Origin of the sequence: Haloquadratum walsbyi J07HQW2, from assembly GCF_000415985.1 — an archaeon.
GTDB lineage: Archaea > Halobacteriota > Halobacteria > Halobacteriales > Haloferacaceae > Haloquadratum > Haloquadratum walsbyi_B.
In genome coordinates this window covers 382,944-440,614 of record NZ_KE356561.1, presented here as the reverse complement: position 1 = coordinate 440,614, position 57,671 = coordinate 382,944, and the positions used below count along the sequence as shown (strand labels likewise).

The 57,671-nt window shown below is 48.4% G+C and carries 55 protein-coding genes and 10 pseudogenes (1 of these 65 only partly in view); 18 read left to right on the top strand and 47 right to left on the bottom strand.

Annotation, left to right across the window (positions count from 1 at the left end; translation table 11 throughout):
- The 7 genes from J07HQW2_RS02090 to J07HQW2_RS02060 all read right to left on the bottom strand — a co-directional run.
- A protein-coding gene (locus tag J07HQW2_RS02090; RefSeq protein WP_021053588.1) for a hypothetical protein crosses the window boundary here: on the bottom strand, window positions 1-99 show its beginning. Its footprint begins 156 nt before the window's first position; only the first 99 of its 255 coding nucleotides appear in the window; its start codon is at window positions 97-99; the stop codon falls past the left edge of the window.
- 401 nt (window positions 100-500) lie between these two features.
- The gene (locus tag J07HQW2_RS17175; RefSeq protein WP_303703896.1) at window positions 501-722 is read right to left on the bottom strand and encodes a zinc ribbon domain-containing protein; all 222 of its coding nucleotides are present in this window, start codon (window positions 720-722) and stop codon (window positions 501-503) included.
- 113 nt (window positions 723-835) lie between these two features.
- Complete coding sequence (trxA, locus tag J07HQW2_RS02080) at window positions 836-1,276, bottom strand: thioredoxin (RefSeq protein WP_021053587.1); 441 nt, start codon at window positions 1,274-1,276, stop codon at window positions 836-838.
- Between the two features lie 248 nt (window positions 1,277-1,524).
- The gene (locus J07HQW2_RS02075) at window positions 1,525-2,259 is read right to left on the bottom strand and encodes a hypothetical protein (protein ID WP_021053585.1); all 735 of its coding nucleotides are present in this window, start codon (window positions 2,257-2,259) and stop codon (window positions 1,525-1,527) included.
- A gap of 90 nt (window positions 2,260-2,349) precedes the next feature.
- Window positions 2,350-2,481, bottom strand: a complete 132-nt coding sequence (locus J07HQW2_RS17170) for a hypothetical protein (RefSeq protein WP_021053584.1) — start codon at window positions 2,479-2,481, stop codon at window positions 2,350-2,352.
- 1,205 nt (window positions 2,482-3,686) lie between these two features.
- Window positions 3,687-4,769 (bottom strand): S66 family peptidase, encoded by a 1,083-nt coding sequence (locus J07HQW2_RS02065; RefSeq protein ID WP_021053583.1) that lies wholly within the window; start codon window positions 4,767-4,769, stop codon window positions 3,687-3,689.
- Window positions 4,770-5,024: 255 nt separating this feature from the next.
- The gene (locus J07HQW2_RS02060; protein ID WP_021053581.1) at window positions 5,025-5,354 is read right to left on the bottom strand and encodes a LysE family translocator; all 330 of its coding nucleotides are present in this window, start codon (window positions 5,352-5,354) and stop codon (window positions 5,025-5,027) included.
- Between the two features lie 395 nt (window positions 5,355-5,749).
- On the opposite strand from J07HQW2_RS02060, the gene J07HQW2_RS17165 reads away from it, so the two are divergent.
- Window positions 5,750-5,905 (top strand): hypothetical protein, encoded by a 156-nt coding sequence (locus J07HQW2_RS17165; protein WP_303703895.1) that lies wholly within the window; start codon window positions 5,750-5,752, stop codon window positions 5,903-5,905.
- Between the two features lie 278 nt (window positions 5,906-6,183).
- Window positions 6,184-6,810: a vWA domain-containing protein gene (locus J07HQW2_RS02055; RefSeq protein ID WP_048075089.1), complete on the top strand. Its 627-nt coding sequence runs from the start codon at window positions 6,184-6,186 to the stop codon at window positions 6,808-6,810.
- Window positions 6,811-7,416: 606 nt separating this feature from the next.
- On the opposite strand, the gene J07HQW2_RS02050 is transcribed toward J07HQW2_RS02055, so the two are convergent.
- From J07HQW2_RS02050 to J07HQW2_RS02030, 5 genes and pseudogenes are all read right to left on the bottom strand, one after another.
- Window positions 7,417-8,562, bottom strand: a complete 1,146-nt coding sequence (locus tag J07HQW2_RS02050) for a glycosyltransferase family 2 protein (protein WP_021053578.1) — start codon at window positions 8,560-8,562, stop codon at window positions 7,417-7,419.
- Window positions 8,563-9,086: 524 nt separating this feature from the next.
- A pseudogene (locus J07HQW2_RS02045) lies at window positions 9,087-10,359 on the bottom strand (orc1/cdc6 family replication initiation protein).
- 909 nt (window positions 10,360-11,268) lie between these two features.
- Window positions 11,269-12,663, bottom strand: a complete 1,395-nt coding sequence (locus J07HQW2_RS02040) for a protein adenylyltransferase SelO (protein WP_021053572.1) — start codon at window positions 12,661-12,663, stop codon at window positions 11,269-11,271.
- Window positions 12,664-13,204: 541 nt separating this feature from the next.
- On the bottom strand, window positions 13,205-13,558 hold the full coding sequence (locus J07HQW2_RS02035) for a type II toxin-antitoxin system PemK/MazF family toxin (RefSeq protein ID WP_021053570.1): 354 nt from the start codon (window positions 13,556-13,558) through the stop codon (window positions 13,205-13,207).
- On the bottom strand, window positions 13,555-13,791 hold the full coding sequence (locus J07HQW2_RS02030; protein WP_011571462.1) for a hypothetical protein: 237 nt from the start codon (window positions 13,789-13,791) through the stop codon (window positions 13,555-13,557). Before J07HQW2_RS02030 ends, J07HQW2_RS02035 begins: the two co-directional genes overlap by 4 nt.
- A 110-nt stretch (window positions 13,792-13,901) precedes the next feature.
- Here J07HQW2_RS02030 and J07HQW2_RS02025 point away from each other — a divergent pair.
- The 5 genes and pseudogenes from J07HQW2_RS02025 to J07HQW2_RS17150 all read left to right on the top strand — a co-directional run.
- A pseudogene (locus J07HQW2_RS02025) lies at window positions 13,902-14,114 on the top strand (transposase); the annotation flags it as partial.
- 332 nt (window positions 14,115-14,446) lie between these two features.
- Window positions 14,447-14,817, top strand: a pseudogene (locus J07HQW2_RS02020) (MarR family transcriptional regulator).
- Window positions 14,814-15,052, top strand: a pseudogene (locus J07HQW2_RS17160) (type II toxin-antitoxin system PemK/MazF family toxin); the annotation flags it as partial. The pseudogenes J07HQW2_RS02020 and J07HQW2_RS17160, both read left to right, overlap by 4 nt.
- 24 nt (window positions 15,053-15,076) lie before the next feature.
- A pseudogene (locus J07HQW2_RS17155) lies at window positions 15,077-15,331 on the top strand (CopG family ribbon-helix-helix protein); the annotation flags it as partial.
- A gap of 337 nt (window positions 15,332-15,668) precedes the next feature.
- Complete coding sequence (locus tag J07HQW2_RS17150) at window positions 15,669-15,818, top strand: hypothetical protein (protein WP_021053565.1); 150 nt, start codon at window positions 15,669-15,671, stop codon at window positions 15,816-15,818.
- Window positions 15,819-15,845: 27 nt separating this feature from the next.
- Here J07HQW2_RS17150 and J07HQW2_RS17145 read toward each other — a convergent pair.
- Window positions 15,846-16,267, bottom strand: a pseudogene (locus J07HQW2_RS17145) (CopG family ribbon-helix-helix protein).
- A 99-nt stretch (window positions 16,268-16,366) separates the two neighbouring features.
- Between J07HQW2_RS17145 and J07HQW2_RS02010 the strand changes: the two are divergent.
- Window positions 16,367-17,581 carry a GTP-binding protein gene (locus tag J07HQW2_RS02010; protein ID WP_021053563.1) on the top strand — a complete coding sequence of 405 codons (1,215 nt, stop codon included), beginning with the start codon at window positions 16,367-16,369 and terminating at the stop codon, window positions 17,579-17,581.
- A pseudogene (locus J07HQW2_RS02005) lies at window positions 17,581-18,225 on the top strand (CobW family GTP-binding protein); the annotation flags it as partial. The gene J07HQW2_RS02010 and the pseudogene J07HQW2_RS02005, both read left to right, overlap by 1 nt.
- A gap of 236 nt (window positions 18,226-18,461) precedes the next feature.
- On the opposite strand, the gene J07HQW2_RS19795 reads toward J07HQW2_RS02005, so the two are convergent.
- Window positions 18,462-18,614 carry a C2H2-type zinc finger protein gene (locus J07HQW2_RS19795; RefSeq protein ID WP_394324603.1) on the bottom strand — a complete coding sequence of 51 codons (153 nt, stop codon included), beginning with the start codon at window positions 18,612-18,614 and terminating at the stop codon, window positions 18,462-18,464.
- 318 nt (window positions 18,615-18,932) lie between these two features.
- On the opposite strand from J07HQW2_RS19795, the gene J07HQW2_RS17140 reads away from it, so the two are divergent.
- A complete protein-coding gene (locus tag J07HQW2_RS17140; protein ID WP_303703894.1) occupies window positions 18,933-19,064 on the top strand; it encodes a hypothetical protein in 132 nt (43 codons plus the stop codon).
- Window positions 19,065-20,227: 1,163 nt separating this feature from the next.
- Here J07HQW2_RS17140 and J07HQW2_RS01995 read toward each other — a convergent pair.
- From J07HQW2_RS01995 to J07HQW2_RS19780, 14 genes and pseudogenes are all read right to left on the bottom strand, one after another.
- On the bottom strand, window positions 20,228-20,923 hold the full coding sequence (locus J07HQW2_RS01995) for an urease accessory protein UreF (RefSeq protein WP_021053558.1): 696 nt from the start codon (window positions 20,921-20,923) through the stop codon (window positions 20,228-20,230).
- A gap of 39 nt (window positions 20,924-20,962) precedes the next feature.
- Window positions 20,963-21,868, bottom strand: a complete 906-nt coding sequence (locus J07HQW2_RS01990) for an urease accessory protein UreD (protein WP_021053557.1) — start codon at window positions 21,866-21,868, stop codon at window positions 20,963-20,965.
- A 19-nt stretch (window positions 21,869-21,887) separates the two neighbouring features.
- A complete protein-coding gene (locus J07HQW2_RS01985) occupies window positions 21,888-22,205 on the bottom strand; it encodes an urease subunit gamma (RefSeq protein ID WP_021053556.1) in 318 nt (105 codons plus the stop codon).
- Window positions 22,206-22,256: 51 nt separating this feature from the next.
- Window positions 22,257-23,972 (bottom strand): urease subunit alpha, encoded by a 1,716-nt coding sequence (gene ureC, locus J07HQW2_RS01980; RefSeq protein WP_021053555.1) that lies wholly within the window; start codon window positions 23,970-23,972, stop codon window positions 22,257-22,259.
- Window positions 23,965-24,354 carry an urease subunit beta gene (locus tag J07HQW2_RS01975; RefSeq protein ID WP_021053554.1) on the bottom strand — a complete coding sequence of 130 codons (390 nt, stop codon included), beginning with the start codon at window positions 24,352-24,354 and terminating at the stop codon, window positions 23,965-23,967. Before J07HQW2_RS01975 ends, ureC begins: the two co-directional genes overlap by 8 nt.
- Before the next feature lie 381 nt (window positions 24,355-24,735).
- Window positions 24,736-25,260 (bottom strand): HVO_A0114 family putative DNA-binding protein, encoded by a 525-nt coding sequence (locus tag J07HQW2_RS01970; RefSeq protein WP_021053553.1) that lies wholly within the window; start codon window positions 25,258-25,260, stop codon window positions 24,736-24,738.
- A 512-nt stretch (window positions 25,261-25,772) separates the two neighbouring features.
- On the bottom strand, window positions 25,773-27,119 hold the full coding sequence (locus J07HQW2_RS01965; RefSeq protein WP_021053551.1) for an FAD-dependent oxidoreductase: 1,347 nt from the start codon (window positions 27,117-27,119) through the stop codon (window positions 25,773-25,775).
- Window positions 27,120-27,565: 446 nt separating this feature from the next.
- The gene (locus tag J07HQW2_RS01960) at window positions 27,566-27,817 is read right to left on the bottom strand and encodes a hypothetical protein (protein WP_021053550.1); all 252 of its coding nucleotides are present in this window, start codon (window positions 27,815-27,817) and stop codon (window positions 27,566-27,568) included.
- A gap of 211 nt (window positions 27,818-28,028) precedes the next feature.
- A complete protein-coding gene (locus tag J07HQW2_RS19790; RefSeq protein WP_394324623.1) occupies window positions 28,029-28,169 on the bottom strand; it encodes a hypothetical protein in 141 nt (46 codons plus the stop codon).
- A 233-nt stretch (window positions 28,170-28,402) separates the two neighbouring features.
- Entirely contained in the window at window positions 28,403-30,703 is a 2,301-nt protein-coding gene (gene metE / locus J07HQW2_RS01955) for a 5-methyltetrahydropteroyltriglutamate--homocysteine S-methyltransferase (RefSeq protein WP_021053549.1), read from the bottom strand.
- 946 nt (window positions 30,704-31,649) lie between these two features.
- Window positions 31,650-31,946, bottom strand: a pseudogene (locus tag J07HQW2_RS19785) (ornithine cyclodeaminase family protein); the annotation flags it as partial.
- A 189-nt stretch (window positions 31,947-32,135) separates the two neighbouring features.
- A complete protein-coding gene (locus J07HQW2_RS01945) occupies window positions 32,136-33,098 on the bottom strand; it encodes a ZIP family metal transporter (RefSeq protein WP_021053546.1) in 963 nt (320 codons plus the stop codon).
- Between the two features lie 91 nt (window positions 33,099-33,189).
- A complete protein-coding gene (locus J07HQW2_RS01940; protein ID WP_021053545.1) occupies window positions 33,190-33,489 on the bottom strand; it encodes a hypothetical protein in 300 nt (99 codons plus the stop codon).
- Window positions 33,482-33,655 (bottom strand): hypothetical protein, encoded by a 174-nt coding sequence (locus J07HQW2_RS19780; protein ID WP_394324622.1) that lies wholly within the window; start codon window positions 33,653-33,655, stop codon window positions 33,482-33,484. Before J07HQW2_RS19780 ends, J07HQW2_RS01940 begins: the two co-directional genes overlap by 8 nt.
- Between J07HQW2_RS19780 and J07HQW2_RS01935 the strand changes: the two genes are divergently transcribed.
- Window positions 33,603-33,911, top strand: coding sequence for a hypothetical protein (locus tag J07HQW2_RS01935; RefSeq protein WP_048075085.1), 309 nt, complete (start codon window positions 33,603-33,605; stop codon window positions 33,909-33,911). The genes J07HQW2_RS19780 and J07HQW2_RS01935 overlap by 53 nt on opposite strands.
- A gap of 7 nt (window positions 33,912-33,918) precedes the next feature.
- Here the strand turns inward: J07HQW2_RS01935 and J07HQW2_RS17135 are convergent, their stop codons facing one another.
- From J07HQW2_RS17135 to J07HQW2_RS17130, 3 genes are all read right to left on the bottom strand, one after another.
- Complete coding sequence (locus J07HQW2_RS17135; RefSeq protein WP_021053544.1) at window positions 33,919-34,092, bottom strand: hypothetical protein; 174 nt, start codon at window positions 34,090-34,092, stop codon at window positions 33,919-33,921.
- An 841-nt stretch (window positions 34,093-34,933) separates the two neighbouring features.
- Window positions 34,934-35,398, bottom strand: a complete 465-nt coding sequence (locus tag J07HQW2_RS01925; RefSeq protein WP_048075084.1) for a hypothetical protein — start codon at window positions 35,396-35,398, stop codon at window positions 34,934-34,936.
- A gap of 556 nt (window positions 35,399-35,954) precedes the next feature.
- Window positions 35,955-36,104 carry a hypothetical protein gene (locus J07HQW2_RS17130; RefSeq protein ID WP_303703893.1) on the bottom strand — a complete coding sequence of 50 codons (150 nt, stop codon included), beginning with the start codon at window positions 36,102-36,104 and terminating at the stop codon, window positions 35,955-35,957.
- 233 nt (window positions 36,105-36,337) lie between these two features.
- Here J07HQW2_RS17130 and J07HQW2_RS01920 point away from each other — a divergent pair, with 233 nt between their 5' ends.
- Window positions 36,338-37,396, top strand: coding sequence for an A24 family peptidase (locus J07HQW2_RS01920; protein WP_021053539.1), 1,059 nt, complete (start codon window positions 36,338-36,340; stop codon window positions 37,394-37,396).
- A 487-nt stretch (window positions 37,397-37,883) separates the two neighbouring features.
- Here J07HQW2_RS01920 and J07HQW2_RS01910 read toward each other — a convergent pair whose 3' ends face one another.
- Window positions 37,884-38,495 carry a DsbA family protein gene (locus J07HQW2_RS01910; protein WP_021053536.1) on the bottom strand — a complete coding sequence of 204 codons (612 nt, stop codon included), beginning with the start codon at window positions 38,493-38,495 and terminating at the stop codon, window positions 37,884-37,886.
- A gap of 227 nt (window positions 38,496-38,722) precedes the next feature.
- Between J07HQW2_RS01910 and J07HQW2_RS17125 the strand changes: the two are divergent.
- Window positions 38,723-38,965: pseudogene (locus J07HQW2_RS17125) on the top strand (IS5/IS1182 family transposase); the annotation flags it as partial.
- On the opposite strand, the gene J07HQW2_RS01905 reads toward J07HQW2_RS17125, so the two are convergent.
- The 3 genes from J07HQW2_RS01905 to yciH all read right to left on the bottom strand — a co-directional run bounded on the left by J07HQW2_RS01905 (window position 38,905) and on the right by yciH (window position 40,611).
- The gene (locus J07HQW2_RS01905; protein ID WP_021053535.1) at window positions 38,905-39,144 is read right to left on the bottom strand and encodes a PIN domain-containing protein; all 240 of its coding nucleotides are present in this window, start codon (window positions 39,142-39,144) and stop codon (window positions 38,905-38,907) included. The pseudogene J07HQW2_RS17125 and the gene J07HQW2_RS01905 sit on opposite strands and share 61 nt — an antisense overlap.
- Window positions 39,145-39,158: 14 nt before the next feature.
- On the bottom strand, window positions 39,159-39,743 hold the full coding sequence (locus J07HQW2_RS01900) for a DUF7437 domain-containing protein (protein ID WP_048075417.1): 585 nt from the start codon (window positions 39,741-39,743) through the stop codon (window positions 39,159-39,161).
- A gap of 565 nt (window positions 39,744-40,308) precedes the next feature.
- Entirely contained in the window at window positions 40,309-40,611 is a 303-nt protein-coding gene (gene yciH / locus J07HQW2_RS01895; RefSeq protein WP_021053533.1) for a stress response translation initiation inhibitor YciH, read from the bottom strand.
- Window positions 40,612-41,866: 1,255 nt separating this feature from the next.
- Between yciH and J07HQW2_RS01885 the strand changes: the two genes are divergently transcribed.
- Window positions 41,867-42,127: a hypothetical protein gene (locus J07HQW2_RS01885; RefSeq protein ID WP_021053531.1), complete on the top strand. Its 261-nt coding sequence runs from the start codon at window positions 41,867-41,869 to the stop codon at window positions 42,125-42,127.
- Between the two features lie 222 nt (window positions 42,128-42,349).
- Here J07HQW2_RS01885 and J07HQW2_RS19775 read toward each other — a convergent pair whose 3' ends face one another.
- Together J07HQW2_RS19775 and J07HQW2_RS19770 are read right to left on the bottom strand one after the other, a co-directional pair.
- Complete coding sequence (locus J07HQW2_RS19775; RefSeq protein WP_394324621.1) at window positions 42,350-42,829, bottom strand: pentapeptide repeat-containing protein; 480 nt, start codon at window positions 42,827-42,829, stop codon at window positions 42,350-42,352.
- A 47-nt stretch (window positions 42,830-42,876) separates the two neighbouring features.
- Window positions 42,877-43,410, bottom strand: a pseudogene (locus J07HQW2_RS19770) (pentapeptide repeat-containing protein); the annotation flags it as partial.
- A 458-nt stretch (window positions 43,411-43,868) separates the two neighbouring features.
- On the opposite strand from J07HQW2_RS19770, the gene J07HQW2_RS01875 reads away from it, so the two are divergent.
- From J07HQW2_RS01875 to J07HQW2_RS17120, 3 genes are all read left to right on the top strand, one after another.
- Window positions 43,869-44,084: a hypothetical protein gene (locus J07HQW2_RS01875; protein WP_021053529.1), complete on the top strand. Its 216-nt coding sequence runs from the start codon at window positions 43,869-43,871 to the stop codon at window positions 44,082-44,084.
- 120 nt (window positions 44,085-44,204) lie between these two features.
- Window positions 44,205-44,504: a hypothetical protein gene (locus J07HQW2_RS01870; protein WP_021053528.1), complete on the top strand. Its 300-nt coding sequence runs from the start codon at window positions 44,205-44,207 to the stop codon at window positions 44,502-44,504.
- Between the two features lie 1,111 nt (window positions 44,505-45,615).
- Window positions 45,616-47,280, top strand: a complete 1,665-nt coding sequence (locus J07HQW2_RS17120; RefSeq protein WP_303703891.1) for a DUF6498-containing protein — start codon at window positions 45,616-45,618, stop codon at window positions 47,278-47,280.
- A 472-nt stretch (window positions 47,281-47,752) separates the two neighbouring features.
- Here J07HQW2_RS17120 and J07HQW2_RS01850 read toward each other — a convergent pair whose 3' ends face one another.
- The 7 genes from J07HQW2_RS01850 to J07HQW2_RS01820 form a co-directional block, all read right to left on the bottom strand.
- Complete coding sequence (locus J07HQW2_RS01850; protein WP_021053524.1) at window positions 47,753-48,001, bottom strand: hypothetical protein; 249 nt, start codon at window positions 47,999-48,001, stop codon at window positions 47,753-47,755.
- A gap of 71 nt (window positions 48,002-48,072) precedes the next feature.
- On the bottom strand, window positions 48,073-48,387 hold the full coding sequence (locus J07HQW2_RS01845) for a hypothetical protein (protein WP_021053523.1): 315 nt from the start codon (window positions 48,385-48,387) through the stop codon (window positions 48,073-48,075).
- A 1,201-nt stretch (window positions 48,388-49,588) separates the two neighbouring features.
- The gene (locus J07HQW2_RS01840; RefSeq protein WP_021053522.1) at window positions 49,589-49,834 is read right to left on the bottom strand and encodes a hypothetical protein; all 246 of its coding nucleotides are present in this window, start codon (window positions 49,832-49,834) and stop codon (window positions 49,589-49,591) included.
- Between the two features lie 272 nt (window positions 49,835-50,106).
- Window positions 50,107-50,403, bottom strand: coding sequence for a hypothetical protein (locus J07HQW2_RS01835; protein WP_021053521.1), 297 nt, complete (start codon window positions 50,401-50,403; stop codon window positions 50,107-50,109).
- A gap of 478 nt (window positions 50,404-50,881) precedes the next feature.
- Entirely contained in the window at window positions 50,882-51,115 is a 234-nt protein-coding gene (locus J07HQW2_RS01830; RefSeq protein ID WP_021053520.1) for a hypothetical protein, read from the bottom strand.
- 634 nt (window positions 51,116-51,749) lie between these two features.
- Window positions 51,750-52,118, bottom strand: a complete 369-nt coding sequence (locus J07HQW2_RS01825; protein WP_021053518.1) for a hypothetical protein — start codon at window positions 52,116-52,118, stop codon at window positions 51,750-51,752.
- Between the two features lie 166 nt (window positions 52,119-52,284).
- Window positions 52,285-53,178, bottom strand: coding sequence for a hypothetical protein (locus J07HQW2_RS01820; protein WP_303703890.1), 894 nt, complete (start codon window positions 53,176-53,178; stop codon window positions 52,285-52,287).
- 656 nt (window positions 53,179-53,834) lie between these two features.
- On the opposite strand from J07HQW2_RS01820, the gene J07HQW2_RS01815 reads away from it, so the two are divergent.
- Window positions 53,835-54,053, top strand: a complete 219-nt coding sequence (locus J07HQW2_RS01815; protein WP_021053515.1) for a hypothetical protein — start codon at window positions 53,835-53,837, stop codon at window positions 54,051-54,053.
- A gap of 279 nt (window positions 54,054-54,332) precedes the next feature.
- On the opposite strand, the gene J07HQW2_RS17115 is transcribed toward J07HQW2_RS01815, so the two are convergent.
- The 3 genes from J07HQW2_RS17115 to J07HQW2_RS17105 all read right to left on the bottom strand — a co-directional run bounded on the left by J07HQW2_RS17115 (window position 54,333) and on the right by J07HQW2_RS17105 (window position 55,155).
- Window positions 54,333-54,473, bottom strand: coding sequence for a hypothetical protein (locus tag J07HQW2_RS17115; RefSeq protein ID WP_303703889.1), 141 nt, complete (start codon window positions 54,471-54,473; stop codon window positions 54,333-54,335).
- 77 nt (window positions 54,474-54,550) lie between these two features.
- A complete protein-coding gene (locus J07HQW2_RS17110; protein ID WP_303703888.1) occupies window positions 54,551-54,901 on the bottom strand; it encodes a zinc ribbon domain-containing protein in 351 nt (116 codons plus the stop codon).
- Window positions 54,898-55,155: a hypothetical protein gene (locus J07HQW2_RS17105; protein WP_303703887.1), complete on the bottom strand. Its 258-nt coding sequence runs from the start codon at window positions 55,153-55,155 to the stop codon at window positions 54,898-54,900. The genes J07HQW2_RS17110 and J07HQW2_RS17105 overlap by 4 nt, the downstream gene beginning before the upstream one ends.
- Window positions 55,156-57,671 lie beyond the last annotated feature (2,516 nt).

Sequence of the window (57,671 nt, the reverse complement as noted above, 5' to 3'; positions counted from 1 at the left end):
CCAAAATACGGTTGAGATGATTGACAACCCTGCTCTCTGCATTTCATCTCTGACAGCATGACGAATATCAGACTCAGTGAGATCATCAGACTTACTCATGAATTATCCTCGTATGTGCGTACCTTCTTTTTTAGAGTTAAAATGACTGATCATAATCTGGTGTAGTATATTTTCTACTATACTCTCGTAATCCAAGAAATAACCCCAATATGAACTGTTGATAACTATATGTGACATCCTCCCACGGCTAAAGCTGTGGGCTTCCTGTCCCACCAACCGCATTGGTAGGGATTGGTAGAACTGAATTAGAAGTTCGGGTTCACGGTCTACCACGCTGTTTCGCGGTAAGAATCCGCGAGTGCGGTCATTCAGGTAACCCGTTGGGAGTGCCACGCTCCCGGTGCCACTATTCCCCTCGCCCGACAAGCGCTGAGCGAGTGGAGGAGTCATGGTTATCGGTTTCTGTCGTAAATTATCCGCATCATTCACATCATCGTGAATCACAGTGCCACACGACGAGCATTTCCACAAACCGCGTTCCAGTCTATCCGAACCGTTGGCATGCCGCAATTAGAGCAATTGCTGCTTGTTCCATGCTCGCTAGGACGGTCGACCTCGACGCCCCTATCTAAGCATTTGTACTCAATCATATCTGCGAGCGTGCTGAAATCCCAGTTGTGGAGCAGTTTGTTTCCGTGGCGACCCCAATCATCGTCTTCCACACCGCTCGGGTCACCGTCACCAATCACAACTGTCCCGACATCGCGTGCAACGCACTGCTCTGCTATTACGGAGAATTAAGGAGAAAGCCTCGCGCTTTAGCGCGGGGAGGATGTCAATGTGTATATTGTTGAATAAGCGACCGGAGAGTCGATTCATCGCGGACACCAACGATTTCTTCGACCGTCTCAGCATCATTAAACAGGAGCAGTGTTGGGACACCACGAACTTGATACTGCTGTGCAAGCGATTGGTGCTGATCGATATCAACCTTCAGCACAGTGGCAGCAGTTTCAGCAGCGAGAGATTTGACCGTCGGTTCAAGCATCTGACATGGACCACACCAGTCGGCATAGAAGTCGACAAGAACAACATCATGTTCCGTCACTGCAGCATTGAACTCATCAGCACTGTTAATATGAATCGGATCGGTTGGGGTCCTAGCAGTGGTTGCTTCGTTATTCGCTGTGTCGTCTTCGGTTAATTTTTGCTTTAGCTCTGAGCGCTTTTGTGCACGGATGTCAGCGAGATCGCTATCGGATTGTGAATCACTCATCACAATAATGTAACATCTGATTTGATAAAATAGTTTTGTGCATATGTTCCAATACTACATATCCGTTCAGCTCTCACATGACTTTCTCTGAATGATGTTACAGCGGTATGGATGCCTTATTGCAGAGGAAGAAAGTGAGTATGTCCTGAATCTTGGCGAAACACACCTTTCAACGGTGTGTTGAAAAATAGATTGTCGTATCAATGTCGGATTCTGTCCAACACCGGTGTCCGAGCTCAGAGGTGGAGTTAACTCAGATATTCTTGGGCGATTTCCGCAAGTCGGTCAGCCACGGGTCCGTCTGAAACGGTGCCATCAGCGGCAATCCGGTGCTCTTCGCCGAGTTTCTGGACGACCAGCACAGCAGTCGTCGGATCATCTGGATCTGGCTCAACATCAACTTCGCTGCGGGCGCTCAGTCGCTCGCGCAGATTCTGCTGTCCTGTCGTGAGCCGGTCGACAGGTGGAATCTCACTATCACTTTCTTCATGTTTCTCTTCGCCTGGGTCCTGCTGTTGCTCAGTTTCATGCGCCTGTTGCTGTCGGTGGATCTTGGTCTCGGTCTCGGTCTTCTTCTCTTGATCAGGAGTGTCAACATCAGAATCGGTGTCAGTGTCGGAATTAGCGTCAGTGTCACTCTGATCTCGGTTTTTTTCTTGTTCTTCCTTCTCCGACTGTTGCTGTGATTGTGATTGTGATTGTGGGTACGTGCCGACACGACGGAGTCGCCCGCGTGGGAATGCATACGTCTGGCAGTCAGCTGGTAACCCAAGTGGGTCTTCACCATCCCAGTTCGAGTAGGTGTCTGTGCGAGTGAGCGTCGAGAGAAATATCACCACAATCACCGTCGACTCCTCAGGATATCCTGGATTCATACCTGCGACTGTGTCAGTGTTGTTCACTGTCCACTCACCAGCCTCGACCGGGGGAGTATTCACAACAACCGCATCGTCGGGATCGTCATCTTCGACGTCATGAACCATGTCCCCAATCGCAAGTCTCTGGTTGGTCTCACCGTCAGGTTCAGTATCAGTATCAGTATCAGTATCAGTATCAGTATCAGTATCGTCAGTTCAGTCAGTGTCAGTATCAGTGTCAGTGTCAGTGTCAGTGTCACTTTTCGTCTCCGACTCGGATGGTGATGTCTCTGAGTGTGAATTCTCGGGTAACTCCGTGTCTGTGTTCGTGTTTGTGTTCGGGGGCATAGTTGTGGCTGCCGTTGTTATCAGTGTCTGTGTGAATGCGATTTAATTGTAACTATCACTCTCACTGTCACTGTCGGTTTCAATCCCACCGTCTGCGTGTCAGAGCGTGTTGGACGGACAACTCACAACCTCCGAGTGCTGGAGTTGGAGTGAGCACATATGGATCCAGCGTTATACATACTACTGCAAGAGTACTGCACAGAAACTCGTGAGACAATGAGCCAGTAGTACCCGGATGGGAATTTCTCAATGCCGTCCTCGTCCATTCGAAATAATACTGCTGGCAAAATGACACAGACCAGTAGTGAGAAAACTAGATACCAGTATTGTCCTAACACGTTTTCACTCCATCATGGCAGATGATTTGGATTGGAACAATAATTTCTGGACACATGAGTTGGGGACATATCAGATATGTCGTGGGTTACTCATCACTCTCAGCTTGCTCAAGAACCGCCTGTGATATCCGAACAGCGGCGTTCGTTCGGGAGTCTGCTGGCTCATCACTGTCTTCGGCGGAGTTGATGAACTCGCGGAGTTTTGCCAGGTCCGGGTCCTTCTCGAATCGCTCATAGGCGGTTCGTCAGTCGCTAAATCCGTCATGATACTCGGGGGAATTCCACCAATTGTCTCTGTGGTACTGATGCTTCTGATTGGATTCGTGGTTCTCGCTTTCATCAATGCTATTTCGTCTGGATAGATAAAAAAACTCGTGAGAGGATCGTCACTATTAGATGCTGGGGATATCATTGATTGTATCTCGTGATAATGACGTCTGCGACGTGTGATTCGACTATCTCTCACTCTGACTCTTACACGGATACCCCTGAGTTCCACGCTTTCGGTTTCGGACCTATGTCTCGTGTCGACTCACTGGATGAGGGGGTTTCACTGTCTATTTGGATACAAACGCAGCGTGAGGTGTTGGGGAATGTTCGACTCCTCACTACCTGATTGATTCGAGTCCCTGGAGCAATTGATGAGTCAACGGCATCTATGCTGTGAGAGACGGTGAATACACGCCGAAGCCGTGTTGACTGGTAAGAAGGATTCGTATGATTGTTACTCTCAGCCTCATCTCGACTACTGACTTACAGATACTATATTAGCAGCGCAAACCACAATTCGACACAACGAACAGAGAGAAATGACGGAAGAGACGATTGAGCTGACCGAAAGACAATCCTCGAGCAGGTCTGTGGCTGTCAGTATAACTCGGGAAATTTGATCGACTTCGTCGTTGGGTCTATTATGACTCGGTCACCGATTGGGATTGGAGCTGTCGGACTCGTGTGACCAAAGTCGAGACCAGAGATGATGGCTGCACCGGGGTTGTACGCATGGACGATATCTTGGATGATGGACCGTTGATGTTCGCGATACGTCTCACGAGCTTTCACACCCGGGTCATGTTCGTGCGAGCGGGTCTGTGGTCGACCAATCAACACCGCATCGAACCGTTCGAGTAAACCGCGCTCTCCGAGACAACTCAACATGAGCCCGACTTTGTCTGCACTCGGCAGTTCCTCGGACGTTTCGATTGCAAGAACATCACCATCGATCGCAGTGGGTGATGGAACGGCTCGATCACCGGATAGCAGTGCCTGCAACACGGCGAGACACCCACCCCAGAGGCGTCCCTCAACGACGGTCCCTTCTGGAGTATGCCATTGTCGTCCAGGATTCGTCTCGAATGTTGGCTCAGTATGTTCATAATTATCGTCAGCCCAGTCAATAGGTTCGTCGGTCCACTTGTCGGCGGGCTCAAGCGTTCCAAGCGTTTCATCGAATAACGCATGGCGGAGATATCGCTCAGTATACTCTGGGAGAGAGCCCGGTGTGGCAACATCGCTGAGGAGTGTCCCACCGTAATATGAGACGATACCACAACCCCAGAGATAGCTCGCAAGACAGGCGTTGTCGCTTGTTCCAAAGAATCGAGTTGGATTCTCTCGCAATCTCTCTGGATCGAGGTGTTTCAGGATTCGAATTTGGTCTGCACCGCCGATGGTGGCGAAGACAGCACTCACATCGGGATCCTGAAAGGCATCGTGAACGTCATGGGCTCGCTCTTCGGGGTGATCAAACAGGTACTCAGGGTCTTTTTTTGCGGTCGGGTACACCCGTGGATTCACGTCGAAGTGTTCTTGCAGGCGCTCAACTGCGAGATCAAGAATGTCAGGAAATAATGCGGCGACACCACTCGCGGGGGCAATAATTGCGACATCATCACCGGGCGATACGGCAGGTGGACGGACAAACGAGTCTGGACGGATCGTCTCATGCATCTGTGTCTCTCCTACTTTCGTGAAATAATGACAATGGCTGTCGTAATTGGCTACGCATCTGGACATTCCGATGGTGTTCTTTCGTCTGTGCTTTCGATGATTCCTATTGATTGGCAAATAATATCAGTTATTATCTCAGACGCAACAACTCTGAGTCGTCTCTGTTGGGACCACCAACTGGGAGAGGTTGCGGAAGAGCAGAATAAAAATACAAATAAAGTTACAACTGTGATGAGACAGTCAGGTCATCGCTCATCAAGACGGTGGACGTTTTTCGAAGCTAAGCGTTGTGCCGAATCCGAGTAGCACGCTACCGTTAGCGTACTGGACTGCTCGCCGGATGAGCGGCAATTCAAGCTTGATGATTGTATACAAGAGTACACTCGTTTCGAGGAGTGCCACAAGAGTGAATACAGCACCAGTCGTATGAACGAGCACACCACTCGCGGTTCCAAGACCAGCACTCAGACCGGCTACCTGTCCGCTCTTGATGCTCTGGGTCAGCACATACAGGGTGTCTGGACCGGGAGAGATGATGACCAACGCGGCGGGAACGAAGGTAAGAAGCGTCGATAACTCAATCATGTGTGAAGTCAAGAATCTGAGTGGACATAGTTTTATGAGCCCTTCATCGTTTTGTTGACATTCATCAATCGCCTCAAGAGAGTTATCTGAGCAGCGACGACGCGGCAATTCCAGACGACATTACTCAGTTCACTCGCGATGAGTTCGAACAGAGTTATTACCCGAACTGTGTCTGGTTTCTGAACTCGTGGGGACGTCTGATATAGCAGAGACAGACATCATGTATCGTATTTGCTCTGAGACTGTCTGTCATTAGCTATTGTTGAATGCAGGGTTTGTCTCTCGAATGAGGTCGTTATTCGGAGGGCAGTCTGAGTCAGTCAGCTGAATCACCATACACAATCCTTCGAGGACCAGAGCTCAGGACTGACGAAATACAAGCCGCAGCACCCAATGTGTACCCCGAAGAGCTGATTACTGAAGACAACCCATTGTTACAGATGGAAAAAGTCGCTACAACACCGCATATCGCCTTAGCGTCGCAGGATGTCATCGAACGGCACAGTGAACCGACCGTGAATGACATTACGGCGCTCCTCAATGATGAATAGCCCATGCGCGTTGTCAACCCTGAGACGCTGACAGAGTTCGTGCTCTGAGCAGGAACATAGCCACCAGCGCGTGCCTGATATCATGGATCTTGGGTCTGTGCTCTTGGATTCCAGGTTTTGATATGCAGTGACATGTGCTTCTCACTAATTCGATGAGATATTAACACGAATCTGCTGAATAGGATAGCACCCCGCAATGGGGGTTGATGCTCGAGTGTGTCTGACAATGAATAATATTGACCGAATGGGTTTTGATTGCGGGATTATGACTATTGCGCATGAAGTCTCAGACACACGTCACATTCGTGTTGGACTCGTCGGGGTCGATGTCAAAAATCGCTGATGACACCCGTGGTGGATTTAGTACGTTTCTGATGGAGCAACGCGAAGAGGAGGGTGAGGCGGCGGTGACGTTGTATGACTTCGACAGCACCGTCGAGTTGGTGTACCGAGGATCCGACATTGCCGACGCCGAGACGCTGGACACCGATAACTACCGTCCGGGCGGCAAGACCGCCTTGCACGACGCCATCACACGAGCGATCGACGAAACCGACGATTACATCGCCACTGAGGAGGTCGACAACGTCATTGTGGTGGTGTTGACCGATGGCAAAGAGAACGCTTCTGAAACGCCCCAAGAGGTCGTCCGTGAGCGAGTGGAGGAGTACCGCGAGGAGCACAACTGGGAATTCCTATTCATCGGCGCTAATCAGGATGCTGCGCTCACCGCCGAGCAGATGGGGATGGACCGCGACAAATCCCTGGACATGGCTCACGACGGTGACGGAGCCGAGGCAGCCCAGAAGTCGGTCTCGGCGAGCATCTCCCGAGCCCGTGAGCAGGGGACGACCGGCGGGTTCAGTCAAGAAGACCGCCAACACCAGAAACGCCCAGAGGACTGAGGGGTCACAGACGCCACGGGAGTAATATGAAAGCGACTGTTGACAGGTCCAGACATATCCAAGATGTTGAGGAGACGACTGTGTATATGACTGACAGTGTGATTAGGACTGAGTCTTGTGAACTGGATACTGGGCTGACGATGCTGCGGCAGAAGCTGGCGGGAAAAGTGTCCTGCCTGTGGTGAAACGGTAGAAGAATCGTTCAGCGACCACTACAGAGACAATCGCACGTGTCGAGAAGCAGAGCGAGTGTAGCTACAGTCGTGCTTATATCCGAGTGAGATTGAGATAGTCGTTTCTGTATTCAACTGCTTTCCACAGGTCATCTTCAATACTAGATACAGACGCTATGCCGTTCTATTCATTCCTCGATAATCGTTCTCTTTCGAGAAGAGACGCTTCCAGAACTCTGTCACCACGATGTGTGGTGTGCACAGCGCAATTAATGTCGACCCATATCTGATGAAATTAGCATTATGATGAAAATCGGTGAGGATTGAGTGCTCATTTATTTCTCCGGTAAATATGGTTCCGTAGACACCTCGGTGTCATCATTCGGATCCACGTCTGATTTACTAAATCTAGGATTCTCCTCAGATAGCGTCTCTACATCGACGTACACTCAGCCGTCTTTCGAGTCACTGTGAAATCACTTACCGGACGCAAGAATCCCCAAAGCGCTCCAACTGCGTGGAGTACGACAGTAAGCGGAGTCATCACGAGATGCAGTAGCCAGGCCTCCGGACGTGTTCGACACTGCGACATTCCAGCGATCGTATATACAAATACGATCCCGAATAGTCCGACTGAGACAATCGAATAAAGACCATTCTGTAGGACTATCCCGGGGTAGAGAAACACCAATGCTGATAACAGTGGAATCACCGGGGAGAGCGCCCACGTAATGATACGTGTGAACACAATCGGGAGATACCGGCGTGGGAGTCGGTGGATATCACGAACCGTCCCGGACATCCATCTCCGCCGCTGATTAATCAGCCCCCAGAGTGATAGTGGGGCTTGGTTTCTGAATTGTCCGTTTACTAACTGGTAGTCCAACTGCTCGCCCTGCTGGTTGAGATAGCTTGCTGCTCGCCAGATGAATGTTGTGTCCTCAGTGATTGTCGGGACGTCCCATGTGACTTTGTTCTCGAGTTCACGGCGAACGGCAACGGCTCCTCCCCACGCGTAGAGCGGGTATGTTAGTCGGTGAAATCCGCGTTGTTCACGCTGATACCCAATCCGGAATACCTCACATAGATAAGCGAGCCACGAGTCAGTGCGAAGCGGACGTTCCGTGATCTGAATCACATCTGCTGCTGGCAGTCCCTCGAAGTTGGTACTGATAGTGTCTTCGTCAAGATATAGGACATACTCTTTATTGCAGGAGACGTGTCGCCGTGCCCACTCAATTGCTCGTCCTTTCCGCTGCGCCTGGCACTCGAAGTCCTCAGGGGGAACGTGGACATCAGCCCCGTCAATATCTATCTCTGTCTCAGCGATCACTGTGATATCCCTGATCTGTTCGGGAAGAGAGTTTACTGACACCTGTACCGTTGACGCTGAATCGACCGTCAGGATACGAACTTGGATGTCCGTTAGTCCAACTTCTGTCAGACTGTCTGCCTCCCAGCCGTATGCAAGAATAGTTATCTCAACTATCCACCAGAGCGACGAGCCACCGTACAGGACTACTGCTCCCCAGAAGACAGCAGTGACCGTGACCGTGACCGTGATCTCAACCACGGTCATAGCTGTTAGTTACGTGATGATGGGGCATAATATACACCAGGAGGGTTGTGCAGTCAGACTCCTACTCAGTATTAGGGTTATGCTCATCTGAACGTTGGAATTGTGGCTATCACCGCTAATATGGATTCTATCGGAGGGATGTGTATCAGGGTCACGTCTAGAGTAGAACATCTTGTGTAACAACTCAATATTATTTGTTACATAAATAATGAATCTATCGCAAGTATACAGAGAACAGCAACGAATATCAAAAATCACCTCAGAAAAACGTCTACATACGGATGCAGAAGAAGATCTCAATGATAGATAGCCAATACACATCGATAGAGCGATATATACGAGAGGTAATAGAAAAAATGTCAATTGAAGAAGACAGGGAACGTGGCTTGATAACAGACATATCAAACACATCGATAGAGGGGTGTCCAGAAACTACTGGAAACTACTCATCGGGTAGGAGGCGGCGAAATGTTCAGAGACTACCATTATAAAACAGCATGAGGGAGACAGCTAGCTACAATATGCTACGTCTGATTACGAATCTGCGCTTTGACGACAGAACTGACTTCATCTTCGGAAATTGCCTCAATACGCGAGTCTTCTCGAAGTGTTTCAAGAATCGTCTCTGGGCGTTCTCCAAACTGGAATTTAAGAAACATCTCAGAGCTGGGGCCGTGACTCCGGCGTTCGAAATCGACCAGTGAATAGGTCGTGAGCTCCTTCATTTTATTCACATACGTTTCTTGATGGTACTGATCGGCGCCGATAGCATCAGTCAGATACTGGTACACTCGGTAGCCAGTCGTACTTCGAGCTGACCCACCCTCAGTTTTGGAAGCGACGGCTGCAATCGCGTACAGATAGAGCTTCTTCTGTGTACTGATACCCTGGACGACCTCCAACACCCGATTCTTCTCGATTTTTTTGTCCGGTACGGACGTGCTCTTCGCGGACACGAGCGTCGCCTTCTCGTTCAGCTAATTCACCGGCAACACGCATGGGATCGATCGCTTTCCGCGCGTCACCGTGGGTCCGGGCCGCAAACGCCGCTGCGAGTGGGATCACGTCATCGTCGACAACGTCGTCATGGAACGCATCTTGACGGCGTCGAAGAATCGATTGGAGTTGGTTCGCGTCGTAATCGTCGAAATGGACGTCTTCTGGTGTAAATGAGCTAACAGCCCGACTCCCCACGGAGTCCATCATCCTCGTGTCGTTTGAGATCGCGACGACCGAGATGTACGCTTTGAGATCGTCGTTCGTGCCGGCTCGGGAGAGTTGATACAACAGCCGCGAGAACGGAGGCTCCTGCTTGTCTCGCCGTCCGACGAGCATATCCAGTTCATCAAGGACGAACACAACCGAATCGAAGCGTTCGTTGACGATCCGATAGAGCTCATCGCATTTCTGTTTCGTCGCAGCGCCGTGTTTTGGAACTTCGACAGCGACACCTGCTTCGTTAGCGGCTTGCTGAACGAGTTCGTAGACGGCAATACCGAGCGTGTCTAAGTCCTGGCAGTTCACTTCAATCGCGCCGAACTGGATGTCTCGGCTGTTACAGACGGCTAATGTTGTAATTAAAAGCCTTTGTTATCAGTGACTTTCCTGTTCCGGGTGGCGCCCATAGAGAAACAAGTTGGGCGGTCGGTTGTCTCCAAGCGCCACACGGAGCATCTTGGTGACCTCTTGGAGTTGCTCGTCGCGACCAACGATGCGATCCTCTTCGACGACATAGTCGGGATCCATGAGTGCGCGCTCTCGAATCAGTCCCCTCTGATCATCGAACTCAAGAAGCATGTCCTCGATCGATTGGGATGACTGCTCAGAGACAGTCGCATCCTCGGGTTGCGAGTTACCGTTCGTGACCTGAGATGATGTCGGCTGTCGCGATGGTTCCGATTGCGACGCGCTCGACAGCTCTGCTTGAGCAGTCGTCTTGTCCTTCGGCGATCCGGGCTCATCTGAATGATCCTCGGAGTCATCAATGCAAATATCCTGTTCGATACTATCCTGTGATAGAAAAGTTCCCACCTCTATCGAAGTGTGATTAGCCGTGTGAACACGATTAGCTCCAGAATTATCGAGGAGTATCGTGAGAGGAATTGAGACGCAGTAGCCGCTGACGATATGTTCAATAACACAGGGCAAAGACACACACCTCTTTATCCATGTGTTCGATGTCTTCACGAAGTGGGGGTTCGCCAAGGACCTGGATAACCACATCAGGGGTACTCGATTAGCAACTCCAGAGATTAGAGAAAACATGCTCTCATCGACTGTCTGCCGATCGTTTCGTTCTCTCAGTTCTCTTCTTTTCCCTTATTCGTTAACACAAACACACCCCTCTATCGATGTGTTCGGTGTGTTTTGACAGGTCTTATTCTGTCGGTGTCAAAACGACAAGTCTGTACGCTCTAATTCTGTATAGAATCCGGTGTATTAGCCGTATCTCGTGCGTATTCGAGATAATCAGAATCCCGATACAGTCAGAGTTCTCATCGAGCCTGCGACGAGTGAGTGGAACATATCGATAGAGGGGTGTTTGGTCCGTGACGCCTGAACTGTTCTACAGGCGGAGCAGGGCGAGTGCCTCGGGGTCGGGGCTTGATCTTGAGGCGGTTCACTGACAGTGTGCGATGGTATCGAGGAGATGGAGCCGCTTACGACAATTCAAATTCATAATTATGCTCACTCTCATAAAGCCGCTTAAGTATTACAGTACGTTGCATACTCTGCATCGAACTCTCGTGGCGGTGGTTGCTGGAATTGTGAATCCAGATCCATCGATGTGTATGGATCTTCCAGCACGGTCAATAATCCTTTGAGTTTGGATAGATTCCCAGTTTCGATATACTCGTTCAGTGCTTCTTCAACCAGGTAGTTCCGGGGGATATATCGCGGATTGGCTTCCTGCATCAACTCCTCATCGAGACCGACAGCAGTCAGTTTATTCCTGAGCCGTTCGAATTCTGCAGTTACAAACACTGGGTCATCAAACGTACCAGGCATCTCTAATTCGAGGAACGTATTCGTATAATCTGCGTTCGATGTGCGAAGCCACTCCACAAATTCGTCGACAAGTTCTTTTTCACCATCTGAGTTGATCCCCAGTTTCCTCCGCATCATCGTGTAGTATTGCGCATCAAATCGATCCTCAAATTCGTCTAGTTTGGCTTCGAGTTCATTAGACGTGAGCGCTGACTGTGTACACAGTGGTTGAAGTGCCTCTGCGAGACGTTCGAGATTCCACCGCAAAATGGGTCGCTGGTTTCCGAATGCATATCGCCCGTGCTTATCGATTGAGCTGAAGACCGTCTCCTCATCATAGTAATTCATGAATGCACAGGGTCCGTAATCAAATGTTTCTCCATCGATACTCATATTATCCGTATTCATGACGCCATGAATGAACCCGACACGTAACCAGTCAACAACCATCTCAATCGATGACTGCATGACTGCATCGAAGAACTCTAGATATGTACGATCCTCTGTCTTTAATTGCGGATAATGCCGGTCAATAACATAGTCGGTGAATCGCGGTAGTTCATCGGATACCTGAGCTGCGACATACTGGAAAGTCCCGTATCGAATATGACTGTTCATTACTCGAACAAGGATGGCTCCAGGTTCTGTCTGTCGTCGTTCGACTGCTTCCTCGGTTTCGATGACTGCCAGACTTCTTGATGTTTTGATGTTTAGATTCTGCATCGCATATGAGTACAGATACTCTCTGAGCATCGAACTGACAGTTGCGTTGCCATCTCCTCTTCCGGAGTACGGCGTTCGACCAGACCCTTTCAGTTGAATGTCATACCTATCCCCAGCGTGCACATGTTCGCCGAGTATCATCGCTCTCCCATCGCCTAGGACGGTGAAACTCCCATACTGGTGACCTGCATATGCTTGGGCGATTGGTTCTTCTATGAGGTCCTGACCTGCTAGAATATGAGCATTGAGCTTCGCTGCATCCAATCCGAGATCAGCACAGAGCCCGTCATTAATACTCAAAATTTCGGGATTATCAATATTTTTGGGGGCTACTCTCGAATAAAGATCCGGATCTAACTGTTTGTAAGTGGTGTTGAATGAAAAGACCATTTAGCCTCAGATAGTATTATGTTATTTGGGTTAATAATCTTATCCTTGGAGATATTAAGAATCGATCGATTAGTGAGGTTCAAATCGGCGTGTGCTACATACATACTTCGTATTCAGCAAACGGGTTCTTTCAATTCCTGAGAATTTCAACACCGAATCACGACTTGATGCGCTGTTCAATGGAATCCTCGCCGAGTGAGGTAATCGAGTAATCTACTGCTTGGACATCCGGCACTGCTCGAACAGTGTTGACGAAGCTGGATAGGGCCTCTGTGGTCCCCTCAAGGACGTATAGCCCAGCACCTGAGTGACGACACTATCCGGAGTCTCGGAAATCTCCTGTATTGGTTGTCTGGGGAACACGAATGACCGTTCAGAAAGCGATCTGAAGCAGATTCTGTTTGTCGATTCGGTCGAAACCATGCATCACAGACCCGCTAAACCCGGTGTAGTCTCAACTTCCGCCTGTAAGCAGTAGTTGAGACTGGCCTTCTCAATGCATACAGATCTGACAGTGATTTCTTCGCAAAGGATCCCTCAATCAGTCGAGTCCGAGACTCAATTTGAGCGCGTCGTCGATCTCGCCCACTGTCGAGTCGGCGAGACTGCCAGCCACCGAATGGATTCGCTTCTCAACAGACACGACTCGAATTTGATCAAGCCGCACAGAGGAGTCTTTCTCGAACGGTGAGCCCGACGCTTCCACGAGTACCTCAAAGGGATAGCTTCGGTACGTTCCCGTCGCAGGTGCAACGATTGTAGTCTTAGAGTTCTTGTTCCCGACGTCGTTCTGGACCACTACCGCAGACCGTGTTTTCCGCATTTCGTGCCCCTCGGCAGGATCAAGTCGAACGATAACGATATCACCGCGCCGAATCTCGGTGTCGTCGCTCATTCATCAAGTCCCGACCACGCCTCGTCCGAAACCCCATCCCACTCGTCGGCAAGATCACTGGCGCTTTCCGATGCCTCACGATACGCAGCGGCTAGTTCCGCCTCGTCGGGAGTCTCGGACTCAACCTCGACGACAGCCACTGTGACGCGCTTGTTTGCGTACTCAGTCCCGAGGTACACCCGCCCCCGGTCGTCGGTCTCGTTCGTCTGGAGTTTATCAGCGTCAACTTTCATCTCGTAACCTACTATTGCCCACGTCTATATCAGTCTTACCCACTATTACCCATTTTTCACAGGCACCCAGATCACTGCCTGATGACACCAACGGGGTCGTCCTGCCGAGCTATCGATCAATTAAGCGGATCATGGTCGCGACCACGTCGAAAAATTTCGGGCTACGGTTCTTCTACTTCGTGTTCGCGTGTCTCCTGTACTCAATCTGGCGAGCAGTCGATCTGCTGGTACAGGTTGAGTTGACCGGTGAGTATGAACATTCGCCGCTGATTACAGCGGATAACACGTTGACGCTGCTGAAGAAGGAGACAAGAATCGGGTAGTGAGGTGCTCTGTTCGGGTTAGCGTGCCGTCTGAGTGGCTACGCTGCTGGAAGTCTCAAAAATTTGTCCATATAGTTGAGTGTGTGACAAGAATAGCCGTTTGGAGGGCCATCTGGGGCAGTACCCGCTGACCGAATCGGTCAAATTCACGCATCACAGACCGCTAAACCCTCTGTAGTCTCAACTTTCACATAGAAACAGTAGTTGAGACTGGTCGTCTCAATGCATACAGTTCTCGAACTTCTTCGCGATGGACAGTGATTCACCTTCAGCAATTTCGTAGATTTCATACCTAACACTCTTTACAGCAGATGGCGTACCTCCTTTCAACGATGTCCATCGACCGAGACACCTTCGAGAACACAACCGAGGACGAGCTCACGGATCTTTCGGTCCCTGATCAGGTCCTCGGATTTCTCGCCGCTAACGACGATCGTGCGTTCAAGACGCGCGAAATTGCCTCTCAGATCGGCGTTAACGAGGGGCGGTGAGTACTGCGCTCTCACGGTTGAAGGACCGCGATCTGGTCGAACACAAGGCGACGTACTGGGCCGTGACTGACGACACCGAGCGCCTCGAAGGATACAGCGGGTACGAGCGGGCGACCGCATTGTTTAACGACAAACTCGGTACAGAGGATAAGGAGGCGTGGCGCGAGCACGCACCGCAGGAACCCCACCCGAGCGTCGAGGATGAACAGTGACGGACGAAGAGACACCGATTTTTGACCGTGGCGATGTCGTCTACGGCGATGACCCGTTCAAAGGTGACGAGGATGCTCGACCTTGGCTCATTCTTTCGAACCACGAAGGTCGTCCGTTCCACGGTGAGCAGTATATCGCGCTCACGCTGACGTCGAAATCATGGATGGACTCATCGACATTCCCGAGGGGAGCTGGCTTCGTGGCGGGACACCGGACGAGAGTCGGATCGTCCCGTAGGGCGTCCAATCCATTGACCACGAGGATATCGAAGGCGACGTCGTCGTTATCATCGGTTTCGATTACGAGCACGAAGCGGTTATCGAAGATATTCACGACGTACAACATCAGTTTCAGGACGTTATCACGACCACAAATCACATTCACGAGGGAGAGTGGTGTCTTGAGACGCTCTTCTGCAGTGGACTGACACCGCGTGTCCGGGACCTCACCTATCGCTTGCGCGATTTCGATGCGGTGAGTCGAGTCAAACTGATGCTCCTCGCTCAAACGTAGCGAACTGCTCGCATCTTAATTCACCTATCAGGTTCGAAAATAATGCCTTGTATCCTCCAAGAGAACCAATATTCCCTCCTGCGCCAGCCTATTAAAATTTATATTTTAAATAATATTTAATATTAATCTGATAGATGTATTTATTACATTGCCTCACACACGGTGAGTCGTTGATCCGATCAAATCACATTGTATGGCCTGCCAGTATTGGTCTGTTCTGGTGTACGAAGCCAGTCGCTCTCGCTGTAACAAGTGTTGCAACACGGTGGCGGAGACTACCGTCCCGTGACGTAAACCTCGCTGAGTTGTCTGCCGAATGGCTAGGAGTAACTATGATATGAGTGAACAGAACCGGCTTTCAGACGGGACGGCTATGTTTTGTGAGGAGTGTGGAGATCCGTACCGGGAGGTGCAACGCCTTCCAGGATTCGTCGGTCTCTGCCCACAGTGCTCCGAGGCCGTACTAACCGGCGACGAGCAACAATAACCGTTTGAAGATGTGATTCTGTAGCTACTATTCCGAATGAGATAGCTGGCATTGACCGTCACTAATTGGCGTAATCGAGTAATCTACTGCCCGGATATCCGAGACGGTGTTGACGAAGCCGGATAGGGCCTCCGTGGTCCCCTCTAGGACGTACAACTCCATACAGTACTGGTCTTGAACGTGTGTATGACTAGTCGCGGAGACGATAGCATCGTATTCGTGGCGTACTCCCGTGAGACGCTGCTGGACGGCGGGTTGACAGTACTCGAAGACCACCGTGACTGTACACATATGCTTCTGTCCGTCGATGGTTCGCCCCTGAAACTCTTCAAGCAGCGTCCGTGTGCCTTCGCGGACGACCTCGCTTCGACCACTGTACCCGTTTCGTCGGCGAACTCGTCGATGCGTTCGAGTAACGCCTCGGGCATCGAAATGCTAACAACGCTCATATGCTAAAATTTTATTCTTGAGTTATTAGTATCTGTTATGAATATAGCAGTTATACCGTAATAATTAGTATTTTAATAGAATAAATTCATAAATAACGTATGCTATTTAACAGCGATCCGATCCCAGTAACGATCCTCAGTGGAAGCCTCGGTGCCGGCAAGACGACGCTCAACCACATTCTCAGTAGCGAGCAGAAACTGAACGCTGCTGTCTTAGTCAACGATATGGGTGAGGTAAATGTCGACGCTGACCTCGTTGAACGCGAGTCGGATCTCACCCAGAACGACGACGAAATCATCGAAATATCGAACGGCTGTATCTGCTGCCGTCTCCGTGGAGATATGCTTGATGAGGTGGGTCGATTAGCCGACGAGCGGGACTTTGAGTATCTTCTCGTGGAGTCGTCCGGAATCAGTGAACCGATTCCAGTTGCACAGACGTTTGTTCGTGGGTTCGAAGACGCAGAGTTCGATCCCACGGGAGTCTACGAGCTCGACACGATGGTCAGCGTCGTTGACGCGCACAGCTTCTGGAAAGGGTTTGATTCCGGCCAAGCTCTCACTGACGACTCCATTGATCCACAGGGTAACCGGGTCCCCGAGGAGGCGCTGATAGATCAGATCAAGTTCTGCGATGTCCTCCTGTTGAACAAGTGCGATCTCGTCCCCGACGATGAGATCGACGAGATGGAGGCGGTACTACGAGCGCTCCAACCGCGAGCGAACATTATTCGGACCGAACACGGCGCCGTCGATCCCGAGGAGATCCTGAGCACGGGCCGGTTCGATTTCGATCGCGCGAGTCAGTCCGCCGGGTGGAAGCGTGAACTCCAGCACGGACATCACCACGAGTCAGCCGCCGATGAACACGGCGTCACGTCCTTTAGTTTCGACGCTGACCGACCGTTCCATCCCGAGCGGATTGCTCGTCTCTTTGCCGACCTTCCCGATGGTATTGTTCGCGCAAAGGATTTTTTCTGGTCCGCCGGTCGCGAAGACATCGCGATGGGGCTCGACAAAGCAGGGCAGTCGGTTCGGGCCGGTCCGAAAGGGACGTGGATCGCCACGCTCCCGAAGGCCCAACAGGAGCGCTACTTCGCTACCCGCCCTGAGATGAAAGAGGATTGGGACGACCAGTGGGGCGACCGCGGGATCCAGCTCGTGTTCATCGGCCGCGGATTCGATCAGGATCGACTGGTAGAGCGACTGGAAGAGTGTGTCCTCTCGGACGCAGAGATGGTCGAGGACTGGGACGAGCACCCGGACCCGTTCACTGCCGACGAGCAGCGTGAACTCGCACTGGCCGGCGACTGATGACCATCGACGAGCAACCACCGGTCACGATCCTCAGTGGGGGACTCGGCGCCGGAAAGACGACCCTGCTCAATCACCTCCTCACGGTTGGCGGCAAGGAGTACGATATCGCCGTCCTCGTCAACGATGTCGGCGAAGTAAACGTCGATGCCAACCTCATCGAGAACGGCTCCGAACTCTCGATGGAAGACGGCGGTGTCACGGAGCTGTCGAACGGCTGTATCTGCTGTGGGCTGCAGAACGAACTCGATCGGGAGTTGAAACGCCTCGCTTTCGAAGCGGAATTCGACTATCTGGTCATCGAAGCCTCGGGTATCAGTGATCCCGTCCCCATCGCCCAGCGGTTCGTCTCGCCCGCACGTGCGTCGGCACTGTACGATCTCGATACGACCGTCACGGTGGTCGACGCCGCACAGTTCCATCAGGCGTTCGTCGATGGCCGCCCACTCAAGTCGACAGACGACGACGCCCGACCGCTGTCGGACCTCCTCGCCGAGCAAGTCGAGTTCTGCGACGTACTCATCCTCAATAAGTGCGATCTCGTTTCCGAGACAGAGCGCGAAGCGGTCGAACGCGTCGTCCGAACACTCCATCCCGGGGTCGACGTCGTCCGAACGACCGAAAGCACCGTCGACACCAAGAGGGAGGTCTTGAGATTCCGCCGAACGGCGTGACGCTCACGTTCTCGTTTCAGGTACCCAAAGAGCTGAATCTGCTCCAATCGATTGAACTGACATTCCTTCTGGTGACCCGAACGGCATCCGTATCACCCCGATCGATTCGTAGCTGAACATGTCCTTGGGCGCGTTCGTGGCTCCGTCTTCTACCGAAAAATCAGTATTGTGACCGAGACAGATCTTTTCTGTGGCGTAGTGATCGCTCAGTGGTTCTTGTGGATGTGGTCGCGCAGCGCGTCAGTCTCGTCGAACCTTTCGTCGCACTCGGAACACGTGTTGTGGTGAAGCGGGACGTGCTGGGTCACGCCGGCAGCGTTTTGGAACTGTGCATCGCAGCTGGAGCAAGTGTACGACATTACATTAATAATTGAGGAGTATATGGTATAAATCGGTTATTAAAAAATGGTCATCAGAATTGCCATGGAGTATTAATCTGCTCGCCCAGATAACTAACAATACACCAGCGAGTTCAACGGGTTCCGCCAGTGAGAGCCATGTAGACGTCGACCTGTGGCGTTGATAAACAGAATATACGTCAGTCTTAGCTTCATAGATGATTAAGAATCCTGATGGGTTTAATGTGATTCTACACTGATGATATCGAAAAAGAATCACTGAGCGAGGACTCGGAGGGATGGATTCTCGACAGGCTGCTTCCGTGATCATAAAAATCTATGAGCACCCCTGAGAGCGAGCGTTGTTCGATGAGGACATCTCATTGGCAGACCTCCGGGAGAGCGCTGGTCATGATTGGACTCGATTATCTTGATGAGGTCGAAGCACAATTAGAGGAATATGGGCATTGAATCAGTTTCGAAACGTAGACCTGATGAGTGTTTCAATGACCTTACTAACTCCTCTGACGAAGTAAATGGATTGACTGTTTGATGAGACCGGAAAGATTTATTCATGAACGCATACGCAAGACAAAGCAGTCGAATAGCTCTGAAGAAACTGTTGTTATTACCAAGCACGGGCAGACGACCATCCTGAGGGTTCCGCGAGAAGCGCGAGCAAGACCGTGAAGGGCGTAATGCGCAGTTCTCGTCGGAAAAGTAATGCCGGGTTCTGACCATCGTCTCCGACGGGGAGCCGAGCGACGATTGGGTACCCCACACCCCTCGTTATCGATGTGTAACTGCATGAAATGATGGGGAAAGTGTCAAGAGAGGATGTCGTGAGACCGGTAGTAAGTCTCTACAGACATGATGACGAGCAACTAGAGTTGAGCACCCTCGTTGGAAAGTTTCGGAGCTTAGATTGGGGAATGATGAGCCATACAACTCCCGACAATGACCGCCAGACTGACAGGCATGTGCCAATCCAGCAGAATTGTGTTCTATGACAACATCTGAAGAATAGGGTGCGAACAAATCAAACCTGCCGCCGGAATACGTCTTTGTGACTCCCGTCTCTTCACACGGATCTGATATACAACCGACTCGCACGACGACCAGTGATCGATGTTTTATTAATTAACCATCATACGAATTTTGCTGGTATCTTTATTTGATTCCCCAGCTCAGGGAGAGCTCCTGATGATCGCGCAAAATATAAACTGTGTAATAGGTATTTAAAGTGAATTCAATGTAAAAGTGTAACTCAAACAGTCCACTCAGATACCCCGACCAGTGCAAGCATAATCATCTAGTAGATGCTAACAAGAACAGCTTCTATGAGTGAGTCCGGTACCCTTAGCGAGTCTGAAGTCCGTCGTGTCGTGAGGGAGGAGGTATTCGGGGCAATATGTTCGATTCTCTCAGTTATGTTTTAGACGATAGCGCCTGCATTTACGATTCTTGTTGGACTTCGAGCGGTTCAAATCGCATTCTACATGAGCGACCTCACCGCGTTAGCCCTTGCTGCAATTAGTGTTTTTGTGAGGGGTACAAGCATCTATCTCCTATATGATCTGCATTGTACCGAGACACAGAACTGGACCTAGATCCCGCAATAGTTAATAACGAGATCAACTCATGAATAGTTTAACATCTTCGCGTTCGTGTTTCATACCCATGATTGTAATCCAAGGGCAGAATGATTGCATTTGATCTATATTCTTATCAATATTAGTCTGACAGGAATCTACTACGGTTGGCTGTAAATTAGATAGAATTTGCTGAACATCAATATGGCTTAACTGAAATAGCCGTTGCGCCGCGCTGATTAATTCAGTCATGAATGAGTAGACATGTGTCAAACATGCATCTATTTTTTTAATCCGAGCATCGTTGGAAATTATCCCTAGTACCGTAACATAATGACAATGTGGTAGCTTTTCATATATCTCATTTGGTAGATTATAATCACTCGTCTCTATAGACAAGTCTAATAGATTATTGCCTGATTTAATTGAACTCTCTCGGAACTCTTTGACTACTTGCGTCGAGTGATATTTATTATCGATCTGTATTATTTTATCTATATCTGATTCATCACTAGCGTCATAGACAGAAGATATCGCAATAATATCACTGGGAGCTACTAGATGTCGAAGATAATCCTTGAGAAGTTCTCTTAGGTCATCCGAGTCATCAATGATACCTTCCTGTACAAATGATTCGAGACCATATGAACTAGCGTACGTTCCGACTGGTAGGAAGGAATCAGCCAATCGTAATGATGTCAGAAACTCACTTGTTTGGGTCTTTATATTATCTGCCATAGTTTAGCTTACTTCATAATTTTGTAATTATTTTATTACTCAGTACGTTCTCTTCTTTCGTCTGTCTACATTAAATAAGATATTCCGCGTTTTATCCCATGCACGATCAATACCCTGTTGAACACTCTGTGCGGTATGACCAAGTATTTGCAGTACAACCCCGGTATTGTATGGCAACACCGAGGATGCTGCAGTAATCTCACCCATTTCGTTCACATGATCATAAATTCGATCATTAACCTCGTGTGAGTTAAAGTCATCAGATATGATAAATATCGTTCCAAATACGTGAAAATCTTTCATTAATCCGTCCCTTTGAAGATCAGTGTTCTCCGGAGTCAATACATAGTTATCTGTTAATATCTCATTATCATCATAAGTAACATTAAGCTGTGAGTGATATTTATCAAACTCAAAGAATTCATTACGGGCTAATCGTCCAGGGACCAGTATATCTGACAGCAGCAGAGTCGATCCCTGCTCAAGTTCTATATCTGTGTGCTTGTGTAAACGAGAGTTTTCATATAAAATTAGTGGGTCTGGCATATATTCTAAATATCCATTGTTATCCACAGATATCTCGGTAAGTGAACTTGCATAATTTGCTTCCATGCCGTAAACCTTTGTTGAGCTTTGTGTAGCAACATTTGCTTGCGCCTCAGGCTGGACTTTGATATCTACTTCATGGTGATCTCCCTGTGTCATACCACCACTAGGATTTTGAATATATAGTGTCGAAAGGTGCTGCAGCTGTTCATCGTGATGAAGGTCACCCATTAAATGGAACGGTGGACGTGCGTACTGATATGACACGTTTGTCATACCATCATCCCTGGCAGTAAATACTGCTTCAACTGTGCCATCTTTTCCCGGTGAACCAGAGGGTAACTGATCAACTTCTTGTTGGTTATATTCTTGAAACGATTGCGGTACGTTGTTTCGCATAATAAAATCTATATATAAGTTAATCTGGTGAGTTTCGGATGGGATTATGCACTGTTACCAGTTTTGTTCCATCAGGAAAAACTGGCTCAGTCTGAACTGAATCAATCATTTCTGGAATCCCATCTCTGACATCCTCTGGATCAAGTAATTTGGTCGCCTCAGAGCTGATCTTTGAGACATCCATCTCTCCCTCGCGAGCACGCTCATGCACCCAGTCTGAAATGAGTGCTACACACTCGGGGTAATTGAGATCCACCCCATTTTCTTTTCGTCTTCTTGCCAACTCTGCTGCGTTATATAATTCAAGTCTTTCTCTATCCTTTGGATTAAGATTCATACTTTCTTTCCATTTTTTATTTATTGTCTTATTCAATAGCGCAGCACAACTCTACAACATGTATTGCTGTGCCATCGGGACCTCCTCTTGAGGTTCACATGTAATTAGTTCACCGTCAATTCTTACTTCATGCGTTTCAGGATCAACATCAATATTATTTGGTCGAGTCGTGTTGTGTAACATATGTTCCTTCGTCAAATTACGAGTGTTCTTAACGGGCAACACAGTGGTTGAAAGCCCATATTTCGACCCGATATTATTTTCAATCGCTGCTTGACTGGCAAATTGAACGCTTAGTTCGTGTTTTGCCTGCCCATATGCGCCATAGACCTCTCTTTGTTTTCGGGGTTGAGCTGTGATCAGCGAGGCATTTCCCTCGCCCTGATTACTAGCCACGGGAAATCCGCTTTTGAACACAGTATGGGGTTTTATTCCAAAGAATTCAGGCTCCCAGATACACAAATCAGCCAGTTTTCCTGGCTCAATCGATCCAACATATGGTTCTATCCCAGCAGTAATTGCAGGGTTGATGGTATACTTCGCTATATACCGTTTTATTCTATAATTATCTGCCCCGGTTTCTTTATCTTCAGGCAATAACCCTCTCTGACTCTTCATGCTGTCTGCTACCTGCCAAGTGCGACATATCAACTCACCCTGTCGTCCCATTCCTTGAGAGTCAGTCCCAAACATGCTTATTACCCCCGTATCGTGCAAGACATCTTCAGCAGCAATAGTCTCATTACGGATGCGCGACTCCGCAAATGCGACATCTTCAGGCACTTCAGGATTAAGATGATGCACAACCATAATCATCTCAAGATGCTCATCATATGTGTTGACAGTGAATGGATTCGTTGGATTTGTCGATGATGGGACGATATTTGCCTCACCGACCATCTCCATGATATCTGGAGCATGACCGCCCCCTGCACCTTCTATATGATATAAATGCATTGTTCGACCATCGATTGCATCAGCAGTGCTCTGTAAGAACCCCGATTCGTTCAGCGTGTCTGTATGCAGTATACACTGAACGTCATAATCATCGCAAACATCTAGACATGTGTCTATGACCGCAGGCATTGCTCCCCAGTCTTCATGTATTTTTAATCCAGCAGCCCCTGCTTCTATTTGATCAATAATTCCCTCAGGGTTGCTAACTGATCCTTTTCCCCAAAAGCCAAAGTTAATTGGCCACTCCTGTGCAGCTTTCATCATCATTTTTATATTCCAACCACCGGAAGTTGAGATGGGAAGCGTAGCTGCACCAGTTCCGCCTCCTAACATGGTCGTAATTCCGGACTTCAGTGCTGTTTCAGGGAGATTAGCGCCCCAGAAATGCACATGAATATCTAAGGCTCCTGGTGTTACGATGTATCCAGACGCATCGAACGGTTCAGTACTTGAACCAATAATAAGATCATTATCCACACCAGTCATAGCGTTGGGATTACCTGCATTACCAACACCGACTATTCTACCTTCATTTATTCCTATATCTGCCTTAATAATACCGAGTATAGGATCAATTATTGTTGCATTAGTAATGACCCAATCAAGTGAACCCTCATCTGAAGTCACCTCTGGTGCCTGTGCAAGTCCATCTCTAATTGTTTTACCACCACCAAATACCGATTCTTCGCCATATGAGGTATAGTCCTTCTCAACTTCTGCTATTAATTCTGTATCTGCAAGGCGGATCTTGTCGCCATCCGTTGGTCCATAGAGACTGCTATACTCTTTATGTGTTAATTTTTTAGTCACTGTCGGTATCCTGGTATCCCTGATTTTCCGCCCGCCTGATTGCTGCTTTCTTTACAGATTCACTATTAAGACTTCCGTTTGTAAGATTATTTAAGCCGGTAATACGCCGCTTTCCTCCTATCTCTACCAATTCAACTTCTTTCTCCTCACCTGGTTCGAATCTCACAGCTGTCCCTGCTGGGATATTCAATCGCATCCCAAATGCTTCTTCTCTATCAAATTTTAGATATTCATTTACCTCAAAAAAGTGAAAATGTGAGCCAATCTGAATCGGTCGGTCGCCAGTATTCTGAACTGATATTTTTTCAGTATTATGACCTTGATTGATCAGTATCTCTCCATCGTCTGGTATTATTTCACCGGGGGTTTGTGACTTATCCATATCCGAGTACAAGAGTAAAATTATACTGCTTCTACTTATACTTTTGACCCAATTCAGACTATTTTCTTTCAGTATTCTGCAGATACTTTTATATTTCTAACATAATTTTGGCGTTTGTTACAAATATATGAAAAATTATATTTTTCTGATATATTATTCCGATTAGCTGGAGTAATAAATACGACTCGATAAAGTGCGGCCGACTCGTCGCCTGTTCTTGCAACTGTCAGATCCTATTCAATGCTCGATGAGCCGATAAGTACTAATACGCCGTCTAAGCGTTTCACTTTTTCCAAGATTGAGCGACTCGACAGAGTGGTCCCCGCCATTCGCGCTCACATACCGTCGTCGACGGACGTCAAAAGAACGTAGACTACTATCCTACGTCCCTAACCGGGGCAGTCCTGAGGGATTGACCCAGCAGACCTCGCCTGCGCTCTCATCCGGAATAAACTCTTCAAGTGAAATAACTAATAATAATTTGTACGATAAGTGATTTATTGGTTGTAAGTAACAGAAGAGGTTTTCACGCAGGCGTTGACTCTTCGCTTGACTCACCACCAACGAGGTCGACATCGGGATGAACCCGCTCGCAGGGCAGTATGACGTCTTGGACTGACCCTCGTCGAAAACAAATAGCAGACCGTAGTCCGCAAGTAGGGAGACATCGCCGTGGACGGTCCGGTAGTCGCGGTTGAGTTCATCTGCCAGTACCGAAATGCTCTCGGCAGCGCCGTCGGTGTTCAACAGGGTCTGGGAGAGTTCGATGCGGCGGTCGGTCAGAATCTTCCGCAGTTCCCCGACCATCGCGAACGACACGACCGCCGGCGATGAATCTCCCTCAGTAGCTGCGTCGGCGGTCTCGAGTGTGTTTTCACGGGCCTCGTCAGATCGTTCGACGGTCACGCGAAGGGCGATCGCGGTGCTTGTCGGGTCAGCCGTCGTGATCAGTGTCGGTCATATGAATTAGAATACTCGGTGTTGGTTGGTTCAGCGATTTCTTGGAAGAGGGCAATGTGCGACATGAGGTTCTGAAACGGGATCTTGGTGTCCTCACCAAACCGAACATGACGGTGGTGCTCTTGGGGACAAACCCCAAGATACTCTACGTTAATCTCCCCTATCTTGACGATTACATTTTCTGGCTCAGTTGATTCGATGCAAAGCACGTCTCACCGTTGGAATCACCAACAATTGTCTAGTTCGACTCTGCACTCGGTACATTCGTTTCAGAGAGGTCAATATCAGTCAGGTCAGTATGAATCGAGTCGAGATTAACCACGCTAGGAGATCGGGAAGGTCAGCACTGGATGGCTAAATATCGGGGGGAGTAATCTGTGACAATAACCGCTGTACTGGAATCATCCAAACAGGAAGCTCACACACCTCAGAACGAATGTGCGTTTGGTCTGTTACCCTCATGGATTTGGGCGAAGCGTTCGCCACAAAATTCGCGGGTGTAGTAGCGAGGTTGCTTGCCGCTCGAGGCGGAACACACGTAAAAACGCCTCTGTTAGTATCCCATCATCATGAGCTCTTTTGACCAACTGGGATGCGTATATATTGAGCAGATCGGTTGCGAATGGTTTCGAACCTGTTGTCTCATCAAATATGAAGTCATTCCCCACCGCTGTTCGCCATGCCTCGTGTATAATCGGCTTTATGAGATCAAAAACCCGCGGTCCCACTCCAGTGATGCCATCTGACAGCGCATGATGAAGTGCGAGACTATCAAGCGCAGCGACTGACATTCCCTGTCCATAAATTGGATTAAAACTTGCAACTGCATCGCCAATGACCACAAATCTATCCGGGAACCGACGAAGGGTATGATACTTATGCCGAACGCTTGCAGGGAACGGATAGCGACGGATATCCGTCAGCCACTGTTGTTCCCGTAGTTCACGCACAGGATCCTGAATTGGGAGCTGAGCAGCCCAGCTAATGAATCGCTTCTTATCGACAGGAGCTCTCTCACCATGCACTCCCTGTAAGAGGATCTGCCATTGATTCTGCTCGATTGGAAGCATAGCTGCCCCGCGAGGTCGCCCAGGTTCTGGGGCGATGAGAACACCATGATGGTCATCTGCTGGTCGAGAAATACAGACAGTGCTGTATGTCACATCGATATTCACGCGGTCGACGTCCGGCTTTACATACCCGTTATTCGCAAGCCACGATGGAGTCTTGCTTGCTCGCCCGCTCGCATCAATAGTGATTTTCGATTCAAGCGTTGTTTCTTCGCCCTGTTCATCTCTGAATTTGATACCAGTAATCTGGTTAGCCGACCGATTCTGAGTGTAGGTGAGAAAATGACAGCCATCTCGAAAGGAGATATTCGATTTAGTACGCAGTTTTTTTCGGATGACGTGTTCGAATAGTGGTCGACTTGCATACAGAGCTGACAGCGGGGTTTCCGCTTCCTCGACGGTATCGCCCTTATCATACCAGACAATATCTCTCGTCATGTTGAGCGCGAGTCCCCCAGCGTCTCGAACGCTCTGGGTGAATCCCGGAAAAAGATCCTCAAGCGTCGCTCGACCAGCTTCGAGTAGTGCATGTGGTTGGCTGGTCTGTGGTGCCCCACCACGGATTGCTGCTTCGTCGGATAACGTATCCCGCTCAATGATTATAACGTCATCAAAGACATCAGCAAGCACCCGGGCTGCACAAAGACCAGCCATGCTCCCACCGATAACAACAGCAGTACCGGTGATGCGTTCAACACGCGATTCATCATATCGTTCCATACTATTCAGTGGCATTATTAAAATAAAACTCGAATATATATGAAATATCAATTTTAAAATATTTTCCTATTATTATAAAACACACGAGATACCGTATCCTCCAGCGTCGACTCCGGATGTCATAGAACTCCTATCATATCATTAGTGGAATTCATAGGTGCCTCTGGCTTGAATCGCCTGCCTTCGCTCTGTTTTTGATTGCCACCGCAGGCTAGGAAACAGACTATCGAGAGTTCAGCCTTCTGTCTCTGAGTAAATGGCTACCAGAGGTCACCAATAGTGAAAGAGCTGCGTTCGAGCATCGACTCGAATTCTTCGTCGCTCACAGGTCGGTCCTATCTTTCACTCTGTGGCATTTTTCGAACCGCTTGATATATCCTCCGACGCTCTCGTGCACATCCTCTTTGGCGGCATCGAAGCCCTCGCTGACTGGGATCAGCGGCGAGACATCTGTAGTATACTCACGCTATGTCGTGCCAATGGTCAGCAGTGCGATAAAATATAAATAGAATTGCATTAAGAATCCCGACGATCGCAAATAATCTTCCAAGCTGCGTCAAGACCCGCTCGAAGGAATTCGTAAATTCAGTCAGACCATGGCTGAAAAACGCGGCAATCAGTCCCCAAATAAGGAGTATCGTGGCGATACGCGCACCATCTGCGACGTAATCGGCGACAGACTGTGATTCTGGAATGGGGGGCACGGTCAACACATACGGTGGTCACCACAATCTTACTTAGTGGCACCGATACACACATCTAGTCATCAGTTCCAGTTCACCCTCTCGCAGCAGTTCGTTGAACTCCCTGCTTCGGAACGCACTCTGAATGTGAATGCAAACTGCCTCCTGTTGATTCAGTAGACCAATGAGGGGTACTCGACGTTCTCTAGGGGTTCGTGGGCATGGTCAGGCGAATTCTTGCTCATGTGTGGTCTCGCCTCGTCAAGAAATTTCTGGATGTGTGACGGAAGGTGCTTGAATTCATACCTGTGACCTCGCTACAGTAGTGGCGGTGGTGTCGTACAATGCTGTGGGCGTCGTTCGCGTTGTCGTACCGAAGGATCTCTTTATCGCCGAGACCGATGCACTGAGATCTGTACTTCAGCCCCTCAGGGAACTCATCGCTCGTGGGGACATCCTATGCGAGTGTTTCTCATCTGTCGGATTTAGGGAATTCATCATCGTCCTCGAAGATTTTCGTTGCCGGCATTGGAGCACCTGTATTGTCGACATATGATAACTCCGTTAACGCATGATCGCCGCTAAATTATTTGGGTGTCTCAAAGGGTTGATTATTCAGGATTCGCGAACAGTTTCAGCAGCCTTGACCATATTCTTTAGTGATGGTTCTACCTCAACCCACCGACGTGTTTTGAGACCACAGTCCGGGTTGACCCACATCTGGTCCTCATCAAGTACGTCAAGACCATGATAGATGAGATTCTCCATCTCTTCGACGGATGGGATCTGCGGTGAATGGATATCATAAACACCTGGCCCGATGTCGTTCGGATAATCGAGTTCATCGAAAGAGCCGAGCAACTCCATCTTTGAGCGGGACGCCTCGATAGATATGACGTCTGCATCCATATCGACGATTGCATCGATAATGTCGGTGAATTCCGCATAACACATATGCGTATGAATTTGGGTTTCGTCCGCAACCCCACAGGAGGCAAGCCGGAAGCACTCGACTGCCCAGTCAAGATACTCAGCCCATTGGCTTTCACGCAGTGGAAGCCCCTCGCGGAAGGCGGGTTCATCGATTTGAATCGCCTGAATCCCAGCATTCTCAAGATCACGGACTTCATCGCGAATTGCAAGTGAAATCTGACGGCATGTCTCTGCACGGGTCTGGTCGTCGCGAACGAATGACCACTGTAGAATTGTAACTGGACCAGTGAGCATCCCTTTAACCAATTCGTCTGTCTGTTCGTCGGCATAAGACAGCCAACGTACAGTCATCGGCTCCGGACGGCTTACGTCACCTGCAATTATTGGTGGACGTACGCAGCGAGTGCCATAACTTTGGACCCATGCGTTCTCGGTGAAAATGAACCCATCAAGTTGACGCCCGAAGTACTCCACCATATCACCTCGCTCGCTTTCGCCATGGACGAGCACATCAAGTCCAATCTCTTCCTGTCGCTCGATTGTTTCGGTAATTTGCGTTTCGATGAATGCCTCGTACTTCGACTGAGGAATCTCCTCGTTCTTATATGCTGCCCGCATTTCTCGCATCTCATCAGTCTGTGGGAACGAGCCGATGGTTGTTGTCGGTAGTTCCGGCAGGTCAAACGCTTCACGCTGAATCTCTCGTCGTGCGTCGCGGTCGGAATCCCGTCGCGTCATCGCACCACCGATACCGTCTACACGTTCCTGAACATCTGAGTCATTGATCCAGTCGGATTCGGCTCGGTCCTTGATTGCCCGGCGGCTTCGCTCGAAGAGGGCTTTCGGTCCCGTCTTATCACCGTTCGCCCGGTCAGCGAGTGCCACAATTTCCTCAATCTTCCCTGTCGCGAACGAAAGCCACAATTTCGTGTCGTCGTCGAGACCTGGCTCAGCGTCAAGGTCGGTCGGGACATGAAGCAGCGAGCATGATGGTCCAAGGATCACTCGATCGGAACCAAGAGCGTCAATAGCCGTTTCCACCGTCTCCAGCAGCGTATCAAGATCTGCTCGCCATATATTACGACCATCTACAAGACCAAGCGAGAGACTCAATTCGTCGGGGACGCCGTACTCAAGCGCGTCATCAAGTTGCCCCTCACCCCGAACAAGGTCAAGATGGAGCGAATCAACTGGGAGGTCTAACGCAGTCGGGAGATTATCACCAAGTGACTCGAAGTACGTTGCAAGGTGAATATCAAGATCGGTGGCGTCAGCAAGGATGTCATATGCCTCAGTGTAGACCGCCCGTTCTTCATCGTCAAGGTCGAACACAAGAGCCGGCTCATCGATCTGGACTGCCTGCGCCCCCGCGTCAGCAAGTCGCTGTAGTGCTTCAGTGTATACCGGAAGTAACTCTTCAATCAGATCAAGCGAATCAAGATCCTCCGTTTGAGTCTTACCAAGTAATAAGAATGACACTGGTCCAACAAGGACAGGGCGCGTATCAATGCCCATTGCCTTCGCCTCTTCATACTCATCAATAACCTTCGTCGAAGAAAGAGAGAATTCCGTGTCGTGGGACAGTTCCGGAACGAGATAATGATAATTCGTGTTGAACCACTTGGTCATCTCCATCGCCTGCACGCCGGAGGTATCTCCCTCTAAGTCCTTTTCTTGGATCCCACGAGCCATCGAAAAGTATGTATCGATATCGATCGTGTCGCCATCCCAAGGGAACCGATCAGGAACCGCACCCACCATCGCGCAGGTGTCGAGTACCTGATCATAATATGAAAAGTCATTGCTGGGAACGAAATCAAGACCAAGTTCGTCCTGTTTCCGCCAGTGTCTCTCACGCAGCTCCGCCCCTTCCGCAAGGAGTTCCTCTTTTGAGCGATCTCCATTCCAATACTCCTCGACCGCCCGCTTAAGCTCGCGGTGCGCGCCGATCCGTGGAAATCCCAAATTCGCTGTCGTCGTCATATATGTCTATTAGTGATTATGTCGGAAGAATTCGTGCATCGCATCAATATCTGACGGTTATGACCAATTTCATGAGCTGAGAGTGTTTATGACGTAAATGACCACAGGTCGGGTGACCCGTGGAACTCTCGCTGAAATATTTAGAACTTCTCAGCGAGATCCTTCCATGTTCTTTTTTAATTCACACATCGACGATGGGGGTCTGCTCAATGTCAAATATTCGACCGGCGGTTCATATAGTTCAGTATATTTTCCTCCTATGGAATGTCGGGGTCCTGTCCCTGACAACATATAGACAAATCAAGAGTGTGATTCAATTTGACATTATCATCCGACCGAGTCGCCAAATGATACCAACCGGACTATAGCGAAATCTCAGTCACATTACCCGCTTTGCCTGCTGATAAACCATCTCGCCCGTCGTGGCATCTAGTCGCGGATCCAACACTCATGACCGTCAGTATCTCGTCAGGTGATTCTCGGACATATCCGTTCGCAAGGGGGACGCCAACTTGGATCATGCCATCTCATTGGTCTCAAGACCAGTTGTACACAACCTCTGAGGATGAGTTTTGATGCGTGCCTTCTCTTCGATTCATATGGTCTGAGTCGAAGTCGAGACTGATCTCTCTTGTCGACTCTACGTTGATTTCGCTTCTGGAATATCACACACGTCGAGTTCTCTATCCGGCAGAACGTGCGTGTTGAGGTGGATTTCAGTCTTGTCCGTTCGACCGCTCAACCCTCCTTGCGACCTTAATTTCGTCTGTTTTCTCGACTTCGGCGAACAGTTCTCGGTATGTATCGGGCTCAAAGAGGTTGTTCCGACCGAACAACTCGCGAGCGGCGTCGGTCAACTGAAAAGATCGGTACGGCTGACCTCGATCAGTCCCACTTCCTCTAGTCGGATGAGATGGTCGGTGAGCGTTGACGCTGCGATGCTCGGAGTAAGTACGACCTGGGCGTTGATCGTCGGAAAATCTCGTATTTCATTATCTTCATGTACACCGACGAGTTTCGTCGCGTAGTGATCTACGCCGTAGACGTACGCTGGCATCGCAATCCCGGTTCCGATTGGTTGCTGATCATCAAGACCCGCGCCGACTGTGAAATGTGGTCGCTGCGGTCGTTCGAGTTCGACCTTGTCAGCAGCCTGTCTAAGCAATGCATTATCCACGACATCGACGAGTGCCGCGAGATCGAGGTTTCGATTGACTTCCGCTACGACAAGCACCAGTACTATGAGTTGGGTGTTGGGTCCCAGTGTCTTATCACACTCATCGGCTGGATGAATAGCACCCTCCTCGGAATCGTCATTACCGCCGCTGGCGATCACGACATGGAATTATCATCAAAACTTCCGCTTTATGATACATCGGATATCGTACATCACACCCATATCAGCAGTCAGAGTACGAGATAGAGATCCGGCTCAGACGTACAATAGCGGTATCATCACTGCTACTCCGGCAATAACTCCCCCTGCAAGTGCACGGTAACCGCCGTGTTCAAGATCAGCACCGGTTTCGAGAGCTTCAGGAATAAATTCGGTGACGACTAAATAGATCATTGCACCCGCAGCAAAGCCAAACCCAAACGGGAGGAATGACTCAGCCCAAGTAACGAACGCAAAGGCGATAACAGCACCAATCGGCTGTGGAAGACTCGAAAATACCGCTGCACCGACCATCCGCCATTTTGAGAGGCCCATTGCTCGCATCGGAATAGCGATTGCAGTCCCCTCAGGAATGTTGTGAATTGATATTGCCACCGTCATGAAGACAGCCAATAATGGTATGGCAATACCGAATATACCTATTCCGCCGTCAAACCCGATCTCAGCGAATGAGACACCGACAGCCACACCTTCAGGGAAACTATGAACGGTCAATATACCGAGAATTAACAGTAGCGTTTTTACATCCCCGTCAGCAAACGCCTTGGCTTCCAAGGGGTTATCATCGTATTCTTGTGATTCGATCTCCGGGATTGCCTCTGGTCCACCATCAGTACCAATATCTGGAGTGGGGTCGGCTTGTTTATTACCCTCGTCACGAGGATAGCCGTCATCTCCGTGACCATTCTCATCAGGATCAGTCGCGTTGATATCAATTCGGCTGAGCACCCGACCTGAACCCTCAACTAATGCGACCCCAATCAAAAGACCAGTCAGCATCAATACCGGAAATCCATCACTGGCGTACTGCATCCCCTCATTAATGAGACCGAACAACGACGCTGCGACCATGATTCCGGAAGCAACGCCCCAGAGTCCAACATTCCATCGGTCGCTGAAGTCCTCTACGAAAAAGAACGGAATCGCCCCTAATCCCGTCGCCAACGCAGTTGCGAGACCGGCAATAAATACAAGCGCGAGATGGGCTAACACTACCATGTTAAACCATATTTTCCCTAAGATAAAGAATATTTTGTATATGCAATCAATTTTTTGGATAGCCTAAAATCTGAAATGGAGAGATCGATCACTATGTCAAGACTGACTCGACCATCGACAAGAGATATATGGAAGAAACGCGAGGGCTGAGCAAGGTAAATACCTCTCTAAAATACATTTGGATGAGGACGTCACCTGCAAGATCGCCAAGGTGTAAAGTACCTCGGGCAAGCCCCGACTCTGAGGCACCCGCCTTGTTTATCTGTGGATGTCGATACTTGTCGGTAATACCCCCGTCTTCGTTAGTCTCAGAATTGTTGCTGACGATGATTCTGATCCACTCGCGCTCTGTTACGGTGATAAAGAGGCGAAAGTCCACGGCTTCAGCCATCGGAGGAGGTCAAGCCCACTACAAGGGTACCGTCACCGAGGAACTCCAGAAGACCGCCTTGTATGATAACTCCCCGCCCCTGTGCTACCCCAAGATTGAGGAGACGGTTAACAATGCGACGCACCGAACTGTTTGAGACATCTACTGATTCGACGATTCTCTTCACCGAGCAACCGGGATTGGTGCGGACGCAGTCGACGGCAGCCTTCTGCTTATTTGAGAAGATCCACGGTGTGTCTATCTTGATGTCAACCAGTCCGTCGAGAATTGCACTTGTTCGGACGAAGACGACCGCCCTCGTGTTTCTTGACCACGGGACACCAGACAATGGCTTGAGCAACCGAGTTCCCTCAAACACAAACACTAGCGAGTGTGTCGACGGCTACGTCAGCGTCCGGATTGCGTCGGAGAAATTCTTATGAACAACCGTTATAACGGGTCTCTCCCCTTGCCACGTTCCCTGTGATCTCGTTTTTGGGTCCCAAGTCGCTTGATGATGGCTTTCTCAATTAGATCCGGCGTGTACGGCTGACTTTCCTCTGCACCATATTCATAGCACAGACTGTCCGTCTCAGAACGTGAAAACATCGTGTCTCTTGTCATAGCCTCCGGTAATAACGAGATAACAGTCAGAGCGATCTGTCACTATGTACACATCATTGTCCACATTGTCTAAGCAGACATTGATTGTGTATCCGTGAGGCTCGTCTGTTATCCCGAGACCGTACAAATAGAACCGTGCCTTTGATTAGAGCGGTTCGTTGAATCTGATCTTAGGCGGGTAATCAGCGGGATCAATATGAGACTCCACCGCGTTGGTGAGAATACTGGGGACAATTTTATTAACATTCGCTGTACCAAGGCGTTCAGATATCTCTTCAGGCAGATGCTCCAGTAAATCACATAAGTTCTACGGTAAATCTGGTCTATTCATCGTGACAATGTATGATTCACAAACACTATTGGACAGATGCTTCCCTGTACAGTCGCGCTCTTTCAGCAAGATTATCTACGGCAGATCCGTGTTCCTCTACGATTCCCCGCCTTCAGGGCGGGGCGGGGGAGGAAGTCAAGCAAACAAGAGTGAACCCGATATAGCAAAAATTGCTATGAGTCGAATACTCAGTGAATCTGAGTAGTCATCTGCTGAATTCCGTAATACAAAACTGGACCCAATACAGCACTGACGATAACTGTTCCAATGATAGGGAGAATCCCTGTCGGATCGGGGCTGAGTGCAATCGAGATGCTGAATCCCATAACCATGGCGATAAAAAGAGATATGCCTGCAAGCGCAGTCTGTATCATATCAGAGCGTACAGTTGTCTCTCTGATAAAATGGCATTTTCCATCTTCCCGCTGAGAAACTAATACACATCAAATACCATCATGCTCATCCTAGATGCCCAACAATCTCAGGATCATTACTCAAACAAATACAGTCTCACACCCATTCTTCTTCGCGACATGGACTCATACCTGTGTAGTGATCTCGGAGCGTGTCAACTTCATCATCGCAACACGGACACATGCCAGCAAGTTTCTGTCGGAGTACCGATAACCCGACTTCTAGCTCACGAGACTCAGCACTTCGTGCGTTGTCAGCCAAATATACTGTCGTCCCTTCGATACCTTGGATATGCCCTGGTCCATCAACCGTCGCCATCGCATCAAACGGGAGTAAGAGTGGTTCTGCATCGCCAATATCAATCATCACCTTGTCAGCAGTCGTTACATCAAGATACTGTTTCATTGAATCTGCCTCACCAGTACGGACTGTGATATGTAGCTTTGTTACCTCTGAGGCGGACGGCAAGTGTGCAACGTACACCTCAGCGACGTGATTAAGTCGGTCAAAGATGTTTTCAAATAACGATTCAATACCAATTCCTTCAGCTTTTTCAGTCATTTTGGTAACAAAGTTGTAGGAGGGTTCCAATATAAAACTATCCCCTTATGTATGATGAAGGTCATGTAGCGAAAGAGCGTAGTCGTGACAGGGTCTGAAAGCTGAGAGGATGAATCCTGAATATATGCTGCTCAGATTGTTTCTAGCTCATTACTCCAGCGTCGATAATTATATATGTTGACCTACGACAATAGGTATGAATCGCCAGTCAGGATTTGCTCTCTTGATGTTCGTCATGAGCCTCCGGAATGTGGCAGGCGGTTCTGACCGGATCGGGGCTGTTTTTGATAGCGTCAGGCATCGCAACTGTTATGATGATCTGCCTGAGTGGTACAATCCTCTCTGGAGTGTATGAGCCTGAGGCAATCCCTGATGAGGAACTGAGTCCTCTTCCCAGTCATACATCGCTACGCTATTCTCCTAATTGGCGTGATAGTATCACTACTGGTAGCATTCTCTCTGCATGATAACATATTATTGATTACATTCAGAGTGTTACAGAACGCTCCTCACGATGCTCTACTTTTTTTATAGAACGTCATCGTTGAGATTATACTCACGTCTTATCGTCTGAGCCTATTTCAGACCAGTACAGGAAGACGCCACCAGCAAGAAAAATGACTCCAGGTGTCATCCTAAATGACCTATCAGGAAGCATTCCTGAGAAGCTCAAAATCGGGTCTGCAAGAACGATCAGTTGATCCACCTCGGATAAATACTCCCTGATACTCACGAGATTCAATCGAGTTATCGTTTATAAAACAATTTGGAAATATATTCCTCAAATACAACCGTGTTTCTGTCAGGAAACTCTGATACAGGATCACTCATGTATACAGATGTTACACAAATCAATATAAGACACGCATTAACTATGAGTTATATATCTTATATAAAGTGACATATTACTTATTACTATACAATTTCTACTATAATTTGATGATGGCTAATATAATTGTGGTATCCATGGTTGAAAATATTGGACTTAGCATTATTCAGCAGATACACACAATTCTACTACCTCTTTTGAAACCACTAACAGAATTATTAATGGGAATATTTGATACAACAGCTCAAACGTACCCTGTAGACATACTTCGTGTGCTCGTGAGTATTCCTGTTCTTACTTATGCAATGGTCAGTGATTTCAATACAAGACGAGTAAGTAATGAAGCATGGATTCCGCTGTTCGTGTTTGGTTTTCTGTTCATCATCCTTGATCTTGTTACTGGAAAGACCCAGATATTACTCCCTTGGATAATCAGCAACATAGCTGCTGGAACCACCCTCGGATACATTCTGTACAAGACACGTTTGTTTGGTGGAGCAGATTTCAAAGCAATTGCTGGGTTCTCAGTCTTATTCCCGACATATCCACTATTAATTACATTTCCATTATCACTACCACCAATTGCACCACCACCCTATAACGTAATTAATCTATTTTCGCTTACGATCATGTCAAACACGGTTTTAATAGCTGCGCTATACCCACTATATCTATTTGTGCACAATATGATGCAAAACAACTCAAAGAGTATTCTGATACAACTAACAGCTCGAAAAGACACACTTGCGTGTGTTGTCGAAAAACACGGGAAGATTCTGCCATTGTGGACACTTGACTCTGATAACGACTCTACACTGCGCAATATTGTTAATTACTTCAAGTTCATACAAAGTGGAATTGATATCAAGCTTATTTCTGAATACATTGAATGGTATAATCAGCAGTATAAAACTAATATTAATAGTTTCGATGAAGTTGAAACGGTTACTCTCAGTGAGTTTCTTGAAAGTGACTATAACAAAGACTCTAATGGAGACACTCGTTGGGTACTGTCTGATAATGGAGATACCGCTGAGCAAGCACTAGAAAGACTTACGAATAAGAGCTCTGTGTGGTACACACCAGGTATTCCATTCCTTATTCCGTTAGGACTTGGACTAGTAACTGCACTAACATTCGGAGACTTATTCTTCGCAATAGTGTGGTAAATATACTGTTGATATCAGAGTACGATATGATGACGTGTTATCGTAATATCATGGAACCTGACTTACCCTCCGTGTGTGATATGGACTACTGATATCGTTGATACCCCCACGTCTTCTGTGTCTTCTGTGTCCACAGAATCAGTAGTGTATAAAAGACACACCCACCACCACGTCCGCTGAAACGGGATAAGATACGAATATGAAAAAATGAGACCCCCCGTGTGCGATATGAATTCAATTTCAATCATCAAAATCTAACGGAGGTCAAGCTCAGTCGTAATAAACTCAGTATATGTTTTTCATGTGGGGTCAAAGCGTGATGGTCGATATCTGGAAAAATGCTCCTGCAAGTACAATGATTGATCTGAGTACAATAATTCTAGGAATATGTGAGAAAAAAGACAGATATACACCACGGATATCAATTGCGACGAAAAATAAATTTCTATAGTATAATATTCAAGCCGTTTGTGTCCTTCAAGATTAGTCATCGAATCCGCTCAATATACTCGATAACGTCTTGTGCGTATGTCGGTGAACTTCGAGGAACAAGTTGATCATTGATCGCAACTGCTGGTGTACCTTTGACTCCAAGTTGTTGCCCATACTGGAAATCTGCGTCAACAATAGAACTCCACGCTCCGCTCAACGCCATGTTTACGATTGATGGACCATCTCCGCCAAGTTCAGATATTGTGTTTCTCCACCAGTTTGATGATAATTGACTTTGATTCTCGAGCATCTGAGTTGAGAATTCCCAGAACTTGTCGTTTCCAAGTGAATCTTGTACACCCCGAGCAACGTTTGCTGATTGTGTAGACACAGTTCCGAGAAATGGAAAGTCACGATGTCGATATGCGATTACTCCAGTATCAATATATTCGTCTTTTAGAATCGGGTAGCTGTTTCTGTTAAAACCCGCACAGTGACTACACTGGTAGTCCGCATAAACATCAACGACAATTGAGGACTCAGACTCTCCGAGAAGTGGAGGTTCAAGATCATCAGATGCTGATGATTGACTATTTTCAGTGCATCCTGCAAGCAATGTGGATCCGCCAATTCCCGTTGTAATGATAAACTCTCTTCGTGATAACATAATTACTTAATCATATCAAATCTATTTATAATTTATGACACTTTTACATTAATTTGAGTGACGAGTAAGACACAAGGAACCTAGCAATCCCTGTTGCCCACATATTTGCGGCTTTTACAATCGCTTGTCCTTTCCCAGAGTTTGCTATTTGAGTCTTGTATTTTCTGCCGTGTTGAATAACGATCTAATCGGCTTATATCACCGAGTAGAAGGACGAATCCGAGGAAATCGATCTCCTCGACTTCGTTGAGCAATGTCGGCGCCTAGTCAAACAAGCGTTGGGGAAGCACGTCGTTTTGCACTGCCTTCGGCTTGAAGACGGTCACGGCTACCGTAAAACGCCGAATCGGTTGAAGTATATCGTCGAGATTCGTGACGCACTCGGCTTAGATCGGGACGACCTCCCGGACTACAAGTCGTTCGACCGGCTGAAAATGTGGGTATGGGGGGCGCTGCTGCGGTCTGGCGCACCGCCAAGTTCCTCATGCACCCGCTGCGAAATCACAAACAGAATCTCGTTCCGCTGGGCGAACCGTTCCAGCGCCAGCGCTGTATACTTGTTCTGCTGTTGGCGGCCACAGGCAATGACAACGCCTGAATCAGCAATCCATACCGCGTTCTCAGGTATCGACTCGGTCGTCCCTTGCATGCATGAGAGAATTCCTACGCTTCCTCGTCGACCGGCTTGTCACGCGCATTCCGAATTTGGTCGAAATATGGATCGTACTCCCGCATGTCGAAAATCACCTCACGGAGTGCCTGGAGTACCGCAATCCCGAACGCAGGTTGAAGATTGAGGTCGCGTGCTGCGAGACGGTCGGTCATCCTGCCCTCGACATACCGGATCGCGTACGTGAGTGCCGCAGCGAGCTCGCCTACGCCATGTTTCTCGATCAGCAGGTCGAGATCCTGATCCTGGGGCGACCGATCGATTGCCTCGACGAGTGTGGGCGTGATCGTGTATGTATCGCCATCGAGGTTCGCAGTAAGGCTAATCGGGATGACCATGTAGGTGTGCGTTTTCTGCGTTTCATCCCGCGTGAGTACCCCGAGATCAACGAGTGTCCCCGTATCCGCATACGCGGTCGTGCGGGGCGTGTCGATGTCGGCGACGATTTCATCAATCGTCACTTCGCCTTCACGGAGAATATACGTGTAGAGGCGAGCGAGCCGTGGCTCTTCGAGTAGTTGTGCCACTGACAGAAGACCATTAATGGCGCGTTCGGGGTCCCCCGTCGCTTTCGACATACAGTATAATACAATACACAATTCGTGTCCTGAGTAATACCGCTTGGGTTGCGACCGACGTCGGAGGTGGTCAAGTGTCACCTCGAGACCTCGCGTGCCGGTGTCCCAGTGGGCATCACTGAGACGCCGCTTCTCTTCGGTGGTGCCGGTCAAAACTACAGTCAGCGTCTTGTCGCTCATCTTAGCGGCAAATGTCATGGGATGGAATCTTAGCATCAGCTAAACCACGCATAATATCAATTGTTTGATTTACTATTGGAACCGAAGGTGACGACTCATCGAATAAATCTCCCGTGTCAATTTTGTCGGCTTCCTCCCACCCGTAAACGGGTGGGCTTCCGCCTCGGTACAGCTGTGAATTACTGCATCTACATCATCTTCAATAGCAATGTGAATCACTTAATTAAACGCATCAAAATAATTTTGTTATCTAATTTCACTCCGATATTGACATCTTCCTAAATGTGTATCACTAATCTGTAATATTTCAGTTTTTATATGCAATATTGATAGTATATCCCAATAATAACATTGATTTCAATTTGATATAAAATATTAATCCGAACTATAATTCAACACGAATACTATACTCATCAAGTAAATCTGGAACACGATCTCGATGATCTCCCTGTAATTCAATGGTTCCATCATCCTGTATAGTTCCACCACAACCAAGAGATCGTTTAAGATTGCTTGCCAATGAGCTAATGTCTATAGTAGTATCATTAATTCCATTAATCAATGTAACTACTTTATTGAAACTACGCTCCTCTAAGGAAAGAGTGGTGTGTAATCCTGTTGTTGCGATATCAGCACAAACACATAATTCAGTTGGAAGTCCACACGTTTCACAAATCTTACTCGTCATTATACATTTAATTACATAACGTAGACATAAATATTTCTTCGAATCAAATAAAGAACACTATCCTCTTGTGACTCTGATAACACAGAAATATACACTGACGGCAGAAGCGTCAAGAATAACATTAGTTCATCATACGTGTACCGTGTGCCAATTTGAAACGGCTCACAGTCATTGAACCGTAATACTGAGAATATAATAATAACTGGAGCCACCATGAGAGCAAATATCAATAGAGATTCACTCGTTGAAGAATTCGATATTTTCCTCTCAATCATTGATATAGCGTTATTCTGAAAGATTGACTTATTTATAAACGACTTAATGATAAGCAGTGATACAAAGAGATACACTAAAGTGAATACTGTACTGAAACTCTCAGGTTGAATAGTAACAATAGAAATATACGAATCAATCAAGCCAAAGCCTAAAATCACTGATTGAATGAAGATCGTAAACAGTACAATAACAGTTGCCAGAAGTCCAAAATCTGTTTTTGATATGCGTACGAGGGTCGTTGAGTGCTAAGTTTATATCATTGAGGAGGAATATGATAATATACTTAATAAATCATCAGTATTATTTCAGCAGCGATCGCAGTATTCCATGAAACAGAATATACTAAGAAAGATCACGAATAGGCGAATTAGATACAATGGAACCAATACATACATTAGAACTACACTATTTTTGCCAAATAAAAAAGAAGAGTGTATGGAACGACTGTTGATCGATGCTATTCATCACCTACTATCGAGTAAAAATTTGGATTTGCAGCGATTAATGAATATTCTAGAGCCCTAGTGATCGTCTTTACGATTGACTTTATTGTAATGTTTCGTATAATTCATACTGCTCTTTGTATCGCTTTCTTATCGTGACTTCTGACACGTCAATTACTCGGAGTAATAGTGTGAGTTCCCAGCGGTTAAATAAAACGGCTCACATAAGGCATCACTAGAGGCAGCAAGTTTCACTCGTCATCTCCTTGAGTGGGGGTTCGGTTATTATCGGTATTGGAATTGTTAATCGAAATCGGAGTGATAGTTCTGCCTCTTATTTCACTCATGTTCTTTCTGCAGATTCTTCTTTGGAGGACAGGTTCGCGATCCGAGTAGACCAGTGAATCGCTTTGTTCTCCTCGATGGTGGAAACTGGATGCCGAGCACAGAGACCGTCTGTGGATAGGGGGTCGCGCGTGCGCGCGCATGCACGCGCGCGAGGCATATATGTGGCTGTATCCCCTATACAATAATATATGAGCAGTCCTACACAGTCGAATTTTAGTAGTAGTCCCGTGACGCCTCGCGATCGAGTGTGGAGTGGTGTGGTAACTGAAGCGGACACAGAGTTCACAGTGGCAGATATTCAGAGTCGATTGAGACGGGATGGTTATGAAGGAGAACCCAGTGAGGAGACGATCAAACGTGTGCTGAGAAGTATGGGTGAACTGAATGTCATTCAGCACACAGACGGGTCTCCATATTACAACAAACAAACAGACTTTGAGAATCTGTAAAGAGATCCACTATCGTCACACATATTCCGAGGGCTAGTTGTGAAGCTATTACAGATTTGCCTCGATTACCCCCTCCAGAGGCACTTACAGATTCAATTCAATTCAGTTTTGCAGAGTTAAAAGAAGAGTCCAAACAGAGAGGATTCCTGATGGATGACTAATCTCGTTGAACATGACAAGCTTGAGATCCATGAAACAGAGTCGTTCATTCATCGACCCCTCTCACTCCGTGTCCGTGTCCGTGTCCGTCTCCGGGTCTTGCACGCCATCCGGGAGGTCAGCATCCGCATCAGAATCGGCATCGGTGAGAGTGGCGTCGGAGAGGTTGGTGTCAGTGAGGTCGGCGTCGGTGAGGGTGGCGTTGAGGAGGTATGCATCAGTGAGGTCGGCGTCGGTGAGGTCTGCTCCAGAGAGATCGGCACGCATGAGGTAGACGTTGGTGAGATTGGCACCAGAAAGGTTGACACCGGTGAGGTTGGCGTATGAGAGGTTGGCATCAGAGAGGTTGACACCAGTAAGGTTGGCGTAGGAGAGGTTGGCATCAGAGAGGCTGACACCGGTGAGGTCGGTATTGGGCAGGTCGGCGTTGAAGAGATCAGCATTGATGAGATCGGCATCAGTAAGATCGGCGTCAGTAAGATAGCTACCAGAGAGGTCGACATGTCTGAGGTCGGCGTCGGTGAGGTCGGCACGAGTGAGGATGGCGTCGGTGAGGTCGGCGTTCGAAAGGTCGGCTTCGAAAGGTCGGCTCCCAAGAGGTTTGCACCGATGAAGTCGGCACTTGAGAGGTCGGCAAAACGGAGGACAGCCTCGGAGAGGTCGGCAAAACGGAGATCAGCCTCAGAGAGGTCGGCGTTGGCGAGGGTCGCCTCTGGAACAATATCGTGAGGCAAGATATGCTCATCATTAGGAATTGTATACCGAAAGTGAGCATCTGCCAACTGGGTGTCTGTCACATCGGTGTCAGCGAGGACCGCCCCAGTGAGATCGGTACCAGTTAGGTCGGCATCAGTAAGATCGGTGTCAGAAAGGTATGCGTCAGTGAGGTTAGCACCGGTGAGGTCAGCACCGGTGAGGGTGGCGTCAGTGAGATCAACCTCAGAGAGATCAGCATCGGCGAGGGTGGCGTCAGTAAGATCGGCATCAGAGAGGTCGGCACGAGTGAGGATAGCCTCAGTGAGGTTAGCATCGGTGAGATCAACCTCAGAGAGGGTGGCATCTGGTCGAATATCACTGGGCGATACTTTGTCAGTGTGGGGAATTGAGAATTCAGTATCAGTCATTATCTGGTGAATGTGACTGTATCAGATATGTCGGACGCATATCACTTAACAGTGTATATGGATTATATATTCTAATTTGGGATTCAGATAAAAAAATCCAAAGTTAACGGACAATTACCGGCGAATCTGAATAACCCTCAAGTCGGTAGAAAAGAGTCTGATGACCTCTTGAGTCGAGACAGCGTAATAAATGTGAAGCAGAGCCCAAGAGAGCGGTCTGATGCGCTTTTCATACCCAATTATGATGTATTCGAGGCAAGAACGCCTGAGATGATGATGTTTGGCTACATGAGCTTGTGAGACAGTGTGGTGAAATACTATGTATGTCAGAATTCACACACTGGAACACAATAGTCTCTCAGGGCAAGCGAAAGCAGCTATCAGTTCGGATTTCAATCCAGTAGAGAGCAGAACGAGAGCGCGAAGCGCAATAACGTGGAGTCAGCAGATCGGAATACATGCGTAACATTCTGGATGGGCGCTCTCGAGGTAATGAATCGGAAGAACAGTTCGAACGAGAGCAAAATCGAATTGATGAGTCGGAAGCACAGTTGACTGAACGCTCTCAATTTGAAGAGAAAATCGAGAATCTGCCGGACAAGACTCGTGGTGAACGCTCATATCAGGATCCTCGGCAGCAAAACATCAATAAGAACCATTCACTCAGAGGTTAGTGTGGAAACTGACCGGTGTGTCGGTTGATTAGAGCGACTATTCACCTGATGAGTGGTTGGTTCATGTGGCGATGATAACAACAACAGTCACATTTGCTGAGTGTGTTGTCACGAAACCTAATGTATCACCAACGAGTGAGAGAAGCAGTTGATGAACTTGACACTGAATTCACACGAGAAGAACTGAGAAATAATACGAGTGCGCCACGAACAATTGTTGACGATGTAATTGATGAAATGCATCAGGAAGTCAAAACAGCGCTTGATGAGTTGGAGTTAGGTGACAAATTTACGCGTGAAGAATTGAACGAAAGGACAACTGCGCCAGGACCGACTGTTGATGACGTCCTTACTGAGTTGCATCGGAGGGGAGAGGTATATCAGCCGACGAGAGGTATCTGGTGCAAGTATTACGAGTGAGTTGAACGCTATGGGGTCAAATGTACCGGAATTGCAGGATCCACGTTTATTTATTGTGGACGAATGTCGCGAATGTATTTGTCGACAGGTAGCCCGTGACTGTTGATCACGCCTAGCGGAACACATCAGTGGAGTGATCCGGTTAACGGGCATGTGAGAGCGTTGAGTCGGTCTGTCCGACCAGAACGATAGATTGTCTCTCATGTGACGACCGGGAAGCGCTCGCCAGTCGGAAGACGATTGATATTGAGACGAATGTGAGAGTGAGGGATCTGATATCCTGGCTTGATGCGAATCCATTGGGAGTAATGATGGATATGATGTGATTATCAGTAGTCGGTGGTTTCGATGGGTTTGGAGAATCGCTAATCCGTCACGGGGTGGCTTCTGGGTGATCATCATGCATAGTCAGCACATTCAGCAGAAAGTTGAAGCGATACTAAATGAAGCAGGACTAGACGGCGACAATCTGTCATTGATGACGCTGGCAGAGGTACTGAATATGATCTAATGACGAAGTGGATCAATAAGGATGGAATCCGGATAATTGAGATCGACGAATGACGGGTAGGACGATCAATCTTCTCTGTTTTTTATAGCAATTCTTCCCCGTGACGCGACAGAAGATTTGATTCAATCGAGAACATCGGCATCAGGATCGTCACAGGACAAGCGGAGAGATACCTCCTCTTCTCGCCGATTTCAGACTCAGAAAATGAGAAGTACAGTTATTTATCATCCTCCAACTACGTTTCAGAGTCAGCTACTATGCCAGTGCTGTTATTACGATCGAAAGTATGAGTCCATACATGTCCAACAGCCACCAAGTAACGGGTTTTAGCAGCGAAGGTGATATGATGATATGGTATACTCAACTCTCGGTATACTCGTAACCCAACTGTGAACGCTCCTGGACAATCTCTCTGGAAGCATCGACGTGTCGAAGTGTATGAACTATGTTTTCGGATTGTTGTTACTCAACATTGAATGACGACCATACGACAGGATGAGTGAGTCAGATCGCGATCCTGAGTCTGAGTCTGTATCTGTGTCTTCAAGTCCTCAGCTGTTGATCGCGCTTGGAATTATAGGGTGGATTACTACTCTTCTGATGGCGACAGAAATACCACTTGGCGTCTGGAGTGGGCTCTTCATCGGATCCTGGGTCGTGATACCGGTGGCAATGATCTGGGATGCCAGGCAGTTACGTGCCCAAATCGGGTGGCCTCGCTTTCTGTGGCTATACCTTCTAGGGGCGGTGGTGTGGTTCTTGGCTGTGGTGCCGGCAACAGTGTATCTCTTGAAACGTCGGTCAGCGTTGCAATCCCCTTCCCCTTCCCCTTCCCCTCCTCCAAAGGATGCACCCGAGTCTCAACTGGGTCTCACAACACCAAGACAAGTTGTTGGACTGTTAGCAGTCATCGCCGGGAATCTCACACCGCTGGTCGGTGTGGTTGTGTTTGAATGGAGTGTTGTCCCACTACTCATCATCTACTTTTGTGAGGCGTTTATCACCGCACTCATCGCCGCAATAAAAGCGCTGTTCGCGGAGCTTGGTTCGCCCACGGAGGATATATCCACAAGTAGGTTACCACTCGCCAGTCTGCAGCGGAAACGTGGCAGTCTCACTGTCCATCCCAGGTTACCACCGATCTATCCTCGGAATATTCCATATTCGACGGTGATCATCTCTCTATGGTTAGTGATCGGGCTGCCGGTCGGTCTATTGGCATGGGCGATGTTAGATTCCCTACCGGTCTTATCTATCGGAATGGCTCTGAGTGTCATAGCACTCTTGAGCACTCGTCTTGGAGAATTTTGCTACGAGTTTCTTGGCGATCGTCGATTTAGCGATACCTCTGCCCGCGAAATTGGGCGTGTCCCCGCTCAGCAAGTACTTGGGCTATTATTGATCGTGCCGTTCATTCCGAGCCTGTCTGATGCCGGTCCCTTCATCCTGGGGGCGATTGTCGCTATACGGACGACTACTGAAGCCTACCGATACAGTGTGGATCGAAGTGGCGGACCGTCCGTGAGTCTCTTCAGTCAACTCGAAGACGCGGGGGTACTCCAATCCAGTCAAACACGGACAGCGCCTCCAGAGGTGTCGGTGCCCGAAGAACCAATCGAGGGGCGGATCCAACCGAATACCACAGTCGTGCTATTCGGGAGTGTCACGACAATATTTGTCGAGCTTTTAAACGGACTCGGATTAGGCGTCATCATGATATCCGGGGTTATACTACTCACTGGTGTCCCAGCACTTGCCGCAGTTTATCTGATCAGCGCGGTGGCGCTGATTACGGCATACATGGGTAGTCACTATCTAAGATACGGCACCGTCGAGTACCGACGGCGAGGCGACCAGATCATTGCGTACGACCGGCTTCTTGAAACACCACAGTGGAGTGCGAGTGTCTATAATGGCGATTTCAGCGTCGCGAACGCGATCTTGGATCGGTTCTTTGGAACGGGGACGTTGACGGCGACCGCCGACACTCCCGAAAAGCTTGGCTCGGTTCGACTCGGTCCTGTCAAGAGCCTCACTGCTGCTGTCGAGACGCTCGAACTGCCGATTGCTGATCCGAGTCGTCCCGAAACAGATTACGCAATTGTAGCAGCTGCAGGCGGTCTGTTCGGGGTTTTTGCGCTGGTGCCGGTGATGATTCTCGTGTTCGGAAACACCAGCGACGCCATCGCAGTGGGTCTCATATTTGTCATGGGTGCTCCGATACTTTTTCTCGCTCTCGGTTGGACTGCCCTGTCACGTGTCTGAATGGACGTCTGGCCTTGTAATCGTTAGGTGACCTGTGTCTGTGTTTCATCACTTCCTGGAATATCATCAATCGATACGCCGTCTACCTCTTCAATGAAGTCTGTAATCGTGAATGGGATGATTATCGTGAAATCGGTCGATCATTTAGCCGCCGGTAGATTTTCAGCAATTCTGTTCCTGACTATGGGTCAACAGAATCTCTTCGTCGACATTGTTGAACGTGTTATTGGATATTTGTGTCAAGTTCGGATTGGTCGCGTCTCCATCACGGATGCCGACTGCTGCGTTTTCGACTGTATTCCGTTGTACCGTTGCACTAGCCGGGAAATCCGCCGATACGCTGTTATCGTCAAACGGTTGCGTCCTAATTCCGTATAGCACAACGCTCCCATTCGTAAGTGTCACGACGTTGTTGAGAACGGACGCACCAATTGGTCTCCCCGAGCTGCATCCCGAGTCCGGGCACTTCGTCCTATCCAGCGACATCAGATGCAGTTATTCGACCGACAGCGTCGATCACGTTGTTCTCGACGGTCAGATTGCTCAATTGGCTATTACCGAAACTCCGCTTGAAATTACCGCCCCCAGCTCTAGTAATATCACTAATTCGATTATTTCGAAGAGTTACATCCTCCATTGCTCCCTTGCTAGTCCGGATTGAGATCCCTGTGACAGTGCTGTCATCACCGGCAATCGCGAACCTGCTGACGAGCGTGTCCACAGCATCGATGGCTATCCCCAGGTTCGACCCGCTCGCGTCGGTTGTCGGACGGTCGATAATCGACAGGAGACTCAGGGGTTGTTAACCGTGACCGGGTCGTACGTTGAGGCGTCGACTGCAAGTCGGGCACCGGGAACGGCACTGTCAATTGCGGTCTGGAGTGCATTGCCACTGCCGGTAACCGGATTTAGATTATCAGGGAGAATCACCGAAGCGTTGCGTTCAGACTCAGTAAAAAACGTAATCGAATCTCCGAGCTGTCCAGACGGCGAGAACGTGTTTTGAATCTGGACACTGCCCAGATCGATCCCTCCGACGGTGAAATCCAGAACGAAAACCTCTGCATCCGGGCTGTCCGGACTGAAGTTATCATTCTGAACCGTCATCGACGAGATGTCTGGCAAGAGACTGAGATGCAAGCGTGCGACAGCATTAGCGGGTGTCGTCCCAGTGTTCGAGATACCGTTATTTTCGATTATGATGTTGGAGAAGCCAGTCAAGGCGTCGTCGCCAGTGAGTTGGATCGCTTGTATAATCCAATCGGCGGGGGCGGTAAATACTATATTGGACCGTTTCAGTGGACTCAGTGTTTAATTCGGAGATTGTATTGCCAACAATATTCCCTGAGACGTTGCCCCTGAACTCAATTGCTCTTACTGAGTCTACATCGACCAGGTCGGTGATTCAGGAGCCGCTGCATATAATAAAGAAATCCGTCTCATAGAGCTCTCAGGAGATATATGTGTTTCAGACAAAAGGGAATATTATATTATGTATCTATGCTATATGAGACACTGGTCGGGTTTCCCTCCGGGTTATCCGAGCCTGACTCGTACAAAGAAGCGCTGAATGGACCCCGAAGAAACACATCCAAGTAACAAATTATGTTATTTTATGTTGACACGTTTCTTTATATAGGCAGATATGGTATGTTCAATTATCTAAGTATTCAGAGCCCACGCCGTCATGCGATTGTGTTAGAGTGAGGAGAGTATTGTAGTTGCACAACTAATACGCAACATCTGTATTCCTACAACATGATCCACGATCATGGTGAGTGTGACGCATCTTCTCAGCAGTCCCGATCTACGTCACTACACGGAACTATTTTATATTTCTAATCAAAAAATGATACTCCGAAATTAAACTGAGATGTAGGGTATCTCGTGGCTAGTCCAACAGAGACGTTGTCGTCTCCCTGACTTCGGGGTTATTCTTTGCCAACCGATGAGCGTGTTTCATATTCAACGGTAGCTCCCGCTCATCAACTATCGCAGCAACCCCCGGCGCAATAAGTGATTCACGCTCAGAACTTACCGGTTACCGGTAACTTCCCAAACGCGAATTCTGTACTCGCGCCTATGGGTATGTGACACACCGACAACCATTAGCATACGCAGTCACTAAAGCAAGTGCTACACCTTCGAGAAAAGTTCCCATGTGTTCATCGGAGCAAAAGTTAGCTTGGAGTTGGGGATGGAAGTCCCAACATCAGTTCGTTTTCACACAGTCACGATCCGTCTCAGTCTGCTGGTGACGTGACTGTTGCCTCTCAGTGGGAGAACACTCTCGCGGGTGTAGCACAACTCAAACGTGTCCTCTTGATCGTTTGATTTGCATCGTGCCGTGTCCGCTTACACCAACGGCGATACTAGTTGGCATCAGTGTCATAGTGTGGTAGATTCGGTGACGGACGCCTCCGCTTTCCTCCCATGCGAGGCGTCTGTTATCATCTGTAGAGATAATAAGTACTTTGTGTTCTATCTCCATTCTATCCCATTCCATCTCTGGCTTCGGGAACTGATTACTCACGAGTGTCTCCGCTATACTCACACAACTCCCAACAATAAGCCGGATTAGTCCAACACTGTCTTGATATCATGGTGAGTGTGATGCATCTCGTCAGCAGTCCCGATTCACATCGCTGCACGGAACTGGTTTTAATCTATAATTAAAATAGACTTATTTCGAAGTCAGACATTCGGTTGCCTCTTACACGTCCCCACGGGTATATCCGCATGTTACTGACTTGGAGTCTGTGTCATGAATCACAAGTCTATCTTAACGGTTCTCACACACGGATTCGTGCTATCCCTCGATTTCCGTCAAAAAAGTCTGAAGAAAGCCACCGACCCAAAAGCCACGGTCTCAAACGCAATGGCAAGAAACAACCAGAGAGGTGCCCGCTCAGTGCCGCGGTGTATCTCCTCTGGACGGACTGAGATCAGAACTCCAATTATCATCAGGCAGACACCGAGTGCCACAATCCCACCGGAGAGTATCACGCCCTGATCAAACACTGACAGAGAGGTTTCAATCACGCCCGCATATTGGATGACCGTGAGTAATCCAACAAGCCCTATCCCATATCCGGTGACGGTTGCCTGATTCCGCAACTGCATATAACAGACTGATTCAGACGGAGAATAATTATTTTTCTGCACTCAGTGAGTAGTCTCACTCATACTCTACCTGGGATGAGCCAGTCTCGCGGGAACATGAGCCCCCGAATGTGACTGGATTTCATACGAAGAATTCACACTTCAGTAGCGACACCTCCAATTTTCTTCCTCTTCTTGACTGTTATATCGTGGGTTCCATTTCAAAAAGAGGGGATAACGCGATCCTGACCACCAGACTCCGGCAGGTTAAATCGATACAGATATATCAACACTCGGAGGATAATTATTTGATCCTGTTTCGTTGACGATCGTATCTCAAAAAAGACTGGTTCGAGGTTTTTTGAACTTTTCCTCGGACAACTTCAATTCTCAATAGTGATAACGTCGGGAACCCGGATCCAGACAAAAACATCAATTCTGAACCTATTCGTGAGTGATAGAATCAATGGCACGGTATGGAGCGTGCCTCAATCGTCGTTTATTCGTCGTTCTGAACCATTCTGTCCCAGTGTGAGATCCACGTGAGATTCTCACCAGCGACTGTCAGCAAATATGTGAATACTGGAAGAGTAAGCCCCACAACAAGAAGAAAAGTCAGATCAATGTCTCCAGAGGAGCCAATGACGCCAGTGTACTGGAGGAGTGTGAGGGTTACAAGAACAGTCGCTACAAGTTCTCTGTACTCTTTGTATGAGGGGGAGGGGAGCTTCATACTACTAGCAACTTAGTGGGAGACACAAACCGATTTCGCAACGTCTCATTCACATACTCATGGTGGCATGTCCAACAGTATTGACTCGCATGACAATGCAATTTTTCAACCCGTACTCGGGTCGGGAGTCTCCTCGAGCGCGAGCGCGAAGTCCAATGTCGATTATAATCTTAATTTTCTCCGTAAGATTTAGTATTCAATCACGAGTATCTAAGAGTGGTCGAGAAGAATTATGAGTACAAGAAAATCACCGATCGATGGGAGGTTTGATTGTCTCATTAAATCGCAATATGATCTTCTTCTCTTTATGCTCCCGATTCCACTTCTGTGTGGGATACTCACGTCGGTGATAACGGCGGTCCCATTTTCTGTTGGAGTGGGCACTGGGGGAGTCCCCTCAATAATATTACTTGCATACGGGCTGTTTATCAATGATCCACAATATCTAATATCTAGGAGTACTCTAACACTCTCTCTGGAAGGTTCTGTTTGAACTTTTTTAAATTCCTCCTGTCACGACTTGCACTCACCATTCTTGAGCTGAGATTCTCGAATGCAACGCAACTATTCCCACCGCACATGGGGGTCTTCTCAGAGTCACAGTTACCGGGATTGGGATTGATCGCACAACAGATTAGGTGCTCTTTGCCTGGCGACTCTGTGCAGCCGAGAGAATCACAAGATACACAATCAGACCAGTTGTCCACACAAAAACTCCGGCAGCCTCAGGCAGTTGCAAATCAATATACTCTATGAGCGCTAACGGACCGATACTCACTCCAAAGAGACCGATGGTCTGACCGAGTCTGTCGTATTTGTCGTGGGAAGTGAACTGTTCGTGTTCGCCCAGGAGTGAGATGTCATAGGCTAACAGAAAGTATCCAATCCCGCTATAGAGCGCTGTTATGGCTACGGTCAAAAACCAATCCGAAAGCAGGTATCGGTAAACGAGACCACCAACGAGGCAACCGACTAGGACAGCTAGCGGGAGAGACTTACTCATCGGCTAGTCTCTTATTATTATTCTCTCAATAATATAGGGTAGGGGTCTTCTCGCGTTCAATTCACACTGATCAATAAAACCTATACGATTAGCGACAACCTCCGATAGCAGTTGCAGAGACAGTATAAAATGCCCCTGTCCACAACTGTCGCAAATATACCGAGTCCTACTTGAGTCGTCCCATTTGTCCGTACGCAGAGAAAATCCAATGGGCAAACTGGTATATTACGAGCCCAGCGACGAACAAAATCGTAAACAAACCGATAACAAGCACAATGCTGGCAATAGCAAGTGAGACGTATCCAAACAACACAGCAATCAGGAGAGAAACGAGCGGGAATCCGTAGACTCGAAGTAAATACTGTTGCCGGTAGACCGACAGGTAGTCTGACAGCGTCCCCGAGAAGACCGCTGGCGTGAACGAGTGAGTCTCAGTCGCTTCACACGAGATACCGGCTTCTGTCTTCTTCCCGATGACCGTTATTTCGTCACCGTTGTGAAACGGTGACTCCCTGTACCGAATCGTGTCTGCGGGAGGCGCGGGTACAGGTCCGATGCGCTCCAACTTATTAATCAACCTCCCCGCCTCGGTGTACGCCTCGACAGTCGTTCTGTCGACCCCGAACTCCTGATTATGATCCCGATACTTTTTCGGGAGTTCCTCTGTTGGTTTGAACCGCTCCTCAAAACTCGACTTCCGAAGCTCAGGCTGGACGGACAGTTGGGAGTCCGAGTCCGATCCCGAGTGAGATGGCAACAGCATAGTCGCAGCCGGCTCCGCCCTTTCAATCGCTGTTGGCGTCTGGTTTTGCCCCGACAGGTTCGTGACCGGCACGTGCCCAGCATCGGTGACAATCAGTAACTCGTGATCACCTGTGGAGGCTCCCGACACCTGTGGGCGCCAGGAAGCCCCGTTTGACCACTGAAATCTGGCTGTGTCCCACAACACGAGCGCACACTCTTTGGAGCGATACGGAGACGTGACTGTCCCTGAACGGTGACTGATTTCTCCCGAGACACAGGCGGTCTCACCCACGGTAGCGTCGTCGAGACTGCTCACTTCGAAAAGGTTCCGACATTGTTGTCTCCGCCTCAGCCCCGAGTAGACGATCCAGGTCCCGGCGAGGAGATACGTGACTATCGGTATCGCCACCTCTGAAGGAAAATTCACTTCTTATTCACCAGCGTGTTCTGAAGAATAGAAGAACCCGTCATAGGGTCATAGTCCGAATTGGCGGCGATAAATTCCTTGCGGTGATGAACTGTGATTGAAACAAAGTTGTTGTATGAAGTCAGCGACCGAGTGTTGCAATCTCTTATTAGTTGAGTCTGATAGGTCACTCACTGTGGACGGGTACTTATGATACTAAATTGGATATGTTTGCTCAGATAAATAACACAGGGAACGTAGTCATGCGATTATATATCGGATACCTGACTACTGTAGTGACACAACTAACTGTGAGAATGTGTGCAACGACAGTCTCTCTAGAGGTTCTCAAAGTCAGTGTTCTTGTTATAATATGGAGATCCAGTTTATACTGAATGACATTCAGTTCATCCATACTTCTCGGTATACGTTTGATTAATGACATTGAAATCGACTCCTTAGTGTCGGTCAGACATTCTGATCACCTCTCGCATCGTGTCGCCGGGAGGTGGGAAGTGGACTGGATATAACGACTCTTCTCAGTGATAGTAGAGTCGATTACGCATATGAATCAGAGGAAATTGAGTAGTTGGATCGTGCACGCACACGGCAGCAATCTCCCTGGCTCGCTTATCAAGCAGTGCAACACTGGGCATGTAGGACCATATGAGGCATTATCGAAATCTGAGGCTGTTGATGGAGCCATTGGTCGATTTGATATTGATGATGGGGGGCCGTCTCACTCCGCTATATTACCGCCACAGCGAACGAGACACGGACACTGAACGAGCTAGAAGAGGCCAGTGTTGCGTGACATGACTCACAACCGACTACATCACCTCAGAGAGTTTGATCTCGTCACTGACACACTATCCTCCGAAAATAGTTCTGTGGTGTCGCTCAGGTCCACGAGACGGTCCTATCTCGACGCCATCTGCGAATTTGCGGGCTTCCAATCAACTCTCAAAAACTCACTTAGACCAGCTGGCAATTCCCCTCACGACATGCCGTTTGACCTCCTCCCACGGCTGAACCCGTGGGATTCCCCGTTCCCGATGGGGATATTACAGTTGCGCGTTTCCTCGGCGGTTCAAATATGCTTTCGCGTGGTCAGCCTCACAGGTCGCCACCCAATTACTACCAAGGGCGTGCTTTCCAACGCGTGTAGCTGTAGCTCGGTCAAACGAGCCTTCCCACCTGCACATGGCAGGCGACCACGAAGCCGAAGCGGTCGGCAGGGTGTTCACCCTGCTGGACCGCACGGTTCGGGTCAGCTGAACTGCTACGCCGTGCATGGGTCACCCCCTCTGTGACTGATATTCTCCGCCGCATTCAAATCCGCGTGCCGGATGTACCCACAGTGTGGACACTTGAACTTGCTCCCGTCGCGACCACCGAGTTCAGTACACTGACTGCACTCCTGACTCGTATTCTCAGGGGCTACTTTCTCGACGCGAATGCCTTCTTTCTCAGCGTTGTACGTGATGAACTGTTGGAGTTCGGAGAACGGCCACGAGTGGACGCCGGTCCACCCGCTACTGTCACGACTGTTTTCGAGGTCTTCGAGTTTGATGACAGGATTACTGAATTGACTGGCATACTCCACCAACTGTGTTGAGAGGGTGTGGTTCATGTCATGTCTTGGATGCGACGGGACTCCTTGTTACCCACGCGAATTCGGGCGCGAAGCGCCCCAGTTTCCTGTAGCGAGTCACGCAGGGAACGGTAGTACCGCCGCACAAACTTGTGTTCCTTGCCACTCACAAGGAACGACTCAGCACTCACATCGTCTGGCGTTGCAGCGAGGACGTAGTTATGGCCACCGTCAACACCGATGGGTGTTTCCTCGCCGTTTGTTGCTCGTCGTATTCGACGGTGACCGAGCAATGCCAGTCACCGCCTTCACGCCACACACTGAGTGTCGTCTTCTCAGCGTCACCATTGAGCAGAGCGGTGACAGGCTGTTCAATACTTGTGTGGACGTGGATTGGTGTGTACCACCAATCAACTATCACTGATACAGGGGAACCCGATAATGACAGAGCCGTTGTCTGTCGTGTGGATTATTGGGGGTTGCCGAATCTCTGCCTGTATCTCGACGACAATTAGCAGGAATCCTCCGGGTGGGAGCCGTGAGTGTACAACTAGCAGTGCTACTGCATCTCGCAATAGTTCCAGAATTCTATGTGTCGTGATTGATTACCTCCGTCGGTATTCGCGTTGATATCGATATCATGACCGAGACGAATGGCAGATATATTGACAGTTTTTCTGAGGGGAGAAGATTATGCACGACCTGATGAGATTGATAAAGCAGAGGCAGCGATGGAACAATAACCCGATAAAGAACCTCGTCGTACAAACGAGTGGGTCAGAAATTCCCGGTAATAAACATATCTGGTGGAAAGAGCGTGAGACAATTCGCGAGTTATTTTGACACGATACCATGTCAGCGCGTGTAAACTCTAGGATTATTTTTTGACTCAGGAATCCGGAGTTGAGTTATCTTGTGTAATATTATCGCCTTCAGCTAATTACATAAAATAATTAAATATTGCAGTCTCACAGCCAAATGAAATTAATTGTGAAGCTATTATACATTTACATTTCTGAGAGGTTGCTTAATATAGACTGGTATGAATAGTCCCGAATATGCCAGTTCTCACAATTTATAATTCAATGAATAACAATTATTTTGATATAGCATAGTCGATGGTTAGGCTTCAAGATATACAGTCAATATTACTCTTTCTTCTACGTTTACTCAGTCTCGGTTTTGTTCATCTCATTGGATTATTCGTATTAACGGCGGTTCCGTTGTACATTGGGGGATATTATGGAGACACTGGCGGTGATTTTTATATTGCCGCTACTGGACTGAGCATGGGATTCGGAGTCCTAGGACTGTTTACAGTCAGGGCTGCGAGGCGAGATACCACATCCGACCGTCTTGGAACTTGGCTGTTGGGACTGATATATTTCGGAATGACGGGTCTCTTGATTCTATTACAAATCGTTTCCATTATTTTTTCATAGGGAAAAGAATACGGTACAGTGCTTTTCTAATCAATACCGCATGATTGACCTCGTCGCGGATTATTCTATTTATAACTAACCGACTCTCTGAGACTCGACTTGCAAACTATAAAGTGAAAATAATTTTATCGGGAGTGGGGATACTATCGTCTACTGTCAGAAGCGGTCAACCCGACTCAAAGCGAGATCAAGAAAGCTCGCAACAGTCAATAGAATTACATGATGGCGAGAAAGGTTGATAGAGAGTATCAGGAGATCAGTAGCATGCACATTCAGAAATGTGGTCACTCCGGCGATGCCGAGTAGAATTACCGAGACACGTTTTAATCACCCACCTTGTCATGTGCATCGAGTGTCAGTAAAAGAGTATAGAGAGTGAGTCCACCGAGAAGAGAGATTTGGACAAAGCTGCTCCCGGTCATGAGAGCACGGATCATGATAGGATACACTCGACTGTCAGTGCCCCGAAGAATAACACAAAAGTATAATCCCATCTTCTGAGCTCATCTCTAGTCGGGAAGGTCATATCAACAATACGTGGTGAGATACAAAACCGGATGCTGTTTGCCCCTGTTGTAGTAACTCGTTGGAGTGGTGTTCTTGCTGCGAGTACCCCCTAGGAGGAAACACACAGCAAAAATACAAATCCCTGTTTTGCACATCGGACGGTCGTTTGAGTGTGCAATTATCAGAGATGATAGCCTCACCTCCGGCGTGGTCACGTACCCTGCTGCAGAGATACTTGCGCCATGTGAATATTCTCGAGAGTCTGGGAACCGACTTTGTGCCTTACTCTAGAGGGTCACCTGTCGTTTTTGATTACTCTTTGCGAGTGACACGACAGTAATATACGATCCAAAACAGGGGATTCATTCTGATATGTTGGTCGTCCAGAAAGAGAGATTCAGACCCACGTATTCTTGCGGTTAGCACCGAGAGTTAGAAACATGATACACGGTTTGATACTGTCATTCTAGGATAAGCACATAGGGAGATTATCTAAGCAATCATCACACTGCAATCATGGCGAAAAGCACTCATATGGCTTGTTAGGCAATATCGACTGAAGTCGGAGTATCTTAAACTCTCTCGATGACCACATCATCGTCATCGGTCACTCGATACTGGCATACAAGTCAAATATTATCAGCATCATCGTGCGTTGAGACAGCGCGTCGAGTTTTTTTGATCGCTCCCCAATTGATCCGACCACGATACGGACAGCACAGGTTCCACATTTGATGCTTATGACCGTGAGAGAAGCAGAGATAATAGAGAACTATCTCGGGGACAAGCCCCAAGCCGAGGCTTCCCTGGTGAGGCTGCACTGCACTGCCCCGGCAAGGGAATTTCATTCCTCCCGGCCT

What these genes read in the sequence shown, in the direction of transcription:
- J07HQW2_RS01870 (WP_021053528.1), top strand. Translation starts at nt 44,205, where the DNA reads ATGTATCACCAACGAGTGAGAGAAGCAGTTGATGAACTTGACACTGAA.
- J07HQW2_RS17110 (WP_303703888.1), bottom strand. Translation starts at nt 54,901, where the DNA reads ATGAACCACACCCTCTCAACACAGTTGGTGGAGTATGCCAGTCAATTC.
- J07HQW2_RS01975 (WP_021053554.1), bottom strand. Translation starts at nt 24,354, where the DNA reads ATGGATAAGTCACAAACCCCCGGTGAAATAATACCAGACGATGGAGAG.
- J07HQW2_RS17120 (WP_303703891.1), top strand. Translation starts at nt 45,616, where the DNA reads ATGGCGACAGAAATACCACTTGGCGTCTGGAGTGGGCTCTTCATCGGA.
- J07HQW2_RS02060 (WP_021053581.1), bottom strand. Translation starts at nt 5,354, where the DNA reads ATGATTGAGTTATCGACGCTTCTTACCTTCGTTCCCGCCGCGTTGGTC.
- J07HQW2_RS01815 (WP_021053515.1), top strand. Translation starts at nt 53,835, where the DNA reads ATGAATCAGAGGAAATTGAGTAGTTGGATCGTGCACGCACACGGCAGC.
- J07HQW2_RS01885 (WP_021053531.1), top strand. Translation starts at nt 41,867, where the DNA reads ATGAGCAGTCCTACACAGTCGAATTTTAGTAGTAGTCCCGTGACGCCT.
- J07HQW2_RS02010 (WP_021053563.1), top strand. Translation starts at nt 16,367, where the DNA reads ATGCTATTTAACAGCGATCCGATCCCAGTAACGATCCTCAGTGGAAGC.
- J07HQW2_RS01925 (WP_048075084.1), bottom strand. Translation starts at nt 35,398, where the DNA reads ATGACTGAAAAAGCTGAAGGAATTGGTATTGAATCGTTATTTGAAAAC.
- J07HQW2_RS01875 (WP_021053529.1), top strand. Translation starts at nt 43,869, where the DNA reads ATGCGTAACATTCTGGATGGGCGCTCTCGAGGTAATGAATCGGAAGAA.
- J07HQW2_RS19795 (WP_394324603.1), bottom strand. Translation starts at nt 18,614, where the DNA reads ATGTCGTACACTTGCTCCAGCTGCGATGCACAGTTCCAAAACGCTGCC.
- J07HQW2_RS01940 (WP_021053545.1), bottom strand. Translation starts at nt 33,489, where the DNA reads ATGGCTGAAGCCGTGGACTTTCGCCTCTTTATCACCGTAACAGAGCGC.
- J07HQW2_RS17150 (WP_021053565.1), top strand. Translation starts at nt 15,669, where the DNA reads ATGAGTGAACAGAACCGGCTTTCAGACGGGACGGCTATGTTTTGTGAG.
- J07HQW2_RS17135 (WP_021053544.1), bottom strand. Translation starts at nt 34,092, where the DNA reads ATGACAAGAGACACGATGTTTTCACGTTCTGAGACGGACAGTCTGTGC.
- J07HQW2_RS01830 (WP_021053520.1), bottom strand. Translation starts at nt 51,115, where the DNA reads ATGAAGCTCCCCTCCCCCTCATACAAAGAGTACAGAGAACTTGTAGCG.
- trxA (WP_021053587.1), bottom strand. Translation starts at nt 1,276, where the DNA reads ATGAGTGATTCACAATCCGATAGCGATCTCGCTGACATCCGTGCACAA.
- J07HQW2_RS02075 (WP_021053585.1), bottom strand. Translation starts at nt 2,259, where the DNA reads ATGGTTCATGACGTCGAAGATGACGATCCCGACGATGCGGTTGTTGTG.
- J07HQW2_RS01835 (WP_021053521.1), bottom strand. Translation starts at nt 50,403, where the DNA reads ATGCAGTTGCGGAATCAGGCAACCGTCACCGGATATGGGATAGGGCTT.
- J07HQW2_RS01995 (WP_021053558.1), bottom strand. Translation starts at nt 20,923, where the DNA reads ATGGCAGATAATATAAAGACCCAAACAAGTGAGTTTCTGACATCATTA.
- J07HQW2_RS02050 (WP_021053578.1), bottom strand. Translation starts at nt 8,562, where the DNA reads ATGACCGTGGTTGAGATCACGGTCACGGTCACGGTCACTGCTGTCTTC.
- metE (WP_021053549.1), bottom strand. Translation starts at nt 30,703, where the DNA reads ATGACGACGACAGCGAATTTGGGATTTCCACGGATCGGCGCGCACCGC.
- J07HQW2_RS02035 (WP_021053570.1), bottom strand. Translation starts at nt 13,558, where the DNA reads ATGAGCGACGACACCGAGATTCGGCGCGGTGATATCGTTATCGTTCGA.
- J07HQW2_RS02065 (WP_021053583.1), bottom strand. Translation starts at nt 4,769, where the DNA reads ATGCATGAGACGATCCGTCCAGACTCGTTTGTCCGTCCACCTGCCGTA.
- J07HQW2_RS01825 (WP_021053518.1), bottom strand. Translation starts at nt 52,118, where the DNA reads ATGAGTAAGTCTCTCCCGCTAGCTGTCCTAGTCGGTTGCCTCGTTGGT.
- J07HQW2_RS01990 (WP_021053557.1), bottom strand. Translation starts at nt 21,868, where the DNA reads ATGCGAAACAACGTACCGCAATCGTTTCAAGAATATAACCAACAAGAA.
- J07HQW2_RS01905 (WP_021053535.1), bottom strand. Translation starts at nt 39,144, where the DNA reads ATGCAAGGGACGACCGAGTCGATACCTGAGAACGCGGTATGGATTGCT.
- J07HQW2_RS01900 (WP_048075417.1), bottom strand. Translation starts at nt 39,743, where the DNA reads ATGTCGAAAGCGACGGGGGACCCCGAACGCGCCATTAATGGTCTTCTG.
- J07HQW2_RS01845 (WP_021053523.1), bottom strand. Translation starts at nt 48,387, where the DNA reads ATGACGGTTCAGAATGATAACTTCAGTCCGGACAGCCCGGATGCAGAG.
- J07HQW2_RS01920 (WP_021053539.1), top strand. Translation starts at nt 36,338, where the DNA reads ATGATGGCTAATATAATTGTGGTATCCATGGTTGAAAATATTGGACTT.
- J07HQW2_RS01965 (WP_021053551.1), bottom strand. Translation starts at nt 27,119, where the DNA reads ATGCCACTGAATAGTATGGAACGATATGATGAATCGCGTGTTGAACGC.
- yciH (WP_021053533.1), bottom strand. Translation starts at nt 40,611, where the DNA reads ATGACGAGTAAGATTTGTGAAACGTGTGGACTTCCAACTGAATTATGT.
- J07HQW2_RS02055 (WP_048075089.1), top strand. Translation starts at nt 6,184, where the DNA reads ATGAAGTCTCAGACACACGTCACATTCGTGTTGGACTCGTCGGGGTCG.
- J07HQW2_RS01910 (WP_021053536.1), bottom strand. Translation starts at nt 38,495, where the DNA reads ATGTTATCACGAAGAGAGTTTATCATTACAACGGGAATTGGCGGATCC.
- J07HQW2_RS17115 (WP_303703889.1), bottom strand. Translation starts at nt 54,473, where the DNA reads ATGTGCAGGTGGGAAGGCTCGTTTGACCGAGCTACAGCTACACGCGTT.
- J07HQW2_RS01945 (WP_021053546.1), bottom strand. Translation starts at nt 33,098, where the DNA reads ATGGTAGTGTTAGCCCATCTCGCGCTTGTATTTATTGCCGGTCTCGCA.
- J07HQW2_RS01935 (WP_048075085.1), top strand. Translation starts at nt 33,603, where the DNA reads ATGCGACGCACCGAACTGTTTGAGACATCTACTGATTCGACGATTCTC.
- J07HQW2_RS02030 (WP_011571462.1), bottom strand. Translation starts at nt 13,791, where the DNA reads ATGAAAGTTGACGCTGATAAACTCCAGACGAACGAGACCGACGACCGG.
- J07HQW2_RS17170 (WP_021053584.1), bottom strand. Translation starts at nt 2,481, where the DNA reads ATGCCCCCGAACACAAACACGAACACAGACACGGAGTTACCCGAGAAT.
- J07HQW2_RS01985 (WP_021053556.1), bottom strand. Translation starts at nt 22,205, where the DNA reads ATGAATCTTAATCCAAAGGATAGAGAAAGACTTGAATTATATAACGCA.
- J07HQW2_RS17140 (WP_303703894.1), top strand. Translation starts at nt 18,933, where the DNA reads ATGAGCACCCCTGAGAGCGAGCGTTGTTCGATGAGGACATCTCATTGG.
- J07HQW2_RS02040 (WP_021053572.1), bottom strand. Translation starts at nt 12,663, where the DNA reads ATGGTCTTTTCATTCAACACCACTTACAAACAGTTAGATCCGGATCTT.